This window comes from Algoriphagus zhangzhouensis, from assembly GCF_900148515.1.
GTDB classification, from domain to species: domain Bacteria; phylum Bacteroidota; class Bacteroidia; order Cytophagales; family Cyclobacteriaceae; genus Algoriphagus; species Algoriphagus zhangzhouensis.
Genome location: NZ_FRXN01000001.1, coordinates 1,211,102 through 1,268,772, shown reverse-complemented (window position 1 = coordinate 1,268,772; position 57,671 = coordinate 1,211,102). Strand labels below are relative to the sequence as shown.

Genomic DNA, 57,671 nt, shown 5'->3' with positions numbered 1-57,671 from the left:
TGATATCAGTTTCTTTTCCTGTATTGATCAAGAAGTCTCCAAGAAAGCATTCGTCAAAGTCGCAAGACGGGATTTCAATCAATAATGCCAACTCTGAATTGCCGGAATAGGTTTTCGTATCAAACAAAGAAAATTGGGATTCAATCTCTTTTAGGTTGGTCTGATGTGATTTTAATTCTTTGGATTTGAAAAGAACCAAAAATGTTTTGGTATCATCTTCATTTGCCCAAGTTAAATTAAAGGAAATCAGAGTGAATAGGGTGATAAACAATACTCTCATAGCTTTCAATATAAAAATTTATAGACTTGAAATCCAAAGGAGTATCTAAAAAAAGTGCAATAAAAAACCCCGAAATATTTCGGGGTTTCTTTTTGTAGGTATAAAATTAAGACCTTGCGGTTCTTTTTCTCTTTGGTGCTGGTTCTTCGACGATTTCGTCTTCAACTCCTGCTAGGATTCTTCCACAATGCTCACAAACGATCAATTTTTTCTTTTCACGGATGTCAGCTTGTCTTTGAGGTGGTACGGTGTTGAAACAACCACCGCAAGCTCCTCTTTTCACCATAACAACAGCCAAACCGTTTTTAGCATTAGCTCTGATCTTAGCGTAAGATTTCAATAATCTTTCTTCCACTTTTTTCACAGCCTTTTCACGATCTGCATTCAATTTAGCCTCTTCGTTTTCGCTTTCAGAGATGATGGTAGAAAGTTCGTCCTTTTTCAAATCAAGGTCTTTCTGTCTATCTTTCATTACTTCTGTCAACTCATCCAAATCGTGCTTTTTGGTGTCGATTCTAACTCCTGCTTCACCAATTTTCTTCTTGGCAACTTGAATTTCAAGATCTTGAAGTTCCAACTCTTTGGTGATCGCATCGTACTCACGGTTGTTTCGTACGTTCATCTGCTGTTCCTGATATTTCTTGATCAGTTTTTCAGATTCTTTGATGCTATCTTTCAATGCCTTGATCTCATCTTCGAAAGATTGGATCTCGTTGTTGAATTTTTCAAGTCTAGTTTCGTACCCAGCAATTTCGTCTTCTAGATCTTGGACTTCCTCAGGAAGAGCTCCACGAACTTTGATGATGGAATCTAATCTTGAATCTATAAGCTGCAGGTTATGAATAGCCTCGAGTTTTTGTGCTACTGTACTTTCCATGTACTATCGGTAGGATGTGGGATTGGTAACTACTTTTGTCAAATAGAGTGCAATATTAGGAAAATTTTGTGACAATAGTTCACCAAGTAATTCTTTTGTGAAAATTTCGCTCTCATAATGCCCAATATCGCAAAGAATAATTTGGCCATCGGCGTCAAAAAATTCATGGTATTTCACGTCAGAGGTAATAAATACATCTGCTCGGGCTCTTTTTGCATCATTCAAAAGAAAAATTCCAGCACCTCCGCAAACAGCGATATTTTTAATCTTTTTACCTAAAAATGAAGTATGCTTGAATGTTTTTAGGTTCATTTTGACTTTCAGATGATCCATGAATTGATCTTCTGTCATCTCTTGGGAAAGACTACCAACCATTCCAGCACCGACCTCTTGGTTTAGGTTCTCAAGATTTTGAAGATAGTATGCTACTTCCTCATAAGGATGAGCTGTTTTCATGGCATTGATTACTTTGCCGCTGAGAAAGGATGGAAGAATGACTTCTGCCCTGATTTCAGCTACATATTCAGGAGTTCCTTTCTTGCCAATATGAGGGTTGGCTTTCTCCGAAGGAGTGAAAGTCCCCATTCCTTTGACTTGAAATGAGCAATCCTTGTATTCACCAATTTGACCTGCTCCGGCACCATATACAGCATCCAAAACCTCCTGTTTGTTTTCTTCAGGGACGAAAAACACTAGCTTTTGTAGCAATTGTTTTTTTGGTTGGAGGATCTGGGTATTGTTAAGTTCCAATCGATCGGAAATTCTCTTATTTACTCCATGCGCTACATGGTCCAAGTTGGTATGGATTGCATAGATTGCAATGTCATTTTTTAAGGCTTTGATGACGGTTCTTTCGACGTAATTTCTTCCAGTAAAGCTTTTTAAACCCTTGAAAACGATAGGGTGATGAGCCACAATCAGGTTAGCTCCCAGTTCAATGGCTTCGTCGACAATTGCTTCTGTACAGTCTAAACTACAAAGAACTCCAGAGACCTCATCTTCTCTGTCTCCGGTGATCAGAGTTGCGTTGTCGTAGGATTCCTGATAAGCAGGAGGAGCCTGCTGCTCTAAAAATGAAATTACTTCCCGAATCTTATATGCCATAAATTTTTGGTTTATTTGGTCAAAAATACAAATTCTAAGGAATGCATCCTTTGGCATTTTTACTTTATCCATTTGCTCTTTTATTCGGTGGGATCACTCGCCTAAGGAATTTCCTTTATGATCAGGGTGTCCTAAAATCTCATCAATCCCAAACTCCCAGTATCCTAGTAGGGAACCTGAGAGTCGGAGGGACAGGGAAGACTCCCATGGTGGAATTTTTGATTCGAGCATTTAAGGATGAAAGAAAATTAGCGACTCTTTCTAGAGGGTATGGTCGGAAAACCAAAGGCTTTTTGCAAGCCTTACCTGATTCTTCTCCTAGCTACATTGGAGATGAACCTTTCCAGATTTTTCAAAAATTCGGAAATGAAATAAAAGTATTTGTAGGAGAGGATAGAATTCAGGCAGAAAATGTAATTCATCAACTTCCAGAACGGCCTGAATTATTGATTTTAGATGATGCATTTCAGCATCGTTCTTTCAAAGCTCATTTCTCCATCTTGCTTAGTACTTGGGATGATCCGTTTTTCAAAGATTACCTCATGCCAATGGGGCGCTTGAGAGAAAGCCGAAAAGGGGCAAAAAGAGCGGATGTCGTGGTGATTTCTAAAAGTCCTGAAAGAATTGAAACCGATCAAAAGAATGAAATTATCCGAGAGGTAAGGGTTTACGCTGGACTTGAAAAGCCAGTTTTGTTTTCTTCCATCGGTTATGGAGATCCAGTCGCTATTTCTGAACAAAGTCAATTTTCCAAGAAGGTGATTTTATTTAGTGGAATCGCCCAAACTGATATTTTGGAAGATTATTGTAGAAAGAATTTTGAAGTATTAAACTTTCATAAATTTCCAGATCACTACGACTATACTGAAGAGGATTTAGCCAAATTGAAAAGAGAATCGGAAAGCTATCCAAAAGGTGAACTCGTTTTTCTGACCACGGAAAAAGACGGAGTCAAAGTAAAAAACTTGCTTCCAAATGGTTTTTTGGGAGAAATTCCGATTTTTGTCCTGCCAATTCAGGTGGTCTTTTCTCCTGAGGATGAGCAAAAACTTATTGATCTAATCCAACAAAAAGTCTTTACCTAAGACAAATCCTGTGAATAAAGCTCTATTTGGAATATGTTTCCTAGTCTTGATGGGAATTGCTGAATTCGCTGTGGCTCAGCGTACGACAACCACAACCCGTGGGGGAAATGGGCCCAAAACCGTTCGGGAAGTCGATCCGGAAGAAGGTGAAGAAGGAGAGCAAAATCTGCGAAAATCTTTGTTGGATGATAGTACCAAAATGGTCTTTGGACCTAAAACTGCCCTCTATTATTTCGAAAAAGATATCAAGAGAAATAGTCTCGTTTTATATCCTCAGGATACTTCCTTAACTAATTTTCATAATTATGATCCAGTAGCCAAAAGCGGGTGGAAATACCAGGATTTGGGTAATATCGGAAGTGCTGCGACTCCTGTTTTTTATCAGGTTCCAAAAATAATAGGGACTACTTCAGGCTTTAGTGCTTACGATATTTATTTCAGAGATCCTTCTGACAATAAGTATTTTGATACCAAGTCTCCTTTCACAGAGATGTCAGCTTTTTTTGGAGGAGGAAACCGAAATATGCTGGATATCAAGTTCGCCAGAAATATCAATCCACGCTGGAATGTAGGCTTTGATTTTCATACGATTAAATCGAGAAAAACATTGAATCCAACAGCCAGAGATGATAACATGGTTAACCAGACGAGCTATTCCTTGCATTCTAATTATCGATCTGAGAACGGCAGGTATTGGATATTGGGGACATTCTCCAGAATGCGTCATGTCGTCAATGAAATCGGTGGGATCATTCCTCCTGAGGAAGACAGTACCTCGGTTTATTTTACTTATGAAGATGCAAAAGTTTGGCTTCGTTATACCCAGGCGAGGGATTTAAGACAAGACTATCACATCTATCATGAGTACAAGGTTCGTGATGGGCTGCAGATTTATCATATTTTCGATAAAAGGAAGCAGGAGGTTGTTGTTGATGCAGATTTGACTACCAGTGATTCTTCCTATTATCCTTCGACAAGGATTCATCATCAAGATACCACCAGGAATTTTAATAATTTCTCTGAATGGAGAAATGAGTTTGGTTTCAAGGGAACGTTTGGAGGCTTTTATTACAATGCCTTCACTCGTTTGAGAAATGGAAGAATGCGCAGTACATTTTTTGAATCCAATAATGCATTCAATGAAGTTTACTTGGGAGGAGAATTGATTGGAAAGCTTTCTGAAAAATGGAGCTTAAGTGCTGATGGGGAATATTTGATTCCGGGAGCATTTAGAATCCATGGTATTTTCCAATCGCCTTGGCTCGATGCAGAATATACTAAAGCGCTTTACAAGCCTACCTCCATGCAGCAGCTTTATGCTGGCAATCAATATGAATGGTCGAATGATTTTTCAAATATTGGCCTTGATCAAATTAAAGGAACTTTAAAAATAGATTTAAATAGGGTCCAACTGAGGCCTTCTTTGACTATAAATCGGGTCAATAATTACGTCTATTTTGATGAGGAAAGACTTCCTGCCCAGGCAAGCGGAGAGGCTTTTATGCTGATGCCTGGTTTGAAAGCATCCATACCTGTTGGAAGGAAATTCCAGTGGGATACCGAAGTGGTATTGACCAATATTTCTGGTGATGCGGCGGATGCGTTTCGAATTCCAAAAGTCTTTGGAAACACCCGATTCTATTTTGATAGCCCGGCATTCAATGATAATGTATTTATTCAAATGGGTATAGATGTTAGATACAAATCGAGCTATTATGCCAATGCCTATTATGCAGGGACTCAGCAATTTTATTTGCAAAACAGATTTGATGTTTATGCTTATCCTGTAGCTGATTTCTTCTTGGATTTTAGAATCAATAGAACTCGGGTATTGTTGAAGTACAATCACCTGAATGAAGGGTTCATGGAGCAGGAGGGATACTTCGTTTCTCCAGATTACACAGGTTATAAATCATTTCTGGATTTGGGGATTACCTGGTATTTATTTGATTGATTATGAGCTGGGAAGAGAGTACAAAACAAAAAATGCTTCATCTGAAACTACCGACAGATCCTAGATGGGTTGGGATTGCAGAAATGCAAATTGAAGACATTTTGACTGATCATGCCTATTGCGAACAGAAGGCCGCCTCTTCTTGTATTTCCTTGATCGTTAGATTCAATGATTTGGATGAATTGGTGGATACTTTGACTCCGATTGTAGCTGAAGAATGGGGACATTTTGAGCGGGTGATGGATCAAATCCGAAAGCGTGAAATGAAATTCGGAATGGCTAGAAAAGATGAATATGTGACCCAGCTAAACGGTTTTGTGAGAAAAGGCGGGAATCGTATGTCTCAGCTTACTGAGCATCTGCTTTTGAATGCCTTAATCGAAGCCAGAAGCTGTGAACGGTTCAAGCTTTTGTCTCAAAATATTCAAGATGATGAGCTTAAGAAGTTTTATTATGAATTGATGATTTCAGAAGCTGGTCACTATGTGACTTTTATTGAGATGGCTAGAAAATATCAAGATCCCGAAATCGTCAATAAGCGATGGCAAGAATGGTTGGATTTTGAAGCTGATGTGCTCAAAAAAATGGATATCAGAGGAGATCGGATGCATTAAGGGCTTTTTTGAACTTAAACTTCTAGTGGTATTTGAAATTTTTATTAATCCTATAGCCATATCCTGCGTATTTGTTTATTATTAAGGTTGAGAGAAAGGAATTTTTAAAAAACCTGTTCTAATACGGACAATCCATGAATTTGATCGAAAATGTAAGAGAGGCTTTAAAGTCTGTTCAAGTAAATATTCTGAGAACCATTTTGACTGGAGCTATCATTGCTGTGGGGATTTCCTCTTTGGTAGGGATGCTGACTGCTATTGATGGGATCAAAAGTCAGATTGCAGAAAGTTTTTCTGGGCTCGGTGCCAATTCATTTGATATCAGGAATAAAGGATTTAGCGGTGGTAGGGCCATCCAGGATGGGAAGGAAGAGAAAACCTATCCAAAGCTGACATTTCGTGAAGTTCAGGATTTTAAGCAAGCATATACTGCATTGGGTATTTCTACTGTTTATGCCAGTGTAACAGGGGCGGCTGAAATCAAAAGAGGTTCCGAAACTACCAACCCAAATACCCGGATCAGAGGTGGTGATGAAAATTACATGAGTATCAAAGCCATGAAGCTGGCTAGCGGAAGGAATTTTTCCAACCTCGAAGTTCGATATGGGAATAATGTCTGCATTATAGGAAAGGAGATCAAAGAGACGCTTTTCGAAGCCAATGAAGATCCTATCAATCAAAAAATCAGTTTCCTGGGTAGACCTTACACTATTGTTGGTGTTCTGGAAGAGCAAGGTGGAGTGGGGCAGGATCAAGGTGCCGATAGACAGATTTTGATTCCTATAGAAAATGCAGCAAGATTAGATAAAAGAGGGGTTTTCAATTACAGTATTACAGCTATTGCTTCCGGTCCAGAAAGGATAGATTATGAAATGGGCCAGGCGATCGGAATGATGCGTAAAATCCGTCAAGATAGAGTCGCTCAGGAAGATTCTTTTGATTTGACCAAAAGCCAGTCAGTCGCCGAAAGCTTGGAAGAAGTTGCTGGTTATTTGAGAATCGGTGGATTTGGAATCGGTTTTATTACCCTTTTGGGGGCCTCGATTGGCTTAATGAACATCATGCTCGTGTCTGTGACTGAGAGAACCCGTGAGATTGGAATCAGAAAAGCATTAGGAGCAACTCCTCTTCGAATCCGACAGCAGTTTTTGATCGAGGCAATCATGATTTGTGTCTTGGGGGGAATTTTCGGAGTGATCCTCGGGATGGCTATCGGGAATATCATTGCCAACGCGATTGGGCCTGGTGGATTCTTGGTTCCTTGGCTATGGATGTTTGTAGCCTTTATGATTTGTGTGATTGTAGGACTTCTTTCAGGGGTAGTTCCTGCCTATAAAGCCAGCAAAATGGATCCAATCGAATCCTTGAGATACGAATAAGAAAATTTAAATTAATAGATGGGTATTACGGGAGTGATACCCATTTTTTTTGCCTCTTCTGAAAACGATTCCAACTCATTGACCAAAACAAAATCGATTCCCTGATCCCATAATGGTCCTAATTCTGCTGGAGTTTTGGCATAGAAGTAATTGATAATGATCCCATTTTCTTTGAGCACCTGAATAGCCTTTTGAGGGATTTTTCCTTCCTCAGGAATTCTAAATTGAAGCCCATTTGCCTTCAAATTAACAGTTGCTTCTGCATAGGGAATTGGATCGTTTCTGTAAGAACCTTCGACATTGGAAACCAGAATTTTCGGGTTGTAATTTCTTGCAGCATTAATAGCCTCCTCTTCGGCTGTTAAGAGAACCTGATGTTCCCGGTTTTGCTTGAATATCTCTTTTGAAACAGCAATCCCCAATTCTGCTCCACCCTTTAAATGGCAATTGATCCAGATATTTTTAGGCATCATTTGAAGCGTTTCTTCCAAAGTTGGGACTTTTGCTTCAGCGTATTCAGACCCAAACCAAGCCCCTGCATCCAATGCTCTGATTTGAGAAAAAGTCAATTCTTCGACTTTTCCACTACCATTCGTTGTGCGATCGACTGTTCCATCGTGCATAATTACCAAAGCGCCGTCTTTGGTGAATTGGACATCAAACTCGATCATCTGAACACCTTTTTGGATGGAATATTCGAAAGCATGAATCGTGTTTTCAGGTCGATTGTCCATCCCGCCTCGATGTGCACAAAGACCTTTTTCAGGCATTTTGATCCTTTCCTGGGAAAAGGTGGAAAAGAATATGCCGATTATAAAAAACGAGGACAGCAGGAATAACTTTTTCATAAAAATCTATCATTTTCAGACTAAACTTAAGTACATAAAGGCAAATTCAAGAAAAGAGAAGGTGAAGTTTTTATGATCTCTCTTTTTGGAATAAATAAAACCCAATTTTTAAAATGGAATCAAATCAATATGATGCGATTGTTGTCGGTTCGGGAATTTCCGGAGGATGGGCAGCAAAGGAACTATGTGAGAAAGGTCTAAAGACTTTGGTTTTGGAAAGAGGAAGGGATGTGCAGCATCTCAAGGATTATCCAACCATGACTTCTGCTCCTTGGGAGATGCCTCATCATAATCAGATTCCAAGAACTGATAAATTGGAGAACCCGGTTGTCAATCGATGTTATGCCTACAAAGAGGATACAGAGCATTTTTTTGTAAAAGATTCAGAGCATCCTTATGTACAGGAAAAGCCTTTTGATTGGGTGAGAGGTTATCAAGTTGGTGGGAAATCGTTGATTTGGGCAAGACAAACTCAGCGATGGAGCAAGTATGATTTTGAGGGGCCTGGTAGAGATGGCTTCGCTGTAGATTGGCCCATTCGATATGAGGATGTAGCCCCATGGTATAGCCATGTGGAGCGATTTGTAGGTATTTCCGGAAGTTACGAGGGTTTGGATACCCTACCTGATGGAGAGTTCCTCAAAGCTTGGGAGATGAACTGTGTAGAAAAGGAAGTGAAAGACAGAATCAATGCCCATTACAAGGATAGAAAATTTATCATTGGCCGATGTGCTCATTTGACTTCACCCAAAGAAGAGCATTTAGCACAGGGAAGAGGTCAATGTATGGCTAGAAATCAATGCTACAGAGGATGCCCTTTTGGTGGATATTTCAGCTCCAACTCTTCGACATTACCTTGGGCTGCAAAAACTGGGAACTTGACGGTCAGACCTGATTCTGTTGTTCATTCGGTGATTTGGGATGAGGAAAAAGGGAAAGCCACGGGAGTTCGGGTAATTGATAGAATTACCAAAGAGGAGCGCGAGTACTTTGCAAAAATCATATTCCTCAATGCTGCAGCTTTAAATACCAATCTGATCCTATTGAATAGTACCTCTAAGCGTTTTCCAAACGGTCTTGGGAACGACTCTGGGATTTTAGGAAAATACATTGCTTTCCATAATTACAGAGGGAGCATTTCAGCCAATTTTGAAGGCTTTGAGGATAAATATTATTTCGGGAGAAGACCGACCGCGATCATGATGCCTAATTTCCGAAATGTTAAAAGGCAGGAAATGGACTTCATGAGAGGTTATATGACTTTTTATTCTGCTGGTAGAGCAGGGTTTGGGCATGCTCAATCGGAAGGGTTTGGAGCAGATTTCAAGGAGGCAAATACCAAGCCTGGGCCATGGGGTGTCTATATGATGATTCAGGCTGAAACTATCCCCAAAGAAAGTAATCAAGTGAGTTTAAGTTCAGATCAAAAAGATTCTTGGGGAATTCCTCAGCTTCAAATCAATGTTGGTTATGATGACAATGATGAAAAGATACTGAAAGACTTCTTTGACCAAGGACAAGAGATGCTGAAAGTCGGGGGATGTGAAAATATTAGAATTTCAGACAGCAAACAGGCTCCGGGATTGGATATCCATGAAATGGGAGGGGTAAGAATGGGTAGAGATCCAAAAACATCTCTTCTGAATGGTTTCAACCAAATGCATTTGGCACCCAATGTCTTTGTAACTGACGGAGCTTGTATGACTTCTACTGGGACCCAAAACCCTTCGATTACTTACATGGCATTGACCGCAAGAGCAGTAGACCATGCCGTGAAGGAATTGAAAAAAGGGAATATTAAGTGAAATAAGGTAAATCGAATCCAAATTCCACTTATCAAATAGTAGCTGTTTTGTTCTTTGGTTTTGTTTAAATAGATTGAAAATCACTTATCTATAAACCTAACATAACCATGAAAAAAATCACTCTCTTTTTGGCCTTGTTGCTGGCATTCCAGTTTACCTGGGCCGAAGTTATTAATAAAGATTTTGACCCAAATCGAGAATATAAGCTGGTGGTCGAAGGCTTTGATTGGGGACCTGCTGTTAGCAAGGTAATTCTTAGAAATGAGCAGGAAATCAAAGATTTTTCACCTGCTGATTTTAAAGTTTTTGCAACCAGAAGTACTGAGGAAGGAGAAATTCCCGCCAGCCAAACCAATGGAGAAAGAAATGTAGTCTTTGCCTATACTTCCGATGCAGATGGAAATCGAGTAGATGCCGGAATGTTTATTACCTTGGTTCTAGAGGTCAGTCCGATTTTACCAATTGGATCCCCTTTTCAATACATGAGATCTGGAGGTAGAGGAGGAAACTTTTGGGTGAATTACTCACTAACTATTGTCCATAAAAAGAACAATCAGGTTTGGGATCAGAAAATAGGAAAGAAAATGCCATTGGTAGATGAGTATGATCTTAATGGGAAGTTTTCCAATGGTAATATTACCATGTCCTATGCCGCTTTTACCCCAAAATCAATTCAGGCTAAAGTTCCATTAATCATCTGGCTACATGGTGGTGGTGAAGGAGGAACGGACCCTACGATCCCTCTTTTGGGAAATAGAGCAGCCAATTATGCTTCTCCTGAAATCCAGGCTTTGTTTGGTGAAAGTGGAGCTTATGTTTTGGCTCCTCAAGCTCCAACTTTCTGGATGCAGGCAGCCGATGGCATGACTCGAGGAAATTCCGAGGATATTTATCATGAGGCTTTATTCGCATTATTCGAAGAATTTGTGGCTAAGAATCCTCAGATAGATACAGATAGAATCTATGTGGGGGGCTGTTCGAATGGAGGATATATGTCCTTAAAATTGATTTTGGAGCACCCTGATTATTTTGCAGCTGGATATATTTCCGCATTGGCTTACAGCAATGAATTTGTATCTGATGATCAGATCAAATCAATCAAGAATGTTCCTATCTGGTTTGTTCATTCAGAAGATGATAATACTACCAAACCTGATGAAACAGTCGTTCCACTTTATCATAGGTTGATGGATGCTGGTGCAAAAAATGTCCATTTTTCCTATTACAAACATGTGACAGATATAACAGGATTTTATGGTGGAGAGGATTATTATTATCCGGGCCATTGGTCTTGGATTTATTCCCATGCCAATACAGCCCGGAAAGATTTTCAGGGAAAACAGGTGTATTCTGAGGGCAGGCCTGTCACCATAATGGAATGGCTTGCAGAGCAAGAGAAATAAATTGAAAAAGAGGAGTTTAAAGCTCCTCTTTTTTTATTCTTCCCTAAACTCCAAAATATCTCCTGGTTGGCAGTCCAAAGCTTTGCAAATGGCTTCCAAAGTGCTAAATCGGACAGCTTTGGCTTTTCCGGTTTTTAAGATTGAAAGGTTGGAAAGTGTGACTTCTACTTTTTCGGATAGTTCATTAAGTGACATTTTTCGCTTTGCCATCATTACATCCAAATTTACAATGATAGGCATGGCTCAAATGGTTAATTCGTTTTCAGATTGAATTTCAATTCCTCTTTTGAAGACCTGAGAAATCACAAATAAGATAGCGGCCATAAAAAGAAATTCTGCTCTTCCGCTGATAAACTCCTGTAGGTTGGACAGGTCAACTCCAAATTTGGAAATCCATCGACTGAATGTGTATGCCCCATAGGAGAGAAGGCCAGTTGACAAGGCTAATTGGCTCATTTTGTATATGTGAGAATAGACTTCTTCTGTAAAAGGCTGTACCAATTTTAGCTTATTGAATATTTGGATTACCTGATACATGATGCTGGCTTTTAGCATCCAAATCACTATCACCCAGGATAGCATAAAATGGTAATACAATAGGTTGAATTCCATCAAGGAAGAAAGGTCCAAACTTAATCCTAAGTCAGCCGACGCTTGAGGGTTTATAAATACACTTACTAGATAAGAAATGATGATAGTACCGGTTTTGATACTGATTCCTATGTAAATGATCCAAGAAAATACCTGGAGTAGGGGAAGAGTTTTTTCAGCTTTCATTTTGTGAGATTTTTCAAATAAGGGAAAAAATTTATTGAAAAACAATAAATAAATATTGAATTGTAAAATTCACTTAATAAAAGAAACCGACAGTTTTTGTCTTCGAATACCCTTTTGAAGAAAAAATCCTTAAACTATGAAAGGTGCTTTTGACAAAATAATTGACATGGAAGGGGCTTATTTCAAGGGAAGAGGATCTCAGATTCAGACTGGGAACAAGTTTTTGGAAAGACGTTTGGTATTTGATCATATTGAAGGGCTTGATGAAGAATTGCTCTCTGTACCAAAGACGGAAGTGTTTTTGGAGCATCCCAAAACAATCGTCAATCCAGTCAAAAGCCCTGATATCCCTTTGGCCTTTTCCCTAAATCCCTATCAAGGTTGTGAGCACGGCTGTAGTTATTGCTATGCTAGGAATACGCATGAATTTTATGGGTTTACCGCAGGTTTGGATTTTGAAACGAAATTGATGGCCAAGCCAGAAGCGCCTATGCTTTTGGAAAAGTTTCTTTTGAATCCGAGGTGGAAAGTGGCTCCGATTTCTCTTTCCGGAAATACGGATTGTTATCAACCCTTAGAGAAAGAGATGAGGATTACTCGACAACTTTTGGAGGTATTTGCCCGGTATCAACATCCTGTAGGCTTGATTACTAAAAATAGCCTGATCCTCCGTGATTTGGATCTTTTGCAGGATCTGGCAAAAGAAGGGCTCGTTCAGGTTTTTATTTCTATTACTACATTAAATGAAGATCTAAGAAGGAAAATGGAGCCGAGGACTGCCAGTTCTATAAAGCGGATGAAAACTATTGAAGAACTTTCCAAAGTTGGGATTCCTGTTGGAGTCATGAATGCACCAATTATTCCAGGATTGAACCACCATGAGATTCCTTCTATTTTAAAATTAGCCTCTGAAAATGGTGCAATTGGAGCAGGAATGACTGCGATAAGGTTGAATGGGAAAGTGGGGGATGTTTTTTCAGATTGGCTGGAGAAAAATTTTCCTGATCGCCATCAGAAAGTAATGAATCAAATCGCCCAAATGCATGGAGGAGGAATCAATGATAGTCAATTTGGGAGGAGAATGAGAGGGGAGGGACCTATAGCAGGAATAATCCAACAATTATTTCGGCAGGCTCGCAAAAAGTACTTTGGAGATAAAGCTTTTCCAGAGTTTAATTTAAAGGCTTTTAGAAGAGGAGGGAATTTGAACCTTGGCTTTTGATTCATCATGAATCTCAAATTTGCCTTTTAAAAAACAGCATTGGTTCCAAAGTTTTGGTAGGTTTAGTTTTGTGCAAGAATCTCGACCTATGAATCAATTAATTAAACATCTATACAAAGGCTTTTTTAGCTTAATTACTCTTTTTAGCCTCTTTTTTTCTACGAATCTCTTTGCTCAGTCTCATCTGAATTATGAGATTTCATTTCCCGATCCAAGTTCTGGTTCTTACCGTGTAGAAATGAGAATTTCGGGCCTTTCAGCAAATGAATTGACTCTTCAAATGCCTCGATGGATGCCAGGATATTATCAATTGATGGATTATGGGAAAAATGTCCAAAATCTCAAGGCCTTTTCTCAGTCTGGAATAGAGTTGCCTGTTTCCCATGAGGATTTCTCCACCTGGACTATCTCAGGAATCAAATCTGAGACCTTGATTGTTCGATACGATATTCAAACTGTCAGAAAATTCGTGGCAACGAGCTTTGTTGACAAGGAGCATGCTTATATCGTTCCGACTAATTCTTGGCTTTATCCCAAAGGACGACTGGATTTGGCTCCTGAGCTGAAAGTAATTCTTCCTGATGGATGGGCTGACGTTGCCACTGGTTTGAAGGAAGAAGGGGCTTTGAGCTATTCTGCAGAAGATATGGATGTATTTTTTGATAGTCCTTTGCTTATTGGGAATTTGGAGGAGTTGCCGAGTTTTGAAGTTGCAGGAGTAAAGCATCGATTTTTAGCACATCAGATTGGAGAGTTCGATAAGCAAGATTTTATCAACCGACTTCAAAATTCATTGGAAGCTTCCGTAGAATTGATGGGAGATATTCCTTTTGAAGAATATACATTTATCTCAATTGGGCCAGGTAGAGGCGGAATTGAGCATTTGAACAACACGACTTTCAGTTTGGATGGAAATCAACTTCAATCCGAAGGGGCTGTCAATGGAGCAATTGCTTTTTTGACTCACGAATACTATCATCATTACAATGCGAAGCGGATCCGTCCAGTAGAATTGGGTCCATTTGATTATCAAAAAGCGAATAGAACAACTCAATTATGGGTGAGTGAGGGCTTGACAGTTTATTACGAGTATATTTTGATGAGACGCTCTGGAGTCATCAATGACGAACAGTTCCTTTCCTATTTTGCTGATTTGATTACCCGATACGAAAATGATGAAGGAAAGAGTTTTCAATCATTGGAAGAGTCTAGTTACAGGACATGGGATGAAGGACCTTTTGGGCAGCAAGGAACGGCTCAGGATACGACAATCACCTATTATGAAAAAGGTCCTGTATTAGGTCTTTTGCTTGATTTTGCAATCAGAAATGCTTCGGATAACCAACAATCCTTGGATGATGTCATGCGCTTTATGTACAATCATTATTACAAGGACTTGGGAAGAGGTTTTACGGATGCTGAGATCCGTGAAGCTTGTGAAAATGCTGCCGGAATGCCTTTGGGAGAACTGTTTGATTATTTGCAAACCACCAAAGTTTTGGATTATCAGAAATACCTTCAAATGGCAGGTTTGGACCTAGAAAAATCTAAAGTAGATGGGAAAGATAAATTCACCATTGTTCGGAGCTCAGATACCAATGAAAAGCAATCAAAGATTTATAAAGAATGGACAGAAGGAAATTCACATTGACATTTCCTTCCGTCTAATTTTTTTCAAAAAGGGATAAGAAATGTTATTCCCTTTTGAATATGCTGTTTCCTTCTTTGATGGTTTCCATCACTTGAATGTCCTTGATAGTCAGTGGATCAACTTTTAATGGGTTTTGGTCCAAAATAACCAAGTCAGCAAGCTTTCCTGGACTCAAGGTTCCTTTACTACCTTCTTCGAAATGCTGCCAAGCACTCCAGGAAGTGATACATTGTAAAGCTTCATAAGGGGTCAACTTTTCATTTTCACCCATGACTGTCCCGCTTCTACTTTGTCTATTGACGGTCGTCCAAAGAATCATCATCAGATTTGGTAGTGCTACAGGAGCGTCTGTATGACTAGTCACATGAATCCCCTTGGTTAAAGCTGATTTAATCGGGCTGATTTTTTGAGCTGCTTCCGGTCCGATGATTTCCTTGTACCAATCTCCCCAATAAAAAGTATGCATAGGGAATAGAGAGGCCACCATGTCATATTTAGCCAAGCTGTCAAGTTGGTCTTGTCGAATGAGTTGTCCATGGATCAAAACAGTTCTTCGATCCTCATTTCCGAATTTTTGGGATGAATTGCCGACTGCTTTGATCAATTGATCTGCCGCTGCATCCCCATTGGTATGGGCAAGAAGTTGCCAGTTGCTCTCATACGCCAAATCAACGATTCGCTGAACCTCTGAATCTTCTGGAATAGCAGGGTAGCCGCTGTATCCTTCTTTTTGACCATCTGGAGGAAGTAGATATGGAGTAGTTCTCCAAGCTGTCCTTCCTTGAGGTGAACCATCAAGTGTGAGCTTCAAGCCACCGATTCGATAATGATTGTCGTAGTCCTTGCTGTTCCATTTAGATTCCATGTATTGAGGGAATGCATAGTCGATATAGCTTACGACATCTATTTTGAGTTTCCCTCTATCGGCATAATTGGCTAAAAGCTCATGATTGCTCATAGCTCTTCCTTCTTGGGCAGTGGTGTATCCATAGCTTGCTGCCATTTCTTGACCTTTATCCAAATAAAAGTCAGCAATATCCGAGGAGGATGGAGTTAAGACTTTTAGCATACTTGGTATTGCTGCCAATTCCTCAAGAACTCCATTTGGTGTTTTTCCATCTGGTTCTCTCCGAATTACTCCACCTTTCGGATTTGGGGTAGAGGCAGTGATGTCAAGTATTTCTAAGCCTTTTGTATTGACTACAGCAAAATGACCTGAAATGTGAGAAACCATCACAGGAAGAGAATCATTGACCAAATCCAAATCATGTCTTGTAGGGAATCGGTTTTCTTTCAGTACTGCATCATCAAAGCCTAATCCAAATATCCATCCATTTGTTTTATCGATTCCGGTTTCTGAATACCAGGTTTTTAGGGTTTCAATCAATGTGGGAATATCATTGACATTTCCATCAGGGCTTGCTAATAAATTGGCGGTAATAGCCTGAGCTCCGAAATTGTAAAAATGAGCATGTCCGTCAATAAATCCAGGAACTAGTGTTTTCCCTCCCAAATTTACCATTTGATGTCCAGGGCCAGCTTCTTTCATAGCCTTTGCACTAGATCCAACAAAAAGGATTTTTCCATCTTTTTCAACCAAAGCTTCTACATATTCTGGAGTTTCACCCTCCATGGTAATGATGTCTCCTCCAAAATAAACTGTAGCAGGACTCTCTGCTTCCAAATTCTCAGTAGGAGAACTGCATGCCATTAATATCCCAAGTAAGATTGGAGTTAAATAAGTGGTATGTCTCATGGTCTTGTTTTGAAAAGTGGGGTAAAAAATAAAAGACTTTACATACCAATTTACCAAAAATATAAGAAGATGGACTTAGTATTAAGCAAAAAGGCCTTCCAAAATGAAAGGCCTTTTAAAACTATTACTGAATTTCTTATTTCTGTGACTGAAGGTAAGAAACCAAGGAAGCTAATTCCTCATAAGAAAGGGAATTTGCCAACCCTGGAGGCATCATGGAGTTTTCTAACTCTTTTCTTTCCTTGATATTGCTTTTGCTCAATTTGGTCGGGTTACCTGCAATGTCTTGAAGAACAATTTCATCGGCGTTTTCACCGGTTACAAAGCCCATGTAGGTTTTACCATCATTTGTTTGAACTTGTACAGTTGCAAAACCTTGAGAAATGGAAGCATTAGGCTTCAAGATAGATTCTGTAATCTGAGAACGGTTCATGATAGATCCAATCTGACCCATGAATGGACCTTTCAATGGCTGACCTTTTTCGACACTGTGACAAGCCACGCAACCTTGGCTAGTAAATAAAGCTTTTCCTTTCACAGGATCGCCTTGGATGTTTTCTACAGCTATGATTACATCTTCGATTGATGCTTCACCCACCTGACCTTTTTTGTTTTTGATGGATTCAAGATCAATGGTGTTCTCTACTACAGTCAATTCAGAAGCTCCATCACCGAATTCAGTAATATCCATTCTGTTTTTCTCATTCAAATCTGCGAAGTACATTTTGCCAGCGGCGTCATCCAATCCATTCCATTCTTCCATCAAGAAAGCCTTGATTTTTGGAGACTCTGACCAATCTACAGCTTTGTAGTAAGGACCATGTGTGTCAGGACGGGTTCCCCACCACCAATCGCCAGCGTAAGGAGCTTCTTCTTTATATAATCTTGAGATAGTTGAAAGGATTTCAACTTTCAATGCCTTGTCTTCAGTGTTTTTATAAGCTTCGATCAAACCATCCACAGCTTTTGGATCATGCATGTATTTCAGTGCCCAAAGAGCCAATTTGGAATGATCTGTTCCAATTGCGTCTACAGCTGCATCTACAGCCCCGATTTCTACCAAAGACTGAACAGCGATATGAGGAAGTACAATTGCTGAATTTGGAGTAGCATGCGGTCCTTCTGTTCCTTTTTCTGGTTCTACAAAAGTGCTTGGAACTGCCACTGCAAGAAGTGCTTCAGCTGCTTCCGGATTTCCGATTCTACCTAAACCAACGATTGCAGCGGATTTCACACGGTCATTAGGGTCAGTAACACCTTCTACAAATGGGTCTAAAGGAACACCTTGAAGACATGTTTTACGATCAGCCAAAGCACGTAATGCAAATTCTCTGATTTTATCCTCTTCGGTTAAGCTTAAAAGTTCACCATTTCCGTCAGTACAAGTTGCCTGAGCGTAAGTATAAATACCTGCTACTCTTGCCTCTAAAGGTAAGGTCTTATCCAAAGCAACTCGCAAAGCAATTTTACCCGCTTCTTGGGGAAATCTAGCCAGTAACTCTTGCTGAGCGGCCAATCTTGCCACAGAACTTTGCGCTTTCAACTGTTCTCCTAATTCTTCTGCGCTTGCAGCTTTCAAATCGATGAAAGGTTCATAAACAAAGCCTTTTGGCTCAACTTTGACTACATATCCTTTATCCGGAGAACCGTTATATCCAGCTCCATCCCACGCCGCAAGGAACATTCTACCGCTCGCATCCACATCGATATCCGTGATTTGTGGCAATTTGATAAACTCCTCGACGTCCTGAGTAAAGCTTGGTCCATCCATGGTGACACGGTGGATATACAATTGGCTTCGTCCCCAATCCGCCATCATTGGAGTATGGTTGTATTTAGCAGGCCATCTGTAATCATCCATGAAATAACTACCGGTACCAGAACCACCTCCGACATCAACTAATGCAGGGATGATTTCATTGGTGAAGTTTTTGAAATAGTTTGGATACCCGAATTCACCAGACTGCGTGTAGTGGATAAATCTAACATTCCATCCACCACCGTCATTGGTATTCCCTCTGGTATAGATGTTCATAAATGGGTCAATCGCCACATCATAGATGTTTCTTGTTCCATGGGCATAGACTTCCATTTCTGTTCCATCAGGGCGAACTCTCACGATTCCACCGCCCAGCATGGTCATTTTTTTACCAGTTCGGTCGGTTGCTTCATGGAAACCAAAGTCTCCAACAGCGATATAAATCCAACCGTCTATCCCCATTCTGATTCCATTGGTTGCATGGTCAGTTCCTCTGGAAGTCAATGGCTCTAAAGAGCAAATATTTTTAATCAATGGCTGCGATGGGCCGTCCGCAACTCCGTCATTGTCTTTGTCTTCAAAAACAACCAAGTCCATTCCTGTCGCGATACCGGTTTCTTCAGAGAAAACAGTATGCAAAACGAAGACTTGATCTCTCATGGCGATGATGCCACGGGGATTATCCACTTTGGCAAAAGTGGTATGGGAGTCTAGGGTACCATCATTGTCAGCATCAATCAATTTGACGATGCTTCCTTTTCCAGGAGTTTTTCCCAAAGAGCCAATCATATCTACACCCACGAAGACCTCTCCATTGGCTGAAACTGCCAAAGCAGCTGGGCTTGGTACCAAATCAGGTCCTGCGAGATTGGTAAATACCAAATCGGTACTATCTGTGGTTGAGGTGATGTCTGAATTGAAATAGGACTTCAATTCGGCAAAATCTGCTGTTTTAGGTTTGTTGTTACCCGTACAAGCAATAGCAAGTAATGCTGCTCCTGCCAGAAGGGTATTAGGTTTGAACTTAAGCATTGAAACAGAAAAGTAATTGAATATTTAATGAATTGTCTATCGACAAATATATTGGAATCCTAGGGCACCAGACTAATTTTTATGAATTGCTTTGCCTATTCGGTGGAAAAAATGGATAAATGGAATAATTAAATGAACGTTTGCAGAAATAGAAGGACTATTCTCGGGCTTTCCTCTTAAATAGCCTGTACATAGGAGGTAATTGATTTCACTTTTTTGAATGAGGCACTTGAAAAAATATAGAAATCCGCAAAGCCATACTGACTTCCATCCTTCATTTTCATTTTTCCATTAACAGCCGCGGATTTTCCATGGGTGACGATTTGAAATATCTCCAGTTCGGATGCTGGATTGGAAATCATTTGGCTCAATGATTCCAAGAACTCCTTTTTACCATCGATTGTAATGTCGCCTACCAAAGTCCATTGGATATCCTCATCCAAAAATGGCTCGACTTTATTGAGTTCATAGCCTACAAATGCGATCGTTAGATCAGCGATCAGTTTGTTTTTAGGAGAGTTTCCGCAATCGGAAGGAATGTTGGTTTTCATATTTTGGGAGCGTTACCTTGAATTTACGGAACAATCCTTAAACCAATCCAAAACCTCTTTAGAATAAATAGCCTAGGACTTTTTCTTCTTTTTCGAATACCAGATAATTCCATAAATCATAATCACCATAACCAATATAAATGGCCAAATATTGGTCAAAACCACAAAGAAGTATATGAAGTTATTCCAGCCATTGACAAATCCATTTTTAAACTTTTTACCAAACTCATTCTCTTTGGATGACCTTTGAATTAATGTGAGAGTTAAAGTTGAAAATGAAACTCTATTTTGTAGATAATTCAATCTTCCTTCTATGGATTCTATCTCAGATCTTAATTGACCAATCTGCCGTTCAATTTCAAGCATATCACTTACAGAGTCAGCCTTTTTTAAAAGCTCCAAATAGCGCGTTTCCAATTCTTTTTTTGTCTTGAGCCTAGCCTGCACATCCAAAAATTCCTCAGTAACGTCTCTGACATTGATTTCTTTGGATTCGAATTTTTCTACACCTTTTGTGGCCTCCGAGAGGAAGTAATCAAAATTTTCAGAGGGGATCCTAACGGTAATGGTATTTCGTAATTCCTCGGAATAATTGAATTCCTCATCTGAAGAAATGTAAGCCTTGTATTTGTTGACGGCTTGCAAAATCTTGGCTCTGGAAGTTTCTATGTCAGATGTTTCAAAGCTAACTCTTCCTTCCGTGATCAGCTTTCTTTCAATTTGATCTATTGGTTCTGAAGTGGGTTCAGTGGCTGGATCTAAATATTCTGCCTCAGCTAAATTAGAGACTCCTTCTTCACTAGCATAATTGAATGAACCTGAATTTCCTGAACAACTAAGGATTGTAAAAAGGAAAATGACGTAAAAATTCTTAGCAAAATAGATCATGGGCTCCCAGTTTGTTGAATATCCAACGAACGTAGAGACTAATATTCTATTGGGTTAACCTATTGATTTTTAACCTTTTTTATAATTTGACTTTAAGGAGCTTTTGTCCAAAGCCAAGCATCTCCGATTTCATGGTCTTGGATAATTTCGGTAAAGACAAAATCGTTTTTCTCCAAAATGCGCGTGGAAGCATTTTTTTCAGGGGCCGTTTTAGCAATGATAGTAATTTCGGGATTCTCCTCTAAAGCGATTTCAATTAGGCTTTTACATGCAAATGAGGCAATTCCTTTTCCTTCAAATTCTTCAAAAGTCCAATAGGCCAGTTCCACTTTTCCTTCTTGGGGTTTACCTGTAAAGCCGCAACTACCGACCAATTTATCCTGATCCAAAATGGCATAGCCTACCCATGGCTGATTAAATCCAATGGTAGGATAGTAGCCTTCATAGATTTCCAAAAGTTGTTTTCCTGTCGGATTATTAAAAATTTCAGATTGAGAATCTATTTCTGGTTGAATAATTTGAAGTTTCATGATTGTGGATTTTTATTCAGATGCTCTATTTATTTGATTGAATTAATAATTTAGGACGTTGATTCTCATGATATTCAAATTTCCTTACTTTGTGAAAAGTATCCAAAAAACCTAAATGAGTTCTGAAATTACCCGTATAACTTTTCCTATGGAAAGCCCTGATCTTTGGTTTGATCAATTGGCAAAAGAAGGAGTTGGAGAAAAGATTGGGGAAAAGTTTGTCCTAAACTCCCTTTTTGGATTGGGAGAACTCGAATATTTTATTTTTCAGGATGGTTTTTGGGCACAGCAAATGGATTTTAATCTAAAAAAGCCACTTAGGTTATCCATCCTTGAGCAAAAGAGCAATCACCTATTTAATATCAATTTTTATCTCAGCAATTCACAGGTGAGTCATCAGGTTGGTGAGAAGATTTTTGAATTCAATTTTGATAGTGTTAGTGTTATTTTAATTTCCTCAAGTGCTGCTTCATTTCTTGAGTTTCCAGCAAATGATCAGATAAAATTATTTCAGGTTGGATTTACCAAAGAATGGTTAATGGACAATGTGTTTGGAGAAAGAAGCCCTGAATTAAAATCTTACTTCTCTAAGGAAGAGCCGATTTATTTCTCAGAAGGAATGGATTTTAAATTCAAATATCTCATTGAGGAATTGGATATAAAAACATCCAGTCGATTGCAGTTATTTTCAGGTTGTCTTCAGCTCTTAAATCATTTCTTTGAAAAATTAGAATTGAGAGATCTTAAAGCTAGTAAGCCAACTAATGTACATCCAGATGATTTCGATAGACTCAAAAAGCTTCAGGGTAAACTGGATATGGATCCATTGGAAGATATATCAGTTGAAGAAATGGCAGATTTAGTCACAATGAGTCTTTCAAAATTCAAGCGATTGTTTAACCAAGTATTTGGCGTGACACCTCATAAGTACCTGTTTAAGAATAAAATGGAAGTCGCTCGCCAGATGTTATCCGAGAAAAAATATTCTATTTCTGAAACTGGATATTTAATCGGCTATTCGAATCTCAGTCAATTTTCGAAAGCTTTCAAAGGGGAGTTTGGTGTCCTGCCTAGTGAAATTTAGTCTAGTAATAACTACTTATATTTGAAATAGTTAAGCCCGAAAGATTTCTTCCGGGCTTTTTTATAGGGTAGAGAGCAAACTCGTTTAAAAATCACTTATAAGGAGTTTAGAATAGCTTCAGCAGCCACTTGTCCTAGTTTATTTGCAGCTTTGGGACTATCTCCTGTGATTACTTTTCGATCAATCTCAACAGCTCCATTTGCACTTTTATTCACGATTTTAACACCCAATTCATTTAGCTTTTCTCCAAAATACCAAGGCATTTTTCCGGGTAGATAGCCGGTGGGAGGAAGAATCTTGTCTAAACTATCGGGGAAGGCAGCGATTTGATACCCATCTAAAAGGTATCTATTATTTTCGCTTTTGGCAGCTAGAAAAGCTGCAGGGCCATGACAAATAGAAACCAGAAACTTATCATTTTCTAAACCCCAATTGATAGCTGAACCAACATCTTTATTGGTAGGTAAGTCTATGACTGCTCCGTGACCACCTGGGATGAAAATCCCAACGTATTTGGAAAGGTTCTCGGGGTTTTCCATGATCCTGTTCAGTGAAAGTGGAGCATCCATCTGAGGTTTCAATTTTCCAAAAAGATCCATAACCGCTTTATCCTCAAGTGGGAGAGCCCATTCTTCGATTTTCATAGCTTTGCCGGTAGGAGTCGCAATGTCAATTCCAAAACCTGCATTTTGAAAATGCAAAATGGGAAGGAAGGTTTCTACTGGATGATTCCCGGTTAAGAAATTCTTTCCATTTTTCATTTCCAATAGATCTTCCTCAGTTCCGATTACCAATATCTTTTGACTTTTGGAGTCAGCAGATTTTTGGAATTTGATAGCTTTGAAATCAGTTGTATTTTCTACGGCCATTTTTAAGGCAAGCTTGGAAGGAGAAAATACTCCTTTCCGAACTTCCGTTGGATTAGCTCCAATTAACTTGCAAAACATAAATTTGAAGTGTTATAGTGAGATGATTACATCCTCAGCAGCTCTTCTGCTTTTAGGAGTTACTTCAACTCTATTTCTATCTTCCTCAGAGTGGTATCCAACTGCGAGTGCTAAAATTGGCTTATAGCTTTTATGGTTTAGAATCTCCTGATATTTATCACCTTCAATTCCTTCCATTGGAGTAGAGTCAAGTCCCATTGCCACGCAAGCACTCAATCCTACACCTAGTGCAATGTAAACTTGCTTAGCAAACCAGTTTTTCAGTTCAGATTCTGGAAGGGTTTTTCTGATAGAGTTGTACCAGTCAACCAGTCCTTGAGGCAAAGAAGATTCAACTACTTTTTGGAATTCATCCAAATCATCTGCTACACTGAATACCACCAATAAATTAGCTTGGTTGATTTTTTCTTCATTGTGAAGTGAAACTTTCGCTAACTCAGCCTTGAGTTCAGGATTCTCTATAAATGTGAATTGCCAAGGTTGAATATTGATAGAGGATGGAGCAAGTCTCAAAACCTCCTTAAGGTTTTCAATATGTTCTTTTGGGATTTGCTTACTGGAGTCAAATCTTTTAGTAGCGTATCGTTGATTTGCTAATTCTACTACTTTCATGGTATTGTCGATTAAACGAGAGAAGTCTCTCTCAGAGATGGAAAATGTATCTGTCTTTTAATTAAAATTGTAAGCGCCTTCGATGAAACTTACGATACAAAATTACCATGTCAACCAATTTGGGAATAACCCAAAAAGTTTGATCAATGACCCTAAAAGTTCAAATCAAATAAAAGTTAATAAAGAATTAAGCCTACTAGGTTTTAAGAGTAGAATAGGGCAAGGAAATTTTAAAATTAGGTGAGTTTGCCCCTCAATACATGTTTTACATGCTTTTCCCACTCTGGTTTTAAAATGCTTAATAGCACCGCATCAGTTCGTCCTTTTCCATCCAAAGAAGGAAAGATGCCTCGGAAAACTCCTTCTTTTTTGCAACCGACACTTTCCATGGCGGCTATACTTCTGAGATTTTCAGAATAGGCTGCAAGACCTATACGTTCGGCTCCCATTTTTTCGAAAGCAAATTGAAAAAGTAAATATTTGCAATGCTTGTTGAGGCCTGTTCCTCTAAACCTTTCCCCATACCAAGTGTAGCCCAATCGAATGGATTGGATATTGGGTGAGATTTCGCAATATCTCGTGCATCCAGCGTACTGGTTGGTCTGCTTGTCAAAGACAATGAAGGGATATTCCTTTTGATTATGCCTTTGGTTGATAGCCCCTGCGATATAATTTCTCAGTTTTTTCTCACCATTTCCTTTTATAAAGGAGTAATTCCAGATATCTGGCTCATTTGCTATTTCCAACAAGTCTGAAACATTGTCAATTTGAAGAGGACTCAATTTGACTCTTTCATCTTCTAGGATGTAATCTTTATTGAAATCAAAATCGAACATGATTAATTGATCTTCTTCAATACCATCGCTGCTCGATTGGGAAGGTAAACATGGATGTTCGACTTTTCATCAGTGGAATAGTTGATGTCCATATCCAGCCTTTCGAATCCCCCGAACCTTTTCTCATCTGATTCTAAAATGATTTTATATTCTCCTCCTTCCGGCAAAGGAATTGGGTATCCGAAATAGGACTCGGTAGGGTGGAAAGAGAAAATAAAAATCAAGTCCGCTCTTTGGTAGGCAAGAATTTTTTTATCCGGATCCAAATACAATTGAATCGCTGGTGGAGAAGCCGGGATTTTGTAATTGTTTGCCAAACCAATTATTTCCTTGTCCCATTCATTAAGTTGTTGGTAGCGCAAATGTTCTGTGTCCACTAGTGACCATTGCCTACGGGCATATTGATAGCTCCAATTATTTCCTTCTCTAGGAAAATCCACCCATTCAGGATGTCCAAATTCATTTCCAATAAAATTGAGATATCCCTCTCCACCAAGCGTTAGGGTGATCAACCTGATCATTTTATGAAGAGAGATCCCTCTATCGATGGTAAGGTTTTGCTGAAGGACTGACATAGAAAAGTACATTTCCTTATCCATGAGCCAGAATGCAATGCTTTTGTCTCCCACCAAGGCCTGGTCATGACTTTCTGCATAGGCAATTGATTTTTCCTTTGCTGGACGATTGGTGAGCTCGTGCCATATTTCGAACATGTCCCACTCCTCATCTTTCTTATGCTTGAGAGTTTTGATCCAAAAGTCAGGAATCCCCATGGCTAGCCTGAAATCAAAACCGAGGCCTCCATCATCGACTTGGCGGCAAAGTCCGGGCATTCCGCTCACTTCTTCTGCGATCGAAATTGCCTTTGGCTTCACTTCATGGATGACAGTATTTGCTAGTTGAAAATATAGAACAGCATCCTCATCTACTCCTTCGTTGAAATAGCTTTCGGCACTTTCGAATCCAGCATGACCATGATGTTTGTAAAGCATGGATGTGGCACCATCGAATCGGAAGCCATCGAAATGAAACTCATCCAACCAATACCGGATATTTGAAAGTAGGAATTGCTGGACTTCCCATTTGCCGTAATCAAACAATTTGGAGTCCCAGCCTTCATGGTAACCTCTTTCTCCAGGATGAAAATATTGATGATTACTACCATCAAATTCATTGAGACCTTCATTGACATTTTTCACAGCGTGTGAATGAACAATATCCATGATGACAGCTATTCCCATCGAATGTGCTGTGTCAATTAGAGCTTTTAATTCCTCTGGTGTCCCAAATCGGGAAGAAGGTGCAAAGAAGTTGGAAACATGATATCCAAAAGAGCCATAATATGGATGCTCCATTACTGCCATGAGCTGAATGGCATTGTATCCTCCAGCTTTGATTCTAGGCAAAATTTCTTGAGTGAATTCATGATAGGTTCCGACTCCTTCTTTTTCTAATGCCATTCCAACATGACACTCATATATTAAAGGCATTTGTGTTGACGCAGTGGGATCAAAGTTTTGATCTTTCCATTCATAGGGAGTTTCAGGAAACCAGAGTTGGCCCGAAAAATCATGAGATGCCTCATCTTGGACTACTCGTGTGATGTAAGCAGGAATCCTATCCAAAGCTGATCCGTTTTCACCAACTACATGAACTTTGATCTTACTCTCATGGATAAAGCTGTCTTTGTAATCATGGTAAGGGAGGAATATCTCCCAGTCACCTCTTCGGTTTTTCTTTAAAGGATGAGAGTAACGATCCCAATTATTGAAATCTCCCATCAAGTATAGTTGCTGGGCGGCAGGTGCCCATTCACGATAAGTCCAACCTTTTCGGATTGGCTCATAGTGCACTCCATAGTATTGATGGAAATTGGCAAATTCCAAAATACTCCCAAACTCATTTTCAATATGAAATTTGGCAGAGTGGAATCGGTCGATTCTTGCCTGGACAGCCTTTTCAAAGCCTTCCAGCCAAGGTTCGTCTTTAATTAAAACAGGGATGTTTTTTTTACTCACAAAAATTGAATTTTACCTCTGTTGAATTTATGAAAAATTGACAGGAATGAAATCGAGTAGTCTTAAATCTTTAAAAGATTCTTTTCTCAATGCAATAAACAGCTTTAAATGAAAAAAGGAAACAGAGTAAATTCCATTTCCTTTTCTTTTTGATTTAGGTTATATCAGTGTTTTTCGTAGATGAATTCTGGTTCTAAAACCTCAACATTTCCGGAGTCATTGATGTAATCCAATGTGACTTGTTTGGTTTCATTGATTAGCATGGGATCATATTTGGCAGCCACTCGGATGTAGTTTTCTGTAAAGCCGTGCATTTTGCCATCTTCAACATCTTCCTCAAATAAGACCGTGTAGGTTTTGCCAAGGTTCTCTTCATAGAACTTTCTTCTTTTCTTTTCAGAAAGGATTCTCAGCATTTTGGATCTTTCGTTTCGCTTTTTCATAGGAACGATTCCATCCATTTCAGTTGCTCGAGTATTTGCTCTTTCGGAATAGGTAAATACATGGAGATAAGAGATGTCAAGTTCATTCAGGAAATTGTAAGTCTCCAAGAAAAGCTCATCTGTTTCACCTGGGAAACCAACAATCACATCTACTCCGATACAAGCCTGAGCCATCAAGGTTTTGATCTTGGATACTCTATCCTCATAAAGCTCCCTCAAGTACCTTCTTCCCATTCTCCTTAATATAGTGTTGGATCCAGATTGAAGAGGGACGTGGAAGTGAGGCACAAATCTCTTGGAATGAGATGCGAAAGTGATGATTTCGTTTGTCAGCAAATTTGGTTCGATAGAAGAGATTCTGAATCGATCAATTCCTTCCACATTGTCCAAGGCAAAAACCAAATCAGCAAAACGCTCATTCCTTTTTCCCTCCACTATTCCGAAGTCCCCGATGTTTACACCGGTTAGCACGACTTCTTTGACGTCAGTACCTGCAATTTCTCTGGCAGATTCCAAAACAGACTCAATGGTGTTACTTCTGCTTTTTCCTCTAGCCAATGGAATAGTACAAAAAGCACAGCCATAATTGCAACCATCCTGAACTTTTAGAAACGTTCTAGTCCTATCATTAATAGAGTATGCATTATTGAAAGACTTTGCTTCTGTGATTTCACTCGACAAGACTTTAGCATCCTGCTCTTTGGCAAAATCTCCCAATAGTTCGATCAGTCGAAATTTTTCAGCAGCTCCCAAGACCGCATCAACTCCTTTGATATCAGAAATCTCTTTTGGCTTGAGCTGAGCATAGCAGCCAATAATAGCGACATAAGAATTAGGGGAGATCTTTTTGGCCTCCTTGACGATCTTCTTACATTTTTTATCAGCATTCTCCGTTACAGAGCAAGTGTTGATAATGAAAATGTCTGGATTTTCCTGAAAATCGACTTTCAGAAACCCCTTTTCTTCAAATTGTCTACTAATAGTGGATGTTTCTGAGAAATTCAGTTTACAACCCAGTGTATAAAAGGCTACCTTTTTCACAATTTTCCTCCTGATTTTGAGAATGCAAAGGTAATCAAACTTGTTTTGTTTTCAATTTTCCAATAATCTGGGTGAAAAGGCTACTTTTTTCGGTAGATGGGTCGAAAAAGACCGTGTTTTTTTGAAAAAAGTGTAAAAATTTGAAAAAATTAGCTCAAAAATCGATCAAAAGCTTTTTAGAACAAGTATTTTTCTATTTTTGCTAGGGTAAATTTAAACCGCAAATTGTAGATATGGCAACACTAAGACAGCAAGCCTTGGGAATTGTTCAGGCTAGACCGCGAGTGAAAGTCACTCCGCCTTCTCCAAAAATTTCAGACTTCTTTGGTACTAACGTATTTGGTACAGATCAAATGAAGCAGTCTTTGGCGCCTTCAGTTTTTAAAAAGGTAATGGAAGCTATCGATAAGGGTAGCAAAATTGATGTACAAACTGCAGAAGAGGTAGCATCTGCTGTAAAAACCTGGGCTCTGTCTAAAGGTGTTACACACTACACTCACTGGTTCCAGCCTTTGACTGGTTCTACTGCAGAAAAACATGATTCTTTCTTTGATGCTCACGCTGGATTAGAGAAATTCAAAGGCTCTGCTTTGGTTCAACAAGAACCAGATGCATCTTCGTTCCCTAACGGTGGTATTCGTTCCACTTTTGAGGCAAGAGGTTATACTGCATGGGATCCTTCTTCTCCAATCTTTATTTTTGACAATACACTTTGTATCCCAACCATCTTCGTTTCCTATACTGGTGAAGCATTGGATTACAAAACTCCATTGTTGAAGTCTTTGGAAGCAATCAATGAAGCTGCTGTTCAAATTTGTCAACTATTTGATAGAAATGTTCGCAAAGTAACTCCTTCACTAGGTGTGGAGCAGGAATACTTTGTAATTGATAAAGCTCTTTTCAATGCTCGTCCTGATTTGGTAATGGCTGGTAGATCTGTATATGGTCACAACCCTGCTAGAGGTCAGCAATTAGAAGATCATTACTTCGGTTCTATTCCTACCCGTGTAAAGGATTTCATGGTAGATTTCGAAATCGAAGCTCATAAATTGGGTATCCCTGTTTCCACTCGTCACAACGAGGTGGCTCCAGGTCAGTTTGAAGTTGCTCCAGTTTTCGAAGAAATCAACAAAGCAGTTGACCACAACCAATTGTTGATGGATATGATGGATAAAGTTGCCGAAAGACACGGTCTGAAGGTATTGTTCCATGAGAAACCTTTCGCAGGAGTTAACGGTTCTGGGAAGCACAACAACTGGTCTTTGATCACTGATACAGGTGTTAACTTGTTCCAACCAAGCAACTCTGCAAGAGAAAATCTTCAGTTCTTGACATTCTTGGTAGCTACTATCAAGGCAGTATATGACAATGCTGATTTGCTAAGAGCAAGTATTGCTTCTGCTGGTAATGATTTCAGATTGGGTGCTAACGAAGCTCCTCCTGCTATCATCTCTGTATTCTTGGGTGAGACTTTGACCGGAGTATTGGATGAGTTGGAGAAAAACGGAAACATCAAGATTGAAAAAGGTGATAACATGTATATGAAATTGGGTATCTCTAAGATTCCTGAAATCATTCTTGATAACACTGATAGAAACAGAACGTCTCCATTTGCCTTCACAGGAAATAAATTTGAATTCAGAGCTGTAGGTTCTGGTTCTAACTGTGCTGGTCCAATGTCTACTTTGAACGTAATCGTAGCTGAGGCATTGAATACAATGGCTAAAGATATCGAGAAAGAAATCGAAGCTGGTAAAGAGAAGAAAATCGCCATCGTTAATGTATTGAGAAAATACATCAAGGATTCTAAGAAAGTAAGATTCGAAGGTGATGGTTACTCTGAAGAGTGGGAGAAAGAAGCTGCAAAAAGAGGTCTTTCTAACTTAAAGGCTACTCCAGAAGCTTTGGATGTATATGCTGCAAAAGCAACAAAAGAAATCTTTGAGCGTCACAATGTGATGAATGCTTTAGAATTGCATGCACGTCATGAGATCCAATTGGAAAACTTCATCATGAAGGTTCAAATCGAAGCTCGAGTAATGGGTGATTTGGCATTGAATCATGTGATTCCTACTGCTATTCTTTATCAAAATAAAGTGATACAAAATGCAAATGGTTTGAAAGGACTAGGATTGGATCATTCTGCTGCAGTAGAAACTATTAAGGAAGTTTCTAAGCATGTTGAGTCATTGAAATCTAATGTGACTGCAATGATCGATGCAAGAAAGAAACTGAATAAAGAAGAGGATGTTGTTAAGAGAGCTAAAGGATATCAAAAAGATGTAAAGGAGGCTTACTTTGACAAGATCAGATATGCGGTAGATAAACTAGAACTATTGGTTGATGATGAGTCTTGGCCATTGGTGAAGTATCGTGAAATGCTTTTTATCCGATAAAAATATCGTCAGAAGTATAATGAAAGCCACTCCGAATCGGAGTGGCTTTTTTATTGTATGAAAAACAAGAAATATAGTTTGAAAAACTATTTTTAATTTTTTAGGTTTCTAGCTTCGTTAAGATTAAAATTAAATAAGTTTTAATGCTAGCCGATTTTTTTATTTCTATAAAATTGAATAAGGAAAAAATTTAATGTTTGTTCTTTTTATTAAATCGAAATAAAATTTTATAATAAGATACTTTTTAAAAAAAATTTATAAAGATTAATTTTTTAGGGAAAAAAAATATTAAATATCTTTTGATTGATTTTAGGAATTTTTAGATTTACCAAATCAGATATTGTACACGGTCCGATTTTCAAGATTATTCATGGTGAATCGGTTAGTCTTTCGAGATATTTTAAGACCAATTATTCTTTGTAAACTGTTTTCTATGAGGAAAATTTTACACCCAATTCAAACACATGTTTCCGTGTTTCTGGAAACAAATTTTAATTCAATTCAAACCTTTATTTACCAGCTATGAGAAAAGTTTTATCAATTACTTTTACTCTGGTTATGCTGATCTGTGTTGTCAATTTGACACAGGCTCAGACTAGGGTTGTCAAAGGCGTTGTAACAGCCTCTCCGGATGGCTTGCCAATGCCGGGAGTTACAATCTTAGACAAATCAAACCAGACAGGAACTACTACCAATGTGGACGGTGAGTATTCCATTACTGTGGGGCCAAATTCAATTTTGGTATTTTCGTTTATCGGTTATTCTTCTCAAGAAGTAACCGTAGGTAACCAATCTGAAATTAACATCAACCTTGAAGAAGATGCTAGTGAGCTTTCTGAAGTGGTTGTGACAGCATTGGGTATCAGTAAAGAGAAAGAAAAATTAGGTTACTCTCTGACTGAAGTAGGAAGTGAGACCATGACTAAAGCTCGTGAAACCAACGTAGCAAACTCCCTAGCTGGCCGTGTAGCTGGTTTGGTAGTGAAAGGCACTAACTCTGGTCCAGGTGGAACTTCTAAAATTACTTTGAGAGGTACCCCAAGTATCAATGGTACAGGTTCTCCTCTATATGTAATCAATGGTGTGCCAATGGATAACACCCAAAGAGGATCTGCTGGTCAGTGGGGTGGTAGCGATAACGGTGACGGTATCGGTAACCTTTCTCCAGATGATATTGAAACTATGACCGTTTTGAAAGGTCAGGCAGCTTCTGCTTTGTATGGTACAAGAGCTTCCAATGGTGTGATTTTGATCACTACCAAATCAGGTAAAAAAGGTGGCGAATGGTCAGCTAGCTACAACCTTAACTATATGGTGGAAAATCCAGTTGATTTCACGGATTTCCAAAATCAATATGGTCAAGGTACAGGTGGTCAAAGACCAACTACTGCTACTGATGCTCAAACTACTGGCCGTTTGGCTTGGGGTGAATTGATGGGTGGTTCAGTAATTGGGTTTGATGGTAATCAATATCCATACGAGCCAACTAGCGATACTTACCTAGATTTCTATAGAACTGGTTCTAACTTTACAAATACGGTTTCTGTATCAAAAGGACTTGGAACTGATGGTTCTTTCAGAATGTCCGTTTCCAACTTGGATTCTAAGTCAATTGTTCCAAACAGTGGAATGGATAGATTGAGTTTGAACTTAAATGTAGACCAAAACATCACTGATAAGTTGAATGTGACTGCAATGGTAAACTACATTGATCAAAAGTCTACCAACATTCCTTTCTTGAGTGATGGTCCTAAAAACCCGAACAACTTCTTGTTCTTGGCACCAAACATTTCTCAAAGCATTTTTGCTCCAGGATACAATGCAGATACAGGAGCTGAGACAGTTTTCTCTGATGATATCTACGTGACTAACCCTTATTTCATCGTAAATCAAGGAATCAATGACTTGGGTAGAAAGAGAACTATTTCTGCTTTGTCCACTAAGTATAGCTTTACTGAAAATATCTATGCAATGGTTAGAATCGGTAATGACGTTTCTAATGATGATTTCTATAGCATCGATCCTTATGGATTGGCTTACTCTGCAAACCTTCAAGGTAACTTAAATTCTAGAGGTCAATCTGCAAGATCAGAATTGAACATCGATGGTATTTTCGGAGCTAAAGTTGATTTGACTGAAGGATTAGTGTTGGATGCATTAATTGGTGGAAATATCCGTAAGAATAAATATGAAAGAGTAAGTGTTGGTGGTAGCCGTTTTGTATTGCCTTACCTTTATTCTCCTTTCAACGTTGAGGCATTCTCTAGAGGATATTCTTATTCTCAGCTTGAGGTACATTCAGGATTCTATTCTTTGGATTTCGGTATCAAAGAATTCTTAACATTATCTACTACTGGTCGATATGATGTATATAGTACATTGACTAGCCCTGTTTCTGATGATAACAGTATCTTCTCTCCATCTGTGTCTATGGCGTTTTTGTTCGATCAGTTCTTGAACATTCCTGCTATGGACTTCGGTAAATTGAGAGCTTCTTATGCTGTTACTAGTGGTGATCCAGGTGTTGCTTACAGTAATCAATTCTACTATTCTTCTGCAAACTCTTTTGCAGGTGTTCCAGCTGGTTCTTCTCCAACTTCACTTCCTAACCTGTTCTTGAAGCCATTTACAACTGATGAAATTGAAATCGGTTTAGATATGAACTTCTTCAACAACAGATTGGGCTTGGATATGGCATATTATACCAAGACTACTCACAACGAGATCATGAATGCTAGTTTGAGTATTGCTTCTGGTTTCAGTAGTGCTGTAGTAGCGACAGGTTCTATTCAGAACAAAGGTCTTGAAGTATTATTGACTGGTAAGCCAATCCAAACTGCTGACTTTACTTGGACTTCCTCTTTCAACTTGACAAAAGTGAAAAATGAAGTGTTGAGTACTGATGAGAACAACAACCCTGTGAACTTGGGACAAAACAGAGCAACTCTAGGTAATGCAGTTACTGCTTATGTAGTGGGTGAAGCTGGCCCTCAAATCAGAGCTTACGATTATCAGTACAATGCTGACGGAAGTATCGTTGTTGACGAGGCAGGTCTTCCTGTTAGAGGTGACTTGATCAATATGGGAACAGTTCTTCCTACTTTGTATGGAGGTTGGAATAACGAATTCAACTACAAAGGTGTTTCTTTCTCATTCTTGATTGACTATAACTACGGTAACAAAGTTCTTTCTGCTACTGAATTCTACTCAACTTTCAGAGGTTTGAATCAAGTGACATTGGAAGGTAGAGAGTCAGGTGTTACCAATAGTGGAGTAACTGCTTCTGCGGAAGATTATTACAAAGCCTTGGCTCAGAACATCACAAGTACTTCTGTGGTTGATGGTGATTTCATCAAATTGAGACAAATGACTTTGGGTTATTCGCTTCCAGCAAGCTGGTTTGGAAATACTCCGGTAATCAAAGGTTTGGATATCTCTTTCGTAGCTAGAAACCTAGCAATCTTGATGAGAAAAGCCAAGAACATTGATCCAGAAGCAAGCTTTGGTTCAAATATCAACTATACAGGTATTGAAGGAACTTCTCTTCCTAGTACAAGATCTTTCGGTTTCAACCTGAACTTTAAACTGAACTAATTATGAAAAAATATATAAGCATATTGCTATCGGGCTTACTATTGACTGGGGCGGGATGTGACAGCGATTTCGCTGATATCAACACAAACCCCAACAGTGCTGGTGCCTCTGTTTTTGATCCTAATTTGATCTTGCCGACTGTTTCTTATAATTATGGAAACACGATGACAGGATATACTGGAGCAATTTTGTTCCAAAGTATGTGGGTTCAAGTAATGGCTTCAACTTCTACAGGTGGAGCAAACTACTATTCCAATGCTGATAAATATGTAGCATCTGGAAGTACAAACAGTTATATCCAAAGTGTTTGGAGTAACGGATACTCTTCTGCTTCTAGGGTTTATCAAATGCAGAAGTTGGCTGAAGAAAAAGGTTTTACCAACCTTGCAGCCGTTGGTGAGATATGGAAGGTTTTGACACTTTCATTCGTGTCTGATGTATATGGTGATATTCCTTACTCTGAAGCTTTACAAGCTGAAGATGGAATTACCACTCCAGTTTATGATTCTCAATCAGCAGCTTATTCTTCAATGCTTTCTGATTTGGATAATGCGATTTCTTCAATTTCTGATTCTGGTGACGCTATCAAAAATGATGTTTTGTATAGTGGAGATCTCGCAAAATGGAGAAAATTAGGTTATTCTATTATGCTAAGAATGGCAATGAGATTGGTTGATGTAGATCCATCTACCGCACAAACTTATGTATCTAAGGCTATCGCTGGAGGTGTTTTTGCATCTACCGATGATGAAGCTGTGTTGGTTTCTGATCAGAATAACGGATACTCTAACACAAGTGCAAATGCATTGAATGTAACTGATGACGTATACGAAGTAAGATGGTCAAATATTTTAATTGACTTTTTAAAGTCAACTGATGATCCAAGATTATCCATCGTGGCTGAAGTTCCAGCGGCTGGTCTTGCTGCAAATAAAAGTAGTGCTGCAGGTGATAATAGCCCTGAAGTTCAAATTGGTCTGCCTAATGGTTATGATTTGAAAGGCGGAAGTACGGATGTGTCCAATGAGCCAAATTACCCTGGAGCTACCGGTTCTGGTGATGATGTAGCTCCTATTGGTGCATATTCTAGACCTACCGCTATCTACAGAGATAGAGATGCTCCTGTATTTATTTTGACATATGCTGAAGTTCAATTGCTATTGGCAGATGCAGCTGCAAGAGGATATAGCGTTTCTGGAACTGCTTCTAGCTATTATGCTGCTGGAGTTGAAGGTGCTTTGATCTCAATTGGCAAATTTGGTGGTGGAAGCGTTTCTGCTTCTGAAGCTGCAGCTTATGCTGCTGCTAACCCATTGGATACTAGTAGTGAGGCTGCTTCTTTGAAAATGATCAATGAGCAAATCTGGGCAACTACTGGTTTGTTTGCAAACTTTGTTGAGTCCTGGAACAACTGGAAAAGATCTGGTTACCCTGAGTTAACTCCAGTGAATTATACTGGTAACTTCTCTGGTGGTCAAATTCCAACTAGACAATTGTACCCAGCATCAGAAAGCACCACAAATCCTGATGGATTGGCTGGTGGTATTTCTTCCATGGGTGGCGATACTTGGACTACCAAAATGTGGTGGGATCAATAAAAAAAAGAACCTAAACGGTTAAGATTTTTTATAAGGCCTTGGAGTAATCCAAGGCCTTATTTTTTTGAAAAATTATATTTTTTAGTCCTTATGATCTAATCTAAAGAATTTTCTATCTTAGGAAGAGATATTCAAAAGTCTTTAAATTTTGGTTCATTTCATGTATAAAATCATATTATTCTTTAAATAATGAAAAATAAATTTTCAATCTCTACTATTCTTTATAAATTTTTTTCTCAAAGGTTTTTGATTAAATTCTGAATATTTTAGATTTATGCAATTAGATTTGGTTAATGAATTAAATTCTTTGTTAAAATATTAGTCCTCAATTATTTAAACGAATCTTTTGTTTTAATTCAAATTGTTCAATTTATTTTATCATAAACGCATTTTTGGAAATAAGCCTTATCACTCATGGTTTCTGAATTTACAATACCCCAATTCAATTTATTTCTAACCTTTTAATTCCAATTATGAGAAAAATTTTATCACTCTCATTTGGTATAGTGTTGCTTATACTAGTCAGTATGCAATCCTATGCCCAAAGCCGACTCGTGACGGGAACCGTCACGGGTGAAGCGGATGGATTGCCCATCCCCGGTGTAACTGTTCTGGATAAAACAACCCAGTCAGGTACTACCACAGATATTGATGGAAAGTATTCCATCAGTGTTAATGAAAATTCAGTATTGGTTTTTTCCTTTATTGGGTTTACTCCAAAAGAATTTCCAGTAGGAAATCAAACAGTTCTGGACGTTTCTCTTTCTGAGGATATTTCAGAATTGAATGAAGTCGTGGTGACTGCATTTGGTTTGGAAAAAGACAAAAAAGCACTTGGTTACTCTGTAACTCAGCTAGATGGAGACAGATTTACTCAAGCGCGTGCGATTAATGCTGGTAATGCACTTTCTGGTAAGGTGGCTGGTGTTAATGTAACCCCTCCTGCAACTGGAGCTGCGGGTTCTACTAGAGTAGTAATTCGAGGAGGATCTTCATTGACTGGTAATGATCAGCCGCTATATGTGGTCAATGGTATTCCTATCGAGTCAGGTAACCTTGGTAACGCAGGTATGTGGGGAGGAAATGATGCAGGAGATGGTCTAGCATCCATTTCTCCTGATGACATCGAAAGTATGTCGGTTTTGAAAGGTAATGCGGCAGCTGCACTTTATGGAGCAAGAGCTGCAAATGGCGTTATTTTGATTACTACTAAAAGTGGTAAAGCAAGACAAGGTGTAGGGGTGACTTTCTCCTCTAATATCATGTTCGATAATATTTGGGATCAAACAGATTGGCAGAGAACTTACGGTTCTGGGCGTGATGGAAGAAAATCTACCAACGCTTCCGAAGCAATGGAAGACGCTACCAATGGCTGGGGACCAATGTATGATGGAACTCAAGTTCCAATTTTTGATGGTTCTACTGTTCCTTATTCATTTACAGGAGAAGGCCTTTCTGATTTCTATAAGACAGGATCAACTTTGACTAACTCTATTGCATTTGATGGTGGAAATGAGACAACTAATTATAGATTCTCTCTTTCAGATTTGACCAATAGTGACATTATGCCAAACGCTGACTTTAAGCGTAGAGTAGCGAACGTTAACGTGAATAGTAAATTGGGGAAATTCACGCTTGGTGTTTCTGGTCAGTATTCTTTGCAAGAAGCTAAGAACAGACCTCGTTTATCTGATTCACCTGGAAATGCTAACTATTCAATGTTGATTAAGCCAGGTCATATTCCTTTGGATATTATCAAAGGCCCAACTGATAAATTGGGAGCTTTGGAAGATGGATCTGAATTGAGATATCAGCAAAGTATCTATCAAACGAACCCATATTGGGCAGCCTATCAATTCTATAGATTTGATAAGACCAATAGGATTTTAGGTAATATTTCTTTGCAATATGATATCACTGACTGGTTGTATGTCAGAGGTAGAATTGGATTGGATTTCCAGTCTAGGGTAGACGATAGCTCCGAACCATATGGTACGGCATATAAGCCAAGAGGTGATTACAATGTTACTGAAAGAACTATCAGAGAGGATAATGCTGATTTATTCATTGGTTTCAATAAGACGTTTGGAAACTTTACTGTAGATGGTTTTGTCGGTGGAAACAGAATGAGAAGAACTGCCGAAAGCTTAAGAGGTGGAGGTAATGATTTGGTTATCCCATTCTGGCATAGTGTGAGAAACGTTGCTGCTCCAACTATTACCTATGGTTTCTCAGAGTACGGAATCAACTCTTACTTTGCTTCTGCAAATGTTGATTATAAGAATATGATATTCTTAGGGCTTACTGCACGTGAAGATCAGTTTTCTACTTTGTCTCCAGACAATTTCAAGTTGTTCTACCCTTCTGTTTCACTTAGTGCGGTGATCTCAGATATGGTAACTCTTCCTGATTTCTTCACATTTATGAAAGTGCGTGGTTCTTGGGGACAAGCTGGTGGCGGAGCACCAAATCCTTATGCATTGAATCTAACTTATGGATTGGTAGGGAACGGACACCTAGGTGGAGTATTGGGACAGATCAACAATGGATCAATTCCTAACTCTACTTTGAAGCCATATACTTCTACTGAATATGAATTTGGTGCTGATTTGAGATTCCTTGACAACAGAATTGGCTTGGATGTCGCGTATTACAACAGATTAACCAAAGATGACATTCTAAATACTGGAATCTCTAGTACTTCTGGATTTGGATCTACCACTGTGAATATCGGTGAGCTAAGAAACAAAGGGATTGAATTACTCTTAAATGTTACTCCGATTGTTGGTGATTTCAGATGGGATGTTTCATTCAACTATGCAAATAACCAATCTGAAGTTTTGAGTTTGGGTACAAATGCAGCTGGTGAACCAATTGAATTTATCAATTTGGGTAATAGCCGCCTTCAAAGAGATCAAATTCGCCACATTGTTGGTGAGCCATTGGGTATGATTACCGGTTATAAGCAATTGGAAATCAATGGTCAAAAGGTATATGATGACAATGGCTATCCTGTGACAACCGCTGGATATGAAACAATTGCTCAGGGACGTCACCCAATTTCTGGTGGTATCAGTAACACCTTCAGCTACAAAGGATTTAAGCTTTATGCTTTGATTGACTTTAGAAAAGGCGGTAGCCTAGTTTCAGGTACTAACTACTATGCATATTCTAATGGTCTTCACCAAGAGACTTTGGTAGGTAGAGATGGTACTTTAACTGTAACAGGAGTAGATGCTAATGGAGAGGCTTTAACCAGAACTATTGGCGCAGATCCTTCAGATCAAGCAAACTATACTTTGGATAATTACTATCAGGCGTATGCACGAGTAACAGAGAACATTGTATACGATGCTGCTTTCGGAAAATTAAGAGAATTGAATCTTGGTTACACTTTCTCTAAGAGTGTCCTTGGGAAAACTCCTATTCAATCTTTGACTTTGTCATTTGTAGGAAGAAACCTAGCACTTCTTTGGTCTAAAGTTCCAAACGTTGATCCTGAATCTGCTTATGCAGTAAATGGTAACAATCAAGGCTTGGAATATTTTGGTATGCCAACCAACAGAAGCTTTGGATTTAATCTATCGGCTACATTCTAACCAATGGTTCAATCAAAAAATATGAAAAAAATGAAATTCAATAATAAACTTGCAGCCTTATTGTTGGCAGGTACCTTAGGCCTATTTTCATGTGAGGAGAGCGCACTATTGGACTTGAATGTGGATGAAAACTCTGCCACTTCCATAGATATGGCTTATTTATTCTCTTTGGGTACATTGAGAATTGCTGGTGAGCATGAGAATACAAGGATTCCTATGCTTTATGCTTCTACCATGATTCAGCATACAGCATCTACTGCTGGCTACTTTAGCGGTGATAAATACTTTTATAGCGCAGCATATAGTGGAGCCTATATGGAAACTCACTATCCAAATGTTTTAAGATTGTTCCAACATGTGATCCTTCAGACTCAAGATGATCCAACAATGAACAATTTTAGAGCTGCTGCCACAGTGATGAAAGTGTTTGATATGCACCGAATGACTGATATTTATGGTGATATTCCTTATTCTGAAGCTGGTCAAGGCTTGGAAGGAGCGGAATATTGGTTCCCTAAGTATGATACTCAAGAGGCCGTATATAGCGCTATGGTTGCTGACCTTTTGGAAGCAAGATCCCTTTTCTCAGAATCTGCAAGAGCACTGGGTGTTCAAGACTTCGTTTACTCTGGCGATTTGACAAAATGGAAGAAGTTTACAAATGCTCTTTTGATGAGAATTGCTATGAGAATGAGTAATGTAGACCCTGCTACTGCCCAAGCAGTTTTCACTGAAGCTAACTCTAGTGGAACTTTCACATCTAACGATGATATCGCATTTATTCACTTTGAAACAGGACCTCAAGCTATCAATAGAAATGGTCTAAGTGATGGATATTGGGGAAACAGAAAGTATGGAAGAGATTGTAAATTGTCTGAAACATTTATGAACTGGATGATAGACAATAATGATCCAAGATTGATGATCGTGTCTGGTGGAACAGGTAATCCTGATGATGCTTCTACATGGGATACTGCTGAAGATGCTCAATCTGGATTGCCTAATGGATATTCTTCAACTACTTTGAAAGAAATCCTATCAGATTCAGAATTGGCAGAATTCAACGAAGTTGGTACTTGGATGTATTCCTTTATGAACTTGAAATATCAGGATTGGGAAGACCCTTACTACTTGATTTCTTATGCAGAGATTGAGCTTTTGAAAGCTGAAGCTGCTTTGAAGGGTTGGATTTCTTCTGATCCAAATAGCCACTTCGAAGCTGGTGTAACTGCGGCAATTGATTCATGGGTTTATTTCGATGATTCTTTCGCTAGAACAGATGATGAAATCAGTGCTTACATTGCTGGTAGAGGTTTTTCAAGTGCTTCTGATGAAGGTAAATTGAAGCTGATCGGTGAGGAATACTGGGCAGCTACCTTTATGAACGATATCGAATCTTGGGCTAACTGGAGAAGAACGGGCTATCCTGAATTGACTCCGACTCAAGATGCAAATGCTTTTGAAGGAAACTTCATTCCAAGAAGAATGAGATATTGGGAAAATGAAATTGGTTCTAATCCTGAGAATTATTCTTCAGCAGTTTCTAGAATGGGAGGAGATCTTTTCGCTACTAGAATGTGGTGGGATGGAGGTAATTAATCCTTCTCTTACTTAAATTATTTCAGAGGTTTTGAATTCGTTCAAAACCTCTGTTTTTTTATCCCCATTCCAATTTTAAAATAGATTTTTAAGAATGATCATAGGAGTTGATATTGGGGGATCTCATATTTCTGTAGCTGAAATTTTAATAAATGAAACAGGGGTTTCTCTTGGCAGGAGAGCAGATGATTCAGTTGACACAGCCCAAGGTGCAAATGATATAATCAATGATTGGGTAAATGTTATTAGAGAAGTTTCACGTGGTTCTAGGGAACTTCAAATAGGAATAGCTATGCCTGGCCCTTATGATTATGAAAATGGAGTTTCTCTAATTTCCGAACAGGGAAAAATGAAGTCGCTTTTTGGACTTTCAGTTAAAAATTTACTTGCTGAATCTCTTGAAATCTCACCAAATCAAATCAGTTTTACCAATGATGCTGAGGCATTTTTGAAAGGGGAAGTTTTGGCAGGAATGGGAAAGGGATTTACAAATACGCTTGGTTTGACTTTAGGGACTGGACTTGGTTCTGCGATTCATATAGATGATGTGGTGAAGGATGCTAAACTTTGGACGGCACCTTTTCGGCAAGGAATTGCAGAGGATTATCTAGGAACTGCCTGGTTTTTAGGATTTGTCCAAAAAGAGTTTGATATCAAAATCAAAGGTGTCAAAGACCTAACCTCGCCTCATTTTGATCAAAAAATCTCCACTCAAGTATTTGAGGAATTTGGTAAAACTTTGGGAGAGTTTTTATTTCCTTATGTGATTAGACTACAAACTCAGCTCCTTGTTTTGGGTGGAAAAATTTCCAATGCAAGCTCTTTGTTTTTGCCTTATACCAATGATTATTTGAGTAACTATGGAATAAACCTTTCCATACAAAAATCCTTATTAGGAGAAGATGCAGCCTTGATAGGTGCATGTGAATCCTTTTTAAAAATGACAATTAATCCGAATGAAATTTAAGATTGTGTTCTTTTTGGCCCTTTTGATAGGTCAACCCCTGTTTTCTCAAGAAAAGTTTGATTTGATTATCGTTGGAGGTGGAGCTAGTGGAACCTCAGCTGGCATCACTTCAGGTAGGATGGGATCCAAAACCTTGATCATTGAACCGACTACTTGGTTAGGTGGTATGTTGACCTCGGCAGGGGTGTCTGCTATTGACGGGAACCATCGACTTCCTTCAGGTATTTGGGGAGAGTTTAGGGATAGTTTGGTGGCTCATTATGGATCTCAACAGGCGATGGCTACAGGTTGGGTTTCCAATACACTTTTTGAGCCACATGTAGGAAATGAAATTTTTCAATCTATCACCCAATCAATTCCTAGCCTGACGGTTTCTTTTCAGAGTGAGTGGAAAGTAGCAGAGTATTCTGAAGGACTTTGGAATGTAGCTTATCTGAAGGATGGGAAAATGATTAAGGTATCAGCTCCAATTCTAATTGATGCTACAGAATTAGGGGATATTGCGGCTTCGCTAGGACTTCCTTATCGATTAGGAATGGATGCCAGAGATGAAATTGGGGAGGAGTTTGCTCCGGAGTTTTCAAATGACATAATTCAAGACTTGACCTATGTGGTGACTCTTCAGGATTATGGGAAAGGAGTAGATAAGACGATTCCTAAACCCGCTAATTATGATCCGGCAGAATTTGCCTGTGCCTGTGCACATGCGGACCCTATATCTGATAATGATCCAACCTTGGATTGTGGAAAAATGATTGATTACGGAAAGCTTCCCAATGGTAAATACATGATCAATTGGCCCAATTGTGGGAATGATTATTATGTGAATTTAGTGGAGTTGAGTCCTGAAGAAAGAGAGGTTGAGTTAGAAAAGGCTAAGCAAGCAAGCTTGCGGTTTGTTTACTATATCCAGCATGAATTGGGATATAGGAATTTGGGAATAGCTGAAGATGAATATCCTTCAAAGGATAATCTTCCTATGATTCCATATCATCGGGAGTCTAGAAGGTTTCATGGCTTGGTTGACTTTACTCTTCCATTCGTTCGAACTCCCTATGAGGCCCCAAGTCCATTATATAGAACAGGAGTAGTGGTAGGAGATTATACCATAGACCACCATCATAAGAAAAATCTGGATGCTCCAGCAATTGATTTTATTAAAATCCGAGTCCCTTCTTATAATGTTCCTTTGGGAGCTTTGATTCCAGAAAACCATCCAGCTTTGATTTTAGCAGAGAAAAGTATTTCTGTATCAAATATTGTTAATGGTGCTTCACGTCTTCAACCCGTTGTGTTGGGAATCGGTCAGGCCTCTGGAGTCTTGGGTGCAATTGCTTCTTCGAAAAAGTTGCAATTGAATCAAGTTTCCATTCGTGATGTTCAAGAGGTTCTATTAAATCAAAATGGATATATCATGCCATTCTTGGATATGAATCCTGCGAATAAGCATTTTCAGGCCATGCAAAAGATAGGAGCAACTGGGATTCTAAAAGGAGAAGGAGTTCCTTATCTCTGGTCTAATCAAACTTGGTTTTACCCTGAAAGACTGGTAACTGAATACGAATTGGTTTCCGGTTTGAAAACGTATTATTCCCAATTTGATGGGTTTTGGGGTGCTTCTGGAGATTATTTGACTTTGGGAAAGCTTGAACAGTTTTTGAAAATGGTTAAGCCTGAATTGACATGGGAGGATTTGTTGAAAATCGCAGACTCAGAAGGCTTAAATATTGATTTTTCTGCTGATAGAAAATTGTCCAGAGAAGAAGTTTCTGTTTTAGTGGATAGTATTTTGGATCCTTTTTCGATTCCGATTGATTGGGATGGCTCTATTAAATAATTCAGGTTTATTTTAATTTTTCGTGTAGCGCTCTGAATTTTCTTCTCGTCTCCCTTAAAAAAGAAACATAGGATTATTTTTTCGAGGGATATTATTACTGTTCTTTTGCAGCTTTGCAGTCCAGGCCGGTCGAGAATTGAGCCTAGATACTAAAAAAGCGCAAAAGGAAGTAGTGCCTTTGAAAAAGAACAAGCCCTGCTCTGATATAGATAACCGAAACCTGCTTCAAGGGATGAAGCGTTTGAATACAGACAACCCCAAGGATTAAGTAATTCTACAGTATTGAATTGGTCTGACAAAGAACTGATCGACGGTTGCAAACGGCGGTCAGCCAAACATGAGGAATATTTTTTCAAAAAATACTATGGCTATGTCATGGGGATTAGTCTGTCCTATGCCAAAGATCGAGATTTGGCTCAGGAGATTGTCAACGATTCATTCATGAAGTTTTTCGGTTCGATTAAGTCCTTTGAGGAGTTCCAGTCAGTCAAGTCTTGGCTTCGGAGGATAACAGTCAATACAGCCATTGATTTCTATAGGAAGAATAAAAAAATCCGAGAACAATTAGAAATCAACGAACAAACGGAAGTTTTTCATGAAGTCAATGCCTTAGGGGATTTGGCTTATGAAAATCTGATAGCAATCTTGGATCAGCTCCCTGATGATCAGAAGCTGGTATTCAACCTCTACGAAGTGGAGGGTTACAGTCATAAAGAAATAGCGGGAAAACTCAATATCACCGAAAGTTCATCCCGCGTGTACCTAGCTCGTGCAAAAGCAAAACTTCGCAAGCTAGTTCATACTCATTTAAAAGAATATGCAGGAAGATAAGCTAAGCAAACAGATAGCCGACTCCCTGAAAAAATATCAGGAAAGCGAATCCCATCCTTACTATGAAGGAGCATGGGAAGCCTTTGATCAAAGGCGAAAGGCAGGAAGTAGGCAGGTGTTCCTACGATGGGCAAGTGGAGTGGCGGCGACGCTATTGCTCTTGGCTGCGGTGTATTTTATTGCTGATACCACAGAGAAACTTCAAGAGGATCAATTATTGACTGAGGAGGTTGTTCATGATCAAAATACCACAGTCAAGGAAGAGAATTCTTTCTCTTTGGAATCGGTAGAATCACCAATTGAATCTTCCAATCAAAATGAGGGGGGAGGTGAAACTTCATTTCCAATTGAAAATCAAAAAAGTGAAGCCAACTCAAAGGTGTTTGAAAATACAGTTGCAGAAAACTTAAATTCTAAATCAGAAAATAGAACTACCTCTTCGGAAAAAGAACCTTCAAACCCATCCAAAAAAGAGGATAAGGGTAGTGCCAAAAATCCACCGGAGGTTAACTCTGGCCAGGAGGAAAATGTCAATTCTAGCAATACTGAGAAAAAAGAAGTTCTGGAAGTAGAGAAAGCAATTGCTCAAGTTGATGAGAAGCCTGCTCAGGAAAAAACTGAGGTAACTAGCGGAGATCTTCAAACATCATTAGTTCCAGAAAAACCAAAAACAGAAGAGACGACTCCTTTGATTGCTTGGAAAGAAGAATCAGAAATAAAGGAAATCCCGAAAGAAAAATCAGATTGGACTTTTGGAGTGGGTTTAGCACCGGGTTATGGAGCTAGTCAACAAAATGGAGCCAATGTTTCAAGTTCTTCATTGGGCTTGGGACTTTCTGTGGATTTAGAGTTACCGGGTAAAATCACCTTGGGATCAGGTTTGGGTTACAATTTATTGAATCAGCAAAATGAAGCCTCTATGGTACTCAATGCTGACTTTTCGAATGCATTTGCTGCAAATGTAGCTCCTCCAAGTACGGAGACAGTGGTCGTAAGACAATCACAAGTCGAAATTCCGATTTATGTGAAATACCCCATTACTCGATCACAATCGATTGCTATCCAAGCAGGTTTTTCCAATTTCTATGCATTCAATCAAAAAGCTGAATTGAAAACAACCTTCTCAAGACAAGTTACTGTGAATCAAGTTAGTGTTGATGGAGCTAGTACTTACACTACTCTAAATGAAAATGTAGTTCAAAGTAGATCTCTTGATGCTGTTGAGAGCAAATTCTACCCCTTTGCTACCATGAACTTTGGATTGAATCTAAGGCTCTTACAGTCGGAAAAAACAAGCTACTTCCTTATGCCTTTTTACAACTATCCATTGACTCAATTCACTGGTTTTGGGGATAATCCTGGATTTGTGGGGGCTTCTTTCAAAGTGAATTTTGGAGGGGGGAATAAGTAATCGAATGGTGGTGAATTAATGAATAATACCGAATATTGAAAGTCCATTGACAAAGGCTGCTTCTATTGAGGCGGCCTTTTTCTTTTCAAACCCATCGCTTTCTCCTTTGATGATTCAGCTGGATTATTTCACAATACATTAGGGTCTAAGAAGGATTGAATAGGAGGATATTTTAATAACCGCACCCTTGGCAAGGGTGAGTAGTATTGAATTTAGAAAGGTTTCGAAGGAAAGGATTCTTTAATCCCCATGAACCTGAAAAAATGGACAAAAAAAATCCCGAACCATAGGCTCGGGATTTTTTTGGATCTACTTGATTAGTAGTAGTTAATATAGTTGGTAATTAGTTGTAAATCTCTTTTGGTTGTAGCTTCAGAGCTGGAGGTTAGTCCTTTCAATACGAAAGTATAAACCCTGTTTCCTCTAAGTTCTATACTATTTGCTGTCAATAAGGTTTCATCAGTTTCAACAGATTTGACCTCTACTGTATAAATGTCTGAAATCACATCCGAGAATTCTGTTGCACTTCCGAAGTCAACCGAACCAGTTATTGGGTCTTCAACTTCACTGATTTTCAAATAGACTTCATCCGTATCAGGAGATAGGTGAATCAATCTAACCTGAGATGAATCTGCCACAGGATCATTCCAGCTATCTTCAACTAGAATCGCATTCAAGTTGTCAACTTCATCCATGACATACATGGAGTAAACAGCATCTTCTTCTAAGGTGAAGTCCTTCTCCAAAAGGGAAGTTGCAGAATTGAAAGTGGAAAATTTAAAGGTTCTCTCACCGATGTAAAATGGACTGTAAGCCAAGATTTCTGAATAATTCAGAGGGTAGTTATTGACCTTGTTTGCATTTGCGTAGATGTCCATGGCTGGAGCATCAGGAGATCCTTGATAGATTGAGATGTAGGCTGCGGGTGGAGTCTCAGGAGTTTCAAGATCATCCAAGCAACCTGTCATTAGTACTGTGGTACTCATAATCCCTGCGGCCATTAGGCTTTTGGATTTTAGCTTTTTCAAAGAAGTTAAACTTTTAAGCATTTTGTTGGTATAAGTTTTAATTCCTCTCCGAGACGTAGCATTTTTAGAAAGCGCTTCAAATCAGTATGAATTTTCTAAGAAAGAGTTTTTAACTTTCTGATGAACAAGGAGAAATATGGAGATCTAAATACCTCAATTATTTGTTCTAAAAGATAACGTATACCGGAAGATAAAATTCTCATGAACCAAGATTTGGATGAAATTAGAGAAGGTTTAATCAAGCTTGAAAGTGAAATGAGTCATGTTGATCAGGTTTACAAAAAGCTATTGAAAACCATTCATCTCAATCATAAAAGTTCTGCTGAAAATTTTTTGAAATATCTGATTCTTCGAAAAACAGATATTCAGCACCTTCAATTGCTTTTGCACAAAAATGGACTCTCTTCTTTGGCTAGTAGCGAAAGTCATATCCATCGCCAAATTCAAGTTACCCTTGAAAGATTGGGACAGGATTTTCTAGAAAATCAAAAGGAAACGATAGAATCAGGACAATCAAAAATCCGAAATGCAAGCGCTGAGTTGTTTGGAAAGCCTCAAAAAGGCTGGTCTTCTTCTGTGATGGTTACGATAGATTCAGGCTTTTTAGGGGAGAGAAAATTGATTCGAAAATTGTTGGAAAAAGGGATGGGGATAGCAAGAATCAATTGCGCTCATGATGATGAAAAGAAGTGGGAAAAGATCATCGAATTAATTCGGGAGGAATCCGAGCAATCAGGAATTCCTTGTAAAATCCACATGGACCTCGCAGGACCAAAAATTAGAACCAATCTATTGAAAAAGGGGAAAGAAAAGGGAAGGGTGAAAGTTAAAACCGGCGATAAAATCTGGTTGTCGGACTCTGGAAAAGGATTTTCTGAAAAAGATATTGTAATTAGTCCAAATGAGAAAGGAGTGGTTCAAGTACTTAAAATTGGAGATTTAGTATTCATTGATGATGGTTTGATTGAGGCTAAAGTTGAAAAATTAGAAGATGGGAATGCTCAATTGCTTATTCTAAGGAATTCTTCCAAAAAGGATCGACTTAAGGCAGAGAAAGGAATTAATTTTCCTGATACAATCCTCTCTATTCCTGCATTGACTGAGTTTGATCGAGAATGCCTGCCTTTTGTAGTGAAGCATGCAGATACCGTCGGTTTTTCCTTTGTTCAGAGGCCAACAGATCTTCAGTTATTAAAAGGTGAAATGGAGAAGATTTCGCCCAATACCCCAGCTATAATTCTAAAAATAGAGACAAAAGATGCTGTCAATCATCTTCCAGATTTATTGCTTGAAGGAATGAAATCACCTTGGTTTGGAGTTATGATTGCTCGAGGGGATCTGGCAGTTGAAATTGGTTTTGAACGGCTGGTTGAGATTCAGGAAGAGATTTCATGGCTTTGTGAGGCTGCACATGTGCCTACTATTTGGGCCACACAAGTCTTGGAAAACCTCCATAAATCAGGAGTGGCTTCCAGAGCAGAAATTACAGATGCTGGACATGCTGTGATGGCGGAATGCGTCATGATTAATAAAGGAGATCATACTTTGGAGGTTCTCAATTCCCTCAAAGAAATTGCTATAAGAACACATTCCTTAAAAATGAAGAATAGGTTGATCTTCAGACCTTTGAAAATCGCTGGTGAATTTTTAAATCAATTGGATCAAAGTCTGAACCACTAAAATAGGTTGCTCAACTGTATACTTACTCCGAAATAATTTTTGATTGCATAGGCTCCCAAACAGCAAATTCCAATCAAAAAGAGGTTGCTACTTGCACGTATCCACCAGACTTTGCTAGCAAAATTCACTCCTAGGAAATCTGTAAATAGAATAGCCAGCCCCATAAAGGCAAACCACCAGGAGAATAGAAAGCTGGTTTCTCCCCGATAAAGTAAAGTGACCAAATCATGGATTCCACCGCAAAAAACAAAGGTTAGAAGCAACGCAATCCCTTCGGAACTTACCTTTTTTAATGGTTTAAAGATTTTGTATGCTAAGAAATATCCGAAAATAGGATTCCAATAATTCCAGAATGTTCGAAAATCTTTGGCCCCCAATGAACGCGTAAGCATATTTCGAAGAGAGTCAGGAGCACCCATAGGCACACCATTTCTTTTGAGTATATAAGCTGCTAAAGTCATATTGTTGGTTCGAAAGGTGAAATTTCATTCGCACTCTTTTTTATCCCATTCCAAAGCAGATAAATACATAAAGTAAGTTCAGTAATTACTGCAGTGCTCAATATTAAGATTTCGGTGAGATTTCCATAAGCTGGAAATAGGAGTTGGGTGAAAGAATCTACAAGGTAGGCGATTCCAGCAATTCCAACCATCCAACCAAGGATTTTTGAAAACCATGAGCTTTTTACCATCATAAATGCCAATAAAATACAACACACTCCAAAAGGAATTCCTGACATAAGATACCCCATTCTATGAGCTTCCATACTAGAATACAGTGTGTTTAGAGTGATAGAATCTATTGGTGCTAGGATAACCTTGATGAGATTATTCAGATTTGAGCCGATCATAGCAGCTTGAACAATCCTGAAGGATGCGGCTAATATGGAAAGCTCTGGGAAGTCCTTTCTAAACAAAACCCAAAATACCCAAGCCAATCCGATGTCTGCCAATACCATGACCATGTCAGAAGCGATTCCCATTCTAAGAAAGAATGAACTTGATTCCCAATTTTGAATCGTATTTGAAATTTGATCTTGGCTGAAAAATGCTTCTCTAACTCCCAATTCGCTGAAAAGTCCAGTAAATATTACTATGAGATATAGTATTCCAGCAGATAAACATTGATTTTTTCGACTAAATGATTTCATAGCTAGTTGATTTTTGTACAAGTTTAGAGGGTATTTGCTTCGTACACATTGACTTCGGTTAAGAAGTGATGGGACCTTCTTTTTTGACTTTTTGACGATCTTAACCCAAGTCAATTTTTGGGAACCTTGTGCTTTCTAGTTTTGAGTCATCAATCAAAAACAAAACATCATGAAAGCATTTACTTTTAAAAAATACGGGGAAGCTTCAGTGTTGAATATGCAGGAACTTCCTAAGCCAACACCAAAATCAAATGAGATACTGGTTAGAGTTATTGCAACCTCTGTAACTGCAGGGGATTGGAGAATCAGGAGTGGAAAGCCTTTTGCAATTCGTTTGTTTGCTGGTTTGTTCAAACCTAAGAATCCTGTTTTGGGACATGAATATGCAGGAGTGGTAGAACAAGTGGGAGAGGAAGTAAAAGGATGGAAACAAGGAGATAAAATTTTTGGTGGAACCGGTTTGGAGTCAGGTACTTATTCGGAATATATGTTGATAGATTCTGATAAAGCGATGGAGAAGATTCCTGAAGGAGTCAGTTTTGAGGAAGCAGCTGTGGTTCCAGTTGGTTATATGACAGCCTATGATTTTTTGAAAAAAGTTAATGTAAAACCCAATATGAAGGTTTTGATTCATGGGATTTCAGGTTCTGTTGGATCTGCTATTCTTCAGTTACTTAAATTGGAAAACGCTCATGTTACAGGAGTTTGCAGCTCCAAGAATGCCAATTGGGTGAAAAGAATGGGAGCGGACAAAGTAATTGCTTACGATCTAGAAGACTTAGAAAGCAACTTAGAAAACTATGATTTGATAGTCAATGCAGTTGGAAAAACCTCATTTCAAGAATTAAAACACTGCTTGGTTTCAACAGGTGTTTATATCGCTATTGATGCTGCTGGTTCTGATTACGTAGATTGGGCAAAAGGGAAAATCCTAAAGGATAGCAGACAGATCATTTTAGGGATAGGAAATCAATATCAAGAAGATTTGTCTCGAATTCAAAAGCTTTTGGCAAAAGGATTCATTCGTCCTCATATAGATAGAATTTATACATTCGAGGAACTACCTGCCGCCCATGATTATGTGCAAAAAGGAAGGAAAGCTGGTAATGTTGCAATTCGAGTTGAGAATTCAGACCCTTTTTTCAGTCAGTCGTTTTCTAATTCGGCTCAAGGATTCGGGCTTGACACCAAGGTAGGAAGCTAGAATATATTGGGGAACACGATTCAATAATTCTGGTCTTTCGTTTTGAAGATCGAGATATCTCTGTTCAGGGGATTTGATCATGTAATTGGCCAGAACTTCCTGGTTTTTGCCAAATTCCTGTTCGATGGAAATCCTACAAATTGATTCAAATGCAGGTACCTTTTTGATTAACTCCTGCTCCTTTTCAAAGTTGAGAATGGTCAAGGTACAGTCTTCGACACATTCCAAATAATGCGGAGAAGGTGTCTGATGGTGGTAGCTGGATAGGGAAGCGATAGGATCTCCTTCGGTAAAAAACTGAATGGTCTTTTCTTCTCCATCGATTAGGTAATAAAGTCTGACCAAGCCTTTTAAGTTGAAGTAGGAGTCTTTGGCAATTTGACCTTGTTTCAACAAAACAGTTCCTTTTGGAAAGGTCTTGATAGGAATCAATTCATCGATAGCCTTTGCTTCTTCCTCGCTGAGAGGGATTTCAAAAAGTGTTGAACTTTTAATTTCCATGCTTCAAATTACAAAAAATCAAAAATAAACCCAGAGTGCTGGTACTCTGGGTTGGAGGGGGTGGGATATGCTCCTATTGTGTCTTTTGAATTTTCCTTCCTGCTGTCAGCTCCAGAAGCAGGTTTAATTTAGTTTCAGTTTCCTGAGAAAGAGATAAGGGTAATTCAGGATGAATTAAGCTGGCTCTTTGTAAGGGGACGGAGTAGGGAACGGGCCAGGCTCGAAGTGACTTTGCAATAGCTTCCATGGCATTGATTCCTTGCATCGCCTGAACTCCATCAGCCCAGCATACCATTCCAACAATTTTATCGCTCAGGTAAGGTCTGATGTTTTTTGAGGTGAGTTCCATCCAATCGAGGCAGTTTTTCATGACCCCTGGAATACTTCCATGATATAAAGGAGATAACCAAATGTGTGCATCTGCATCCTGAAACTTTGCATTCATAATTTCCACTCCCTTTGGGGTCCTGTTTAATGTCGTATCAAACAAAGGGATTCCACTTTCAGATAAATGGAACGTTTCTGAGTCAATTCCTTTCTGATCCAGTTTTTGGGTCAGGTAGTTTGCAAGGATACCGGCTATGGATTCCGGTCGTGAATCCATCGTACCGTTAAATATCAATACACTCATGTTGAATGGGTTTTTCTCTTAAATATTACTTTGGGAAGCCCAATGTCTCCCATCATCAAAGATTGGACAATCGGAGAAAGCAATCTTCCTGCTTCAATATAGATAGAAGGAGGGATGTTTGGATTGGCCTTGATGACTACTTTTTTGTTTCTATAGGTTTCAAAATCGAAACGCTGTAGATTTTGTTTCCATAGGTCCAATTCAATATCAGACTTTCCCTTCCAGTCAAAATATGCGGCATTGGTGTGCAGTTTTTCAGAAAGCATCATATAGACCCAGGTAGGGATTATGGTATCTGCACTACAAACTAAAGCAACAGCCTGTTGTTTTAAACTAGTGGGGTCTAGCTTTGCCAAAGCTTCTTTGAATTCTTTCTCCTTTACGATCAATCCAAGATAGAAAAGCGATGAAACGTCCAACTCAATCACTTTTAGGGAAGGAAAGAAATCCAATAAATCAATAGAAAGTAGACCCTTGTTTGCAGGATCCCGAATTAAATCTTCTGAGTCCATCAATTTGTCATGGTTTGGTAACCGTGATTCACCAACGCCGCAATGAATTTAAACTTAGATTTTAGCTAAAGCTTCTGTGTAATTTTTCTCTACCGCTTTCCAATTCAAAACTGACCAGAATGCGTCAAGGTAATCAGGTCTTTTGTTTTGGTATTTCAAATAATAGGCGTGCTCCCAAACATCAATACCCAAAATTGGGAATCCTTTGTCAGTAGTTTGAGTGTCCATTAATGGATTGTCCTGATTAGGAGTTGCTGTTACAGCCAATGATCCACTGTGCTTAACGATCAACCAAGCCCAACCTGATCCAAATTGACCCATGCCGGCTTTTTTAACTTCTGCTTTCAAATCTTCCAAAGAACCAAAAGTCTTGGTGATCGCTTCTGCCAAATCTCCACTCGGTTCGCTTTGAGGAGTTGGAGAAAGGATGGACCAAAAAAGGCTGTGATTGTAGTGACCTCCGCCGTTGTTTCTGACAGCAGGACCATATGTGCTCACAGAAGCTAGAATTTCTTCCAGTGACTTATCTGCTCCCTCTTTCCCTTCCAATGCTGCATTCAGGTTGTTTACATAAGCCTGATGATGCTTGGTATGGTGTATTGTCATTGTTTCCTGATCGAAATGTGGCTCTAGAGCCTCGTAGGCATAAGGTAATGCCGGTAGTTCAAACTTGCTCATTTTTGTTTTGGTTTAGAATGATTACTGATACAAATGTAGGGTCTTATGAATAATAAAACAACTTTATGGTTGGTTTATTATTATTGTACTATCTTTACAAAACATTGAAAATCAGCGTTTATTGATGTTTTCTATATCTGATAGAAATTATTTACCTTTGAAAGGGTAGTGAAAACCAACATTTTATTGATTTATGAAGAAGGAAATTCAAGATCGAATATTGATGTTTTTGAAAATGAGAGGAAATGGGAATGCCCAGCAAATTGCTGATGAGTTTTCTATTACAAAGGAGGGAGCGAGAAAGCATCTGATGAAAATGGAGGCAGAGGGGCTGTTGAAACAAGAGATTAAGAAAGAAGGAGTAGGCCGACCCGTTGTTTTATTTTCCCTTACCGAAAAAGGGTTTGCCAGATTCCCGGACTCCCATGCCCTGATTACGGTTCAACTTCTCAAATCCATTAAAAATCTATTGGGAGAAAATGCGCTGGATCTTTTAATTAATGATAGAGAGTCTCATACTTATAAGCTATACTCTCAACAGATGGATCAAGAGAAAACCTTGGAAAAGAAACTTTCTGTGTTGGCTGAGAAACGAAGTGAAGAAGGCTACATGGCTGAGTGGAAAAAAGAGGATGGAAGTTATTTTTTAATTGAAAACCATTGTCCAATTTGCGCTGCTGCCAAGGAATGTCAATTGTTTTGTAGATCCGAATTAAAAAATTTCAGAGAACTCTTGGGTGCTGATTATCAAATCCAACGAGTCGAATATATCCTTGGTGAAGGGACTCGCTGTGTTTATAAAATTGATCCGAAAGTCGCCTAAACCGAATTCTTTCGGATCAATCAGAATATCATTTTAAGGTGTTTTAATCAGGATAATCACTCTTTTGTAAGCGGTTAGTGGGGTAGAAGTCTGATCAGAAGCAACCGCTACCATGTGAACTGATTGCCCTGGAATGGCAGATTCAGGAATTTTTATCTCGCCCAAACTTCCTTCATCATTCAAAAATTCAATATTTCCTTCAAATGAAGTAGTAGGCATTTGTATCCATTTGATCTGGGTTTGATCCCCATCTGGATCAGTAACTTTTGCATGGATTTTTAGTGTTTGACCCGGTGTTGCCACCAAAGTCAAAGGACCTTCGATTTCAATAACAGGAATATGGTTTGCATACTTAAAATTCGATGTAACTGACCATTTCAGTCTTTCGGCAAAATCCCGTTGTGCGGCAGGAAAGAAATTAGGGAATTCTTGAAGCTCATCATTGGATGAGTTCAGAGAGGACAGTTGTGCAGCCATATCCTCAGCTGATCCTTGAGATGCCATTGCTGTGATGGTTTCCCTTATCTGAGTTTTGATTTCTCTTCCACCCCAGCCTCCGTAATATCCTTTTTCATAAGCCCTAAGCCCATTACCTAGCATATTCATAAAGGTATGGTTATCACCTTCTCCCAACCAAGAGCCCTTTGCCTGAACAGGGAGCCAAACGAAATAGCCTTTCTGCTTTAATTCATCATTTGTAAGACCGGAAAATCCAAAGTAGTCAACTTTATCTCCTTCTACCATCTGTTTCCCATCTCCCCAAACTCTATAAAGTTCTCCCAAAGGACCTCTGTCACTAATGTTGGCCTTCATCCAATCAGGAGTAAGAAAGGGTGCATTTTCTGGACTAGCATTGATTTGAGCACCATAGGCATAATGCGGACCTTGTCGGAATCGGCGTGCATCAATTTTTGGCCAGTTTGGAAGAATGTAAGTGGCATAAGTGTCATCCTGATCCCCTGATAGAAGGAGGATGACTTTTCTGGAAATTTTATCTTGGATAGCAGGCCAGTCCGTAGTGAATTCGTATTGATCTTGGATGACTTTCAATGCCCGAGCGATGGTGCTTGCACCTCCCCAGGCTGTGATGAAAAGCGGACCAGGTTTATTGTCTAAAATGGCTTCTCTGATTAATTCTGAACCAGGGCTGTCTTCACTGAAGTCTCCGTCAAATTCTATGTTTCCATACCGGATTTTTGATTTGAAATAGCTAGGTTCAGGGTATTCTGAATTGTGCACCTTTAAGTTGGGATAAACAGCCTCATAGGCCTCCACGATATCATGAATGAACCTTTCATCTTCTGCCCATCTCCAAGATTCACATGGGCAATCCCCCATTCCGAATCGATCATATTCTCTTCCGGGCACAAACCATTTGGTTCCTTTGCCATCGCCCTTCCAATGGAACTGGCTGCTTGCATAGATCAGTCCTTCGATGTTTAGGTCTGAACTATACATGATTAATCGAATAAGGGAATTGTTATCGTCTAGCTCTGGATCAGCAGTGATTATGATCCTTGGTTTTTCATCTTGGTTCTGGGCTAGAACAACCTTAGGTGATATTGTGAAAATTAATGCAAAAAATTGGATAAGAAAGAATTGAATTCCTCTTCTGGTGATTGGTTTCATAGGTTATAGGGTTTTGAACTGAGAATTTATTGAATTGCCTGAGAATTACCTATTTCATTTGAAGAAAATGGAATGTTCATGATTGGATTTTTCTAACACTTCATAGTGATTTTTGGTAATGGGAGATTTCTGGAAATGAATATTAATTTCTATTTTGTTCCCTTTAAAAACGGTTCAAAATCATCGTCTAATCCGATTTTTGAATAGTCTTCTTTTTAAAATTGAGTACAAATGAAGAGTAAAATGGGGATAAAAGTATCCAAACTTGATGAAGAGAAAAGTAGGAAAGATTCAGGTTTTGGTACAGCTGCAACCAGTACTAGAGCAAGGCTGATTCTTCCAGATGGTACTTTTAATGTTACCAGAAAAGGGCAGTCATTTTCCGCTTGGCTCAACTTATATCACAGGATGATCACCATGAATGTTTTTTCATTCGTTTTGGTGATTGCGCTTAGCTATTTTCTTGTAAACCTGGTCTTTGCTGTCATATATTACTTGATAGGAGTGGAGCATCTCAATGGGATTGAGGAGCAAACGAAGTTTATTTCAAAATTTTGGGGTGCCTTCTTTTTTAGTAGCCAGACCCTCACCACGGTAGGTTATGGGCATATTAGTCCTTTGGGAAGCTTGACCAATGCGGTAGCTGCTGTTGAAGCCTTAATTGGATTGATGATGTTTGCCTTGATTACAGGCTTGGTTTATGGTCGTTTCAGTACCCCCAGTCCCAAGGTGTTGTTTAGCGGGAATATTCTGGTTTCTCCTTATCTAGACATTAATGGTCTGATGTTTCGCCTGATCAATGAGAGAAATAGCCAATTAATCAATGTTGAGGTCAATGTCATGATGAGTAGGAATGAAAAAGATGAGGAGGGGAAATTGACTCGCAAATACTATAATTTGGCATTGGAGAGGGACATGATTCAGTTCTTTTCTACCAGCTGGACGGTTGTTCACCCGATTACTCCCGAGAGTCCATTTTATAACGAGACTTCAGAAAGTCTCAAGGCTTCAGATACAGAAATTTTGATTGCTGTAGAAGGAATGAATGATGCCTATGCAGACCCAGTGCATGTGAGGACTTCTTATCTCTATAATGAATTCCTTTGGGGCAAAAAATTTGTTCCAGTCTTGTCAGAGAAGGGTACAGGCTACGTACTGGATTTAAAGAAAATCAATGAATGTGTTGAAGCTCCATTAAATAATTGAATATGAAAATCCACATTTACCCTGATTACAAGGCGATGAGCCAAAAAGCTGCTGATTTGGTTCATTTGGAAATTGGAAAGAAACCCAATTTGTTGTTTTGTGTGGCAAGTGGTGGATCTCCTGCCGGGCTCTATGAATTGATGCATCAAAAGCATCAGAAAAACCCAGAGTTTTTCAATAAAATCAGAATGATTAAACTGGATGAATGGGTTGGCTTGCCTGCAGGATCCGAGTTTTCTTCAGAGTTTGATGTGCAGCATAAGTTGCTTCAAAAGATTGAAGTAACAGCATCCAGATATAC

General features: G+C 39.0%; 47 protein-coding genes (2 of these 47 running past the window's edge). 23 read left to right on the top strand and 24 right to left on the bottom strand.

Going from position 1 to position 57,671, the window contains the following annotated elements:
• The 3 genes from BUF13_RS05340 to BUF13_RS05330 form a co-directional block, all read right to left on the bottom strand.
• On the bottom strand, positions 1–280 hold the 5' portion of the coding sequence (locus BUF13_RS05340; protein WP_073570676.1) for a hypothetical protein. Its footprint begins 119 nt before the window's first position; 280 of the gene's 399 nt are visible here — the first part of the coding sequence; its start codon is at positions 278–280; its stop codon lies off the left edge, out of view.
• Between the two features lie 106 nt (positions 281–386).
• Positions 387–1,157, bottom strand: a complete 771-nt coding sequence (locus BUF13_RS05335) for a zinc ribbon domain-containing protein (protein ID WP_073570675.1) — start codon at positions 1,155–1,157, stop codon at positions 387–389.
• Between the two features lie 3 nt (positions 1,158–1,160).
• On the bottom strand, positions 1,161–2,261 hold the full coding sequence (locus BUF13_RS05330) for a Nif3-like dinuclear metal center hexameric protein (protein WP_073570864.1): 1,101 nt from the start codon (positions 2,259–2,261) through the stop codon (positions 1,161–1,163).
• A gap of 41 nt (positions 2,262–2,302) precedes the next feature.
• On the opposite strand from BUF13_RS05330, the gene lpxK reads away from it, so the two are divergent.
• The 4 genes from lpxK (at position 2,303) to BUF13_RS05310 (ending at position 7,293) form a co-directional block, all read left to right on the top strand.
• Positions 2,303–3,346: a tetraacyldisaccharide 4'-kinase gene (gene lpxK, locus BUF13_RS05325; protein ID WP_073570674.1), complete on the top strand. Its 1,044-nt coding sequence runs from the start codon at positions 2,303–2,305 to the stop codon at positions 3,344–3,346.
• A 10-nt stretch (positions 3,347–3,356) separates the two neighbouring features.
• The gene (locus BUF13_RS05320) at positions 3,357–5,300 is read left to right on the top strand and encodes a putative porin (protein ID WP_317129058.1); all 1,944 of its coding nucleotides are present in this window, start codon (positions 3,357–3,359) and stop codon (positions 5,298–5,300) included.
• 2 nt (positions 5,301–5,302) lie between these two features.
• Positions 5,303–5,914, top strand: a complete 612-nt coding sequence (locus tag BUF13_RS05315; RefSeq protein WP_170865137.1) for a MiaE family protein — start codon at positions 5,303–5,305, stop codon at positions 5,912–5,914.
• Between the two features lie 134 nt (positions 5,915–6,048).
• The gene (locus tag BUF13_RS05310; RefSeq protein ID WP_073570672.1) at positions 6,049–7,293 is read left to right on the top strand and encodes an ABC transporter permease; all 1,245 of its coding nucleotides are present in this window, start codon (positions 6,049–6,051) and stop codon (positions 7,291–7,293) included.
• 11 nt (positions 7,294–7,304) lie between these two features.
• On the opposite strand, the gene BUF13_RS05305 is transcribed toward BUF13_RS05310, so the two are convergent.
• Positions 7,305–8,141 (bottom strand): glycerophosphodiester phosphodiesterase, encoded by an 837-nt coding sequence (locus BUF13_RS05305; protein WP_073570671.1) that lies wholly within the window; start codon positions 8,139–8,141, stop codon positions 7,305–7,307.
• A 113-nt stretch (positions 8,142–8,254) separates the two neighbouring features.
• Between BUF13_RS05305 and BUF13_RS05300 the strand changes: the two genes are divergently transcribed.
• Both BUF13_RS05300 and BUF13_RS05295 read left to right on the top strand, forming a co-directional pair.
• Positions 8,255–9,946: a GMC oxidoreductase gene (locus BUF13_RS05300; protein WP_073570670.1), complete on the top strand. Its 1,692-nt coding sequence runs from the start codon at positions 8,255–8,257 to the stop codon at positions 9,944–9,946.
• Positions 9,947–10,053: 107 nt separating this feature from the next.
• Positions 10,054–11,349, top strand: a complete 1,296-nt coding sequence (locus BUF13_RS05295) for a prolyl oligopeptidase family serine peptidase (RefSeq protein ID WP_073570669.1) — start codon at positions 10,054–10,056, stop codon at positions 11,347–11,349.
• A 33-nt stretch (positions 11,350–11,382) separates the two neighbouring features.
• Here BUF13_RS05295 and BUF13_RS05290 read toward each other — a convergent pair whose 3' ends face one another.
• Both BUF13_RS05290 and BUF13_RS05285 read right to left on the bottom strand, forming a co-directional pair.
• A complete protein-coding gene (locus BUF13_RS05290; RefSeq protein ID WP_073570668.1) occupies positions 11,383–11,589 on the bottom strand; it encodes a helix-turn-helix domain-containing protein in 207 nt (68 codons plus the stop codon).
• Between the two features lie 3 nt (positions 11,590–11,592).
• Positions 11,593–12,126: a DUF2975 domain-containing protein gene (locus BUF13_RS05285; protein WP_073570862.1), complete on the bottom strand. Its 534-nt coding sequence runs from the start codon at positions 12,124–12,126 to the stop codon at positions 11,593–11,595.
• 136 nt (positions 12,127–12,262) lie between these two features.
• Here BUF13_RS05285 and BUF13_RS05280 point away from each other — a divergent pair, with 136 nt between their 5' ends.
• Both BUF13_RS05280 and BUF13_RS05275 read left to right on the top strand, forming a co-directional pair.
• Positions 12,263–13,348: a PA0069 family radical SAM protein gene (locus tag BUF13_RS05280; protein WP_243839701.1), complete on the top strand. Its 1,086-nt coding sequence runs from the start codon at positions 12,263–12,265 to the stop codon at positions 13,346–13,348.
• Positions 13,349–13,436: 88 nt separating this feature from the next.
• Entirely contained in the window at positions 13,437–14,999 is a 1,563-nt protein-coding gene (locus tag BUF13_RS05275; protein WP_073570667.1) for a M61 family metallopeptidase, read from the top strand.
• A 43-nt stretch (positions 15,000–15,042) separates the two neighbouring features.
• On the opposite strand, the gene BUF13_RS05270 is transcribed toward BUF13_RS05275, so the two are convergent.
• From BUF13_RS05270 to BUF13_RS05250, 5 genes are all read right to left on the bottom strand, one after another.
• The gene (locus BUF13_RS05270) at positions 15,043–16,755 is read right to left on the bottom strand and encodes an amidohydrolase (RefSeq protein ID WP_073570666.1); all 1,713 of its coding nucleotides are present in this window, start codon (positions 16,753–16,755) and stop codon (positions 15,043–15,045) included.
• 136 nt (positions 16,756–16,891) lie between these two features.
• Positions 16,892–19,546 carry a DUF7133 domain-containing protein gene (locus BUF13_RS05265; RefSeq protein ID WP_073570665.1) on the bottom strand — a complete coding sequence of 885 codons (2,655 nt, stop codon included), beginning with the start codon at positions 19,544–19,546 and terminating at the stop codon, positions 16,892–16,894.
• A 176-nt stretch (positions 19,547–19,722) separates the two neighbouring features.
• Entirely contained in the window at positions 19,723–20,097 is a 375-nt protein-coding gene (locus tag BUF13_RS05260) for a hypothetical protein (RefSeq protein WP_073570664.1), read from the bottom strand.
• Between the two features lie 72 nt (positions 20,098–20,169).
• Positions 20,170–20,985: a DUF4349 domain-containing protein gene (locus tag BUF13_RS05255; RefSeq protein ID WP_073570663.1), complete on the bottom strand. Its 816-nt coding sequence runs from the start codon at positions 20,983–20,985 to the stop codon at positions 20,170–20,172.
• 92 nt (positions 20,986–21,077) lie between these two features.
• Complete coding sequence (locus BUF13_RS05250) at positions 21,078–21,515, bottom strand: GNAT family N-acetyltransferase (RefSeq protein WP_073570662.1); 438 nt, start codon at positions 21,513–21,515, stop codon at positions 21,078–21,080.
• 115 nt (positions 21,516–21,630) lie between these two features.
• Here BUF13_RS05250 and BUF13_RS05245 point away from each other — a divergent pair, with 115 nt between their 5' ends.
• Entirely contained in the window at positions 21,631–22,599 is a 969-nt protein-coding gene (locus BUF13_RS05245; RefSeq protein WP_073570661.1) for a helix-turn-helix domain-containing protein, read from the top strand.
• Positions 22,600–22,694: 95 nt separating this feature from the next.
• On the opposite strand, the gene BUF13_RS05240 is transcribed toward BUF13_RS05245, so the two are convergent.
• From BUF13_RS05240 to mtaB, 5 genes are all read right to left on the bottom strand, one after another.
• A complete protein-coding gene (locus BUF13_RS05240) occupies positions 22,695–23,546 on the bottom strand; it encodes a DJ-1/PfpI family protein (protein WP_073570660.1) in 852 nt (283 codons plus the stop codon).
• A 12-nt stretch (positions 23,547–23,558) separates the two neighbouring features.
• Entirely contained in the window at positions 23,559–24,158 is a 600-nt protein-coding gene (locus BUF13_RS05235; RefSeq protein ID WP_073570659.1) for an NAD(P)H-dependent oxidoreductase, read from the bottom strand.
• A gap of 236 nt (positions 24,159–24,394) precedes the next feature.
• Positions 24,395–24,994: a GNAT family N-acetyltransferase gene (locus BUF13_RS05230; protein ID WP_073570658.1), complete on the bottom strand. Its 600-nt coding sequence runs from the start codon at positions 24,992–24,994 to the stop codon at positions 24,395–24,397.
• Positions 24,995–24,996: 2 nt separating this feature from the next.
• On the bottom strand, positions 24,997–27,012 hold the full coding sequence (locus BUF13_RS05225) for an alpha amylase C-terminal domain-containing protein (protein WP_073570657.1): 2,016 nt from the start codon (positions 27,010–27,012) through the stop codon (positions 24,997–24,999).
• 164 nt (positions 27,013–27,176) lie between these two features.
• Positions 27,177–28,496, bottom strand: coding sequence for a tRNA (N(6)-L-threonylcarbamoyladenosine(37)-C(2))-methylthiotransferase MtaB (mtaB, locus tag BUF13_RS05220; protein WP_073570656.1), 1,320 nt, complete (start codon positions 28,494–28,496; stop codon positions 27,177–27,179).
• Positions 28,497–28,729: 233 nt separating this feature from the next.
• Between mtaB and BUF13_RS05215 the strand changes: the two genes are divergently transcribed.
• The 9 genes from BUF13_RS05215 to BUF13_RS05175 all read left to right on the top strand — a co-directional run bounded on the left by BUF13_RS05215 (position 28,730) and on the right by BUF13_RS05175 (position 46,328).
• Positions 28,730–30,892 (top strand): glutamine synthetase III family protein, encoded by a 2,163-nt coding sequence (locus tag BUF13_RS05215; RefSeq protein ID WP_073570655.1) that lies wholly within the window; start codon positions 28,730–28,732, stop codon positions 30,890–30,892.
• Between the two features lie 522 nt (positions 30,893–31,414).
• The gene (locus tag BUF13_RS05210; RefSeq protein ID WP_073570654.1) at positions 31,415–34,486 is read left to right on the top strand and encodes a SusC/RagA family TonB-linked outer membrane protein; all 3,072 of its coding nucleotides are present in this window, start codon (positions 31,415–31,417) and stop codon (positions 34,484–34,486) included.
• Between the two features lie 2 nt (positions 34,487–34,488).
• Positions 34,489–36,084 carry a SusD/RagB family nutrient-binding outer membrane lipoprotein gene (locus BUF13_RS05205; protein WP_073570653.1) on the top strand — a complete coding sequence of 532 codons (1,596 nt, stop codon included), beginning with the start codon at positions 34,489–34,491 and terminating at the stop codon, positions 36,082–36,084.
• 473 nt (positions 36,085–36,557) lie between these two features.
• Positions 36,558–39,683, top strand: a complete 3,126-nt coding sequence (locus BUF13_RS05200; protein ID WP_073570652.1) for a SusC/RagA family TonB-linked outer membrane protein — start codon at positions 36,558–36,560, stop codon at positions 39,681–39,683.
• 21 nt (positions 39,684–39,704) lie between these two features.
• Positions 39,705–41,282 (top strand): SusD/RagB family nutrient-binding outer membrane lipoprotein, encoded by a 1,578-nt coding sequence (locus BUF13_RS05195; RefSeq protein WP_243839700.1) that lies wholly within the window; start codon positions 39,705–39,707, stop codon positions 41,280–41,282.
• A gap of 94 nt (positions 41,283–41,376) precedes the next feature.
• Entirely contained in the window at positions 41,377–42,249 is an 873-nt protein-coding gene (locus BUF13_RS05190; RefSeq protein ID WP_073570651.1) for an ROK family protein, read from the top strand.
• On the top strand, positions 42,239–44,086 hold the full coding sequence (locus BUF13_RS05185) for an FAD-dependent oxidoreductase (RefSeq protein WP_073570650.1): 1,848 nt from the start codon (positions 42,239–42,241) through the stop codon (positions 44,084–44,086). The genes BUF13_RS05190 and BUF13_RS05185 overlap by 11 nt, the downstream gene beginning before the upstream one ends.
• A gap of 282 nt (positions 44,087–44,368) precedes the next feature.
• On the top strand, positions 44,369–44,917 hold the full coding sequence (locus BUF13_RS05180) for an RNA polymerase sigma factor (RefSeq protein WP_073570649.1): 549 nt from the start codon (positions 44,369–44,371) through the stop codon (positions 44,915–44,917).
• A complete protein-coding gene (locus BUF13_RS05175) occupies positions 44,904–46,328 on the top strand; it encodes an outer membrane beta-barrel protein (RefSeq protein WP_073570648.1) in 1,425 nt (474 codons plus the stop codon). The genes BUF13_RS05180 and BUF13_RS05175 overlap by 14 nt, the downstream gene beginning before the upstream one ends.
• Before the next feature lie 317 nt (positions 46,329–46,645).
• On the opposite strand, the gene BUF13_RS05170 is transcribed toward BUF13_RS05175, so the two are convergent.
• The gene (locus BUF13_RS05170; protein WP_073570647.1) at positions 46,646–47,377 is read right to left on the bottom strand and encodes a DUF4397 domain-containing protein; all 732 of its coding nucleotides are present in this window, start codon (positions 47,375–47,377) and stop codon (positions 46,646–46,648) included.
• Positions 47,378–47,557: 180 nt separating this feature from the next.
• Here BUF13_RS05170 and BUF13_RS05165 point away from each other — a divergent pair, with 180 nt between their 5' ends.
• The gene (locus BUF13_RS05165) at positions 47,558–49,036 is read left to right on the top strand and encodes a pyruvate kinase (RefSeq protein WP_073570646.1); all 1,479 of its coding nucleotides are present in this window, start codon (positions 47,558–47,560) and stop codon (positions 49,034–49,036) included.
• Here the strand turns inward: BUF13_RS05165 and BUF13_RS05160 are convergent.
• Both BUF13_RS05160 and BUF13_RS05155 read right to left on the bottom strand, forming a co-directional pair.
• Positions 49,033–49,497 (bottom strand): hypothetical protein, encoded by a 465-nt coding sequence (locus BUF13_RS05160; RefSeq protein ID WP_073570645.1) that lies wholly within the window; start codon positions 49,495–49,497, stop codon positions 49,033–49,035. The genes BUF13_RS05165 and BUF13_RS05160 overlap by 4 nt on opposite strands.
• Entirely contained in the window at positions 49,494–50,186 is a 693-nt protein-coding gene (locus BUF13_RS05155; RefSeq protein ID WP_073570644.1) for a DUF4386 domain-containing protein, read from the bottom strand. Before BUF13_RS05155 ends, BUF13_RS05160 begins: the two co-directional genes overlap by 4 nt.
• 169 nt (positions 50,187–50,355) lie before the next feature.
• Here BUF13_RS05155 and BUF13_RS05150 point away from each other — a divergent pair, with 169 nt between their 5' ends.
• Positions 50,356–51,390: an NAD(P)-dependent alcohol dehydrogenase gene (locus tag BUF13_RS05150; protein ID WP_073570643.1), complete on the top strand. Its 1,035-nt coding sequence runs from the start codon at positions 50,356–50,358 to the stop codon at positions 51,388–51,390.
• On the opposite strand, the gene BUF13_RS05145 is transcribed toward BUF13_RS05150, so the two are convergent.
• The 4 genes from BUF13_RS05145 to BUF13_RS05130 form a co-directional block, all read right to left on the bottom strand.
• A complete protein-coding gene (locus BUF13_RS05145; protein ID WP_073570642.1) occupies positions 51,316–51,891 on the bottom strand; it encodes a Crp/Fnr family transcriptional regulator in 576 nt (191 codons plus the stop codon). The two genes, BUF13_RS05150 and BUF13_RS05145, sit on opposite strands and share 75 nt — an antisense overlap.
• 73 nt (positions 51,892–51,964) lie before the next feature.
• Positions 51,965–52,522: an NADPH-dependent FMN reductase gene (locus tag BUF13_RS05140; protein ID WP_073570641.1), complete on the bottom strand. Its 558-nt coding sequence runs from the start codon at positions 52,520–52,522 to the stop codon at positions 51,965–51,967.
• The gene (locus BUF13_RS05135) at positions 52,519–53,034 is read right to left on the bottom strand and encodes a DUF2480 family protein (RefSeq protein WP_073570640.1); all 516 of its coding nucleotides are present in this window, start codon (positions 53,032–53,034) and stop codon (positions 52,519–52,521) included. The genes BUF13_RS05140 and BUF13_RS05135 overlap by 4 nt, the downstream gene beginning before the upstream one ends.
• 54 nt (positions 53,035–53,088) lie before the next feature.
• Complete coding sequence (locus BUF13_RS05130; protein WP_073570639.1) at positions 53,089–53,712, bottom strand: superoxide dismutase; 624 nt, start codon at positions 53,710–53,712, stop codon at positions 53,089–53,091.
• Between the two features lie 193 nt (positions 53,713–53,905).
• Between BUF13_RS05130 and BUF13_RS05125 the strand changes: the two genes are divergently transcribed.
• Entirely contained in the window at positions 53,906–54,535 is a 630-nt protein-coding gene (locus BUF13_RS05125) for a helix-turn-helix transcriptional regulator (protein ID WP_073570638.1), read from the top strand.
• Positions 54,536–54,568: 33 nt separating this feature from the next.
• Here the strand turns inward: BUF13_RS05125 and BUF13_RS05120 are convergent, their stop codons facing one another.
• Positions 54,569–56,164: a DUF1593 domain-containing protein gene (locus BUF13_RS05120; RefSeq protein WP_073570637.1), complete on the bottom strand. Its 1,596-nt coding sequence runs from the start codon at positions 56,162–56,164 to the stop codon at positions 54,569–54,571.
• A gap of 231 nt (positions 56,165–56,395) precedes the next feature.
• Here BUF13_RS05120 and BUF13_RS05115 point away from each other — a divergent pair, with 231 nt between their 5' ends.
• A complete protein-coding gene (locus BUF13_RS05115; protein ID WP_243839699.1) occupies positions 56,396–57,370 on the top strand; it encodes an ion channel in 975 nt (324 codons plus the stop codon).
• Positions 57,371–57,372: 2 nt separating this feature from the next.
• Positions 57,373–57,671 carry the 5' end (the start) of a 6-phosphogluconolactonase gene (locus BUF13_RS05110; RefSeq protein WP_073570635.1) on the top strand. Its footprint extends 412 nt past the window's final position, so only the first 299 of its 711 coding nucleotides appear in the window; the start codon lies at positions 57,373–57,375; its stop codon lies off the right edge, out of view.

Coding starts and splice junctions, on each gene's coding strand:
- BUF13_RS05335 (WP_073570675.1), bottom strand. CDS start 1,157: ATGGAAAGTACAGTAGCACAAAAACTCGAGGCTATTCATAACCTGCAG.
- BUF13_RS05330 (WP_073570864.1), bottom strand. CDS start 2,261: ATGGCATATAAGATTCGGGAAGTAATTTCATTTTTAGAGCAGCAGGCT.
- lpxK (WP_073570674.1), top strand. CDS start 2,303: ATGCATCCTTTGGCATTTTTACTTTATCCATTTGCTCTTTTATTCGGT.
- BUF13_RS05315 (WP_170865137.1), top strand. CDS start 5,303: ATGAGCTGGGAAGAGAGTACAAAACAAAAAATGCTTCATCTGAAACTA.
- BUF13_RS05310 (WP_073570672.1), top strand. CDS start 6,049: ATGAATTTGATCGAAAATGTAAGAGAGGCTTTAAAGTCTGTTCAAGTA.
- BUF13_RS05305 (WP_073570671.1), bottom strand. CDS start 8,141: ATGAAAAAGTTATTCCTGCTGTCCTCGTTTTTTATAATCGGCATATTC.
- BUF13_RS05300 (WP_073570670.1), top strand. CDS start 8,255: ATGGAATCAAATCAATATGATGCGATTGTTGTCGGTTCGGGAATTTCC.
- BUF13_RS05295 (WP_073570669.1), top strand. CDS start 10,054: ATGAAAAAAATCACTCTCTTTTTGGCCTTGTTGCTGGCATTCCAGTTT.
- BUF13_RS05290 (WP_073570668.1), bottom strand. CDS start 11,589: ATGCCTATCATTGTAAATTTGGATGTAATGATGGCAAAGCGAAAAATG.
- BUF13_RS05285 (WP_073570862.1), bottom strand. CDS start 12,126: ATGAAAGCTGAAAAAACTCTTCCCCTACTCCAGGTATTTTCTTGGATC.
- BUF13_RS05280 (WP_243839701.1), top strand. CDS start 12,263: ATGAAAGGTGCTTTTGACAAAATAATTGACATGGAAGGGGCTTATTTC.
- BUF13_RS05275 (WP_073570667.1), top strand. CDS start 13,437: ATGAATCAATTAATTAAACATCTATACAAAGGCTTTTTTAGCTTAATT.
- BUF13_RS05270 (WP_073570666.1), bottom strand. CDS start 16,755: ATGAGACATACCACTTATTTAACTCCAATCTTACTTGGGATATTAATG.
- BUF13_RS05265 (WP_073570665.1), bottom strand. CDS start 19,546: ATGCTTAAGTTCAAACCTAATACCCTTCTGGCAGGAGCAGCATTACTT.
- BUF13_RS05260 (WP_073570664.1), bottom strand. CDS start 20,097: ATGAAAACCAACATTCCTTCCGATTGCGGAAACTCTCCTAAAAACAAA.
- BUF13_RS05255 (WP_073570663.1), bottom strand. CDS start 20,985: ATGATCTATTTTGCTAAGAATTTTTACGTCATTTTCCTTTTTACAATC.
- BUF13_RS05250 (WP_073570662.1), bottom strand. CDS start 21,515: ATGAAACTTCAAATTATTCAACCAGAAATAGATTCTCAATCTGAAATT.
- BUF13_RS05245 (WP_073570661.1), top strand. CDS start 21,631: ATGAGTTCTGAAATTACCCGTATAACTTTTCCTATGGAAAGCCCTGAT.
- BUF13_RS05240 (WP_073570660.1), bottom strand. CDS start 23,546: ATGTTTTGCAAGTTAATTGGAGCTAATCCAACGGAAGTTCGGAAAGGA.
- BUF13_RS05235 (WP_073570659.1), bottom strand. CDS start 24,158: ATGAAAGTAGTAGAATTAGCAAATCAACGATACGCTACTAAAAGATTT.
- BUF13_RS05230 (WP_073570658.1), bottom strand. CDS start 24,994: ATGTTCGATTTTGATTTCAATAAAGATTACATCCTAGAAGATGAAAGA.
- BUF13_RS05215 (WP_073570655.1), top strand. CDS start 28,730: ATGGCAACACTAAGACAGCAAGCCTTGGGAATTGTTCAGGCTAGACCG.
- BUF13_RS05210 (WP_073570654.1), top strand. CDS start 31,415: ATGAGAAAAGTTTTATCAATTACTTTTACTCTGGTTATGCTGATCTGT.
- BUF13_RS05205 (WP_073570653.1), top strand. CDS start 34,489: ATGAAAAAATATATAAGCATATTGCTATCGGGCTTACTATTGACTGGG.
- BUF13_RS05200 (WP_073570652.1), top strand. CDS start 36,558: ATGAGAAAAATTTTATCACTCTCATTTGGTATAGTGTTGCTTATACTA.
- BUF13_RS05195 (WP_243839700.1), top strand. CDS start 39,705: ATGAAAAAAATGAAATTCAATAATAAACTTGCAGCCTTATTGTTGGCA.
- BUF13_RS05190 (WP_073570651.1), top strand. CDS start 41,377: ATGATCATAGGAGTTGATATTGGGGGATCTCATATTTCTGTAGCTGAA.
- BUF13_RS05185 (WP_073570650.1), top strand. CDS start 42,239: ATGAAATTTAAGATTGTGTTCTTTTTGGCCCTTTTGATAGGTCAACCC.
- BUF13_RS05175 (WP_073570648.1), top strand. CDS start 44,904: ATGCAGGAAGATAAGCTAAGCAAACAGATAGCCGACTCCCTGAAAAAA.
- BUF13_RS05170 (WP_073570647.1), bottom strand. CDS start 47,377: ATGCTTAAAAGTTTAACTTCTTTGAAAAAGCTAAAATCCAAAAGCCTA.
- BUF13_RS05165 (WP_073570646.1), top strand. CDS start 47,558: ATGAACCAAGATTTGGATGAAATTAGAGAAGGTTTAATCAAGCTTGAA.
- BUF13_RS05160 (WP_073570645.1), bottom strand. CDS start 49,497: ATGACTTTAGCAGCTTATATACTCAAAAGAAATGGTGTGCCTATGGGT.
- BUF13_RS05155 (WP_073570644.1), bottom strand. CDS start 50,186: ATGAAATCATTTAGTCGAAAAAATCAATGTTTATCTGCTGGAATACTA.
- BUF13_RS05150 (WP_073570643.1), top strand. CDS start 50,356: ATGAAAGCATTTACTTTTAAAAAATACGGGGAAGCTTCAGTGTTGAAT.
- BUF13_RS05145 (WP_073570642.1), bottom strand. CDS start 51,891: ATGGAAATTAAAAGTTCAACACTTTTTGAAATCCCTCTCAGCGAGGAA.
- BUF13_RS05140 (WP_073570641.1), bottom strand. CDS start 52,522: ATGAGTGTATTGATATTTAACGGTACGATGGATTCACGACCGGAATCC.
- BUF13_RS05135 (WP_073570640.1), bottom strand. CDS start 53,034: ATGGACTCAGAAGATTTAATTCGGGATCCTGCAAACAAGGGTCTACTT.
- BUF13_RS05130 (WP_073570639.1), bottom strand. CDS start 53,712: ATGAGCAAGTTTGAACTACCGGCATTACCTTATGCCTACGAGGCTCTA.
- BUF13_RS05125 (WP_073570638.1), top strand. CDS start 53,906: ATGAAGAAGGAAATTCAAGATCGAATATTGATGTTTTTGAAAATGAGA.
- BUF13_RS05120 (WP_073570637.1), bottom strand. CDS start 56,164: ATGAAACCAATCACCAGAAGAGGAATTCAATTCTTTCTTATCCAATTT.
- BUF13_RS05115 (WP_243839699.1), top strand. CDS start 56,396: ATGAAGAGTAAAATGGGGATAAAAGTATCCAAACTTGATGAAGAGAAA.